General features: G+C 59.2%; 55 protein-coding genes (2 of these 55 cut by a window edge). 30 read left to right on the top strand and 25 right to left on the bottom strand.

The window, feature by feature from the left end; genetic code table 11:
* The 3 genes from AB6B39_RS11790 to AB6B39_RS11780 all read left to right on the top strand — a co-directional run.
* Nucleotides 1–161, top strand: the 3' end of a protein-coding gene (locus tag AB6B39_RS11790) for a YbaB/EbfC family nucleoid-associated protein (protein ID WP_284370122.1). 166 nt of this gene lie to the left of the window's left edge; 161 of the gene's 327 nt are visible here — the last part of the coding sequence; its start codon lies off the left edge, out of view; its stop codon occupies nucleotides 159–161.
* A gap of 222 nt (nucleotides 162–383) precedes the next feature.
* The gene (gene recR / locus AB6B39_RS11785) at nucleotides 384–989 is read left to right on the top strand and encodes a recombination mediator RecR (protein ID WP_284370124.1); all 606 of its coding nucleotides are present in this window, start codon (nucleotides 384–386) and stop codon (nucleotides 987–989) included.
* 64 nt (nucleotides 990–1053) lie between these two features.
* Entirely contained in the window at nucleotides 1054–1845 is a 792-nt protein-coding gene (locus AB6B39_RS11780; protein ID WP_371398590.1) for a DUF6498-containing protein, read from the top strand.
* Nucleotides 1846–2066: 221 nt separating this feature from the next.
* On the opposite strand, the gene AB6B39_RS11775 is transcribed toward AB6B39_RS11780, so the two are convergent.
* The 3 genes from AB6B39_RS11775 to ctrA all read right to left on the bottom strand — a co-directional run bounded on the left by AB6B39_RS11775 (nucleotide 2067) and on the right by ctrA (nucleotide 5262).
* Nucleotides 2067–3191, bottom strand: a complete 1125-nt coding sequence (locus AB6B39_RS11775; RefSeq protein ID WP_284370130.1) for a DNA recombination protein RmuC — start codon at nucleotides 3189–3191, stop codon at nucleotides 2067–2069.
* 47 nt (nucleotides 3192–3238) lie between these two features.
* A complete protein-coding gene (locus AB6B39_RS11770) occupies nucleotides 3239–4435 on the bottom strand; it encodes a DUF418 domain-containing protein (protein WP_284370132.1) in 1197 nt (398 codons plus the stop codon).
* Nucleotides 4436–4566: 131 nt separating this feature from the next.
* Nucleotides 4567–5262: a response regulator transcription factor CtrA gene (ctrA, locus tag AB6B39_RS11765; protein ID WP_284370134.1), complete on the bottom strand. Its 696-nt coding sequence runs from the start codon at nucleotides 5260–5262 to the stop codon at nucleotides 4567–4569.
* Between the two features lie 303 nt (nucleotides 5263–5565).
* Here ctrA and AB6B39_RS11760 point away from each other — a divergent pair, with 303 nt between their 5' ends.
* On the top strand, nucleotides 5566–5937 hold the full coding sequence (locus AB6B39_RS11760; RefSeq protein WP_284370136.1) for a flagellar export protein FliJ: 372 nt from the start codon (nucleotides 5566–5568) through the stop codon (nucleotides 5935–5937).
* Nucleotides 5938–5956: 19 nt separating this feature from the next.
* On the opposite strand, the gene AB6B39_RS11755 is transcribed toward AB6B39_RS11760, so the two are convergent.
* The 4 genes from AB6B39_RS11755 to AB6B39_RS11740 form a co-directional block, all read right to left on the bottom strand.
* Nucleotides 5957–7081 carry a sensor histidine kinase gene (locus AB6B39_RS11755; RefSeq protein WP_284370137.1) on the bottom strand — a complete coding sequence of 375 codons (1125 nt, stop codon included), beginning with the start codon at nucleotides 7079–7081 and terminating at the stop codon, nucleotides 5957–5959.
* 131 nt (nucleotides 7082–7212) lie between these two features.
* Nucleotides 7213–7902, bottom strand: coding sequence for a phosphate regulon transcriptional regulator PhoB (gene phoB / locus AB6B39_RS11750; RefSeq protein ID WP_284370138.1), 690 nt, complete (start codon nucleotides 7900–7902; stop codon nucleotides 7213–7215).
* A 29-nt stretch (nucleotides 7903–7931) separates the two neighbouring features.
* Nucleotides 7932–8642: a phosphate signaling complex protein PhoU gene (phoU, locus tag AB6B39_RS11745; protein WP_284370139.1), complete on the bottom strand. Its 711-nt coding sequence runs from the start codon at nucleotides 8640–8642 to the stop codon at nucleotides 7932–7934.
* A 153-nt stretch (nucleotides 8643–8795) separates the two neighbouring features.
* Nucleotides 8796–10169: an ATP-binding protein gene (locus AB6B39_RS11740; protein WP_284370140.1), complete on the bottom strand. Its 1374-nt coding sequence runs from the start codon at nucleotides 10167–10169 to the stop codon at nucleotides 8796–8798.
* 324 nt (nucleotides 10170–10493) lie between these two features.
* Here AB6B39_RS11740 and AB6B39_RS11735 point away from each other — a divergent pair, with 324 nt between their 5' ends.
* The 4 genes from AB6B39_RS11735 to AB6B39_RS11720 all read left to right on the top strand — a co-directional run bounded on the left by AB6B39_RS11735 (nucleotide 10494) and on the right by AB6B39_RS11720 (nucleotide 19044).
* Nucleotides 10494–11984, top strand: coding sequence for an efflux transporter outer membrane subunit (locus AB6B39_RS11735; protein WP_284370142.1), 1491 nt, complete (start codon nucleotides 10494–10496; stop codon nucleotides 11982–11984).
* Entirely contained in the window at nucleotides 11981–13564 is a 1584-nt protein-coding gene (locus AB6B39_RS11730; RefSeq protein WP_371398589.1) for an efflux RND transporter periplasmic adaptor subunit, read from the top strand. The genes AB6B39_RS11735 and AB6B39_RS11730 overlap by 4 nt, the downstream gene beginning before the upstream one ends.
* 121 nt (nucleotides 13565–13685) lie before the next feature.
* Nucleotides 13686–16898, top strand: a complete 3213-nt coding sequence (locus AB6B39_RS11725; protein WP_284370145.1) for an efflux RND transporter permease subunit — start codon at nucleotides 13686–13688, stop codon at nucleotides 16896–16898.
* A 163-nt stretch (nucleotides 16899–17061) separates the two neighbouring features.
* Entirely contained in the window at nucleotides 17062–19044 is a 1983-nt protein-coding gene (locus AB6B39_RS11720; protein ID WP_371398588.1) for a M13 family metallopeptidase, read from the top strand.
* Between the two features lie 87 nt (nucleotides 19045–19131).
* Here the strand turns inward: AB6B39_RS11720 and AB6B39_RS11715 are convergent, their stop codons facing one another.
* Nucleotides 19132–20235 carry an aminotransferase class V-fold PLP-dependent enzyme gene (locus AB6B39_RS11715; RefSeq protein ID WP_284370149.1) on the bottom strand — a complete coding sequence of 368 codons (1104 nt, stop codon included), beginning with the start codon at nucleotides 20233–20235 and terminating at the stop codon, nucleotides 19132–19134.
* Complete coding sequence (locus tag AB6B39_RS11710) at nucleotides 20228–20989, bottom strand: tryptophan 2,3-dioxygenase family protein (protein ID WP_284370151.1); 762 nt, start codon at nucleotides 20987–20989, stop codon at nucleotides 20228–20230. The genes AB6B39_RS11715 and AB6B39_RS11710 overlap by 8 nt, the downstream gene beginning before the upstream one ends.
* A gap of 229 nt (nucleotides 20990–21218) precedes the next feature.
* On the opposite strand from AB6B39_RS11710, the gene AB6B39_RS11705 reads away from it, so the two are divergent.
* Together AB6B39_RS11705 and AB6B39_RS11700 are read left to right on the top strand one after the other, a co-directional pair.
* On the top strand, nucleotides 21219–21845 hold the full coding sequence (locus tag AB6B39_RS11705; protein WP_284370153.1) for an ATP-binding cassette domain-containing protein: 627 nt from the start codon (nucleotides 21219–21221) through the stop codon (nucleotides 21843–21845).
* On the top strand, nucleotides 21842–23230 hold the full coding sequence (locus AB6B39_RS11700) for a hypothetical protein (RefSeq protein WP_284370155.1): 1389 nt from the start codon (nucleotides 21842–21844) through the stop codon (nucleotides 23228–23230). Before AB6B39_RS11705 ends, AB6B39_RS11700 begins: the two co-directional genes overlap by 4 nt.
* 6 nt (nucleotides 23231–23236) lie before the next feature.
* On the opposite strand, the gene AB6B39_RS11695 is transcribed toward AB6B39_RS11700, so the two are convergent.
* From AB6B39_RS11695 to AB6B39_RS11685, 3 genes are all read right to left on the bottom strand, one after another.
* A complete protein-coding gene (locus AB6B39_RS11695) occupies nucleotides 23237–24889 on the bottom strand; it encodes a GMC family oxidoreductase (RefSeq protein ID WP_284370157.1) in 1653 nt (550 codons plus the stop codon).
* Nucleotides 24886–26379: a coniferyl aldehyde dehydrogenase gene (locus AB6B39_RS11690; protein WP_284370159.1), complete on the bottom strand. Its 1494-nt coding sequence runs from the start codon at nucleotides 26377–26379 to the stop codon at nucleotides 24886–24888. Before AB6B39_RS11690 ends, AB6B39_RS11695 begins: the two co-directional genes overlap by 4 nt.
* A gap of 146 nt (nucleotides 26380–26525) precedes the next feature.
* Entirely contained in the window at nucleotides 26526–27656 is a 1131-nt protein-coding gene (locus tag AB6B39_RS11685; protein ID WP_284370161.1) for a GNAT family N-acetyltransferase, read from the bottom strand.
* Between the two features lie 130 nt (nucleotides 27657–27786).
* Between AB6B39_RS11685 and AB6B39_RS11680 the strand changes: the two genes are divergently transcribed.
* Nucleotides 27787–28776: a cation diffusion facilitator family transporter gene (locus AB6B39_RS11680; RefSeq protein WP_284370163.1), complete on the top strand. Its 990-nt coding sequence runs from the start codon at nucleotides 27787–27789 to the stop codon at nucleotides 28774–28776.
* Here AB6B39_RS11680 and AB6B39_RS11675 read toward each other — a convergent pair.
* The 6 genes from AB6B39_RS11675 to AB6B39_RS11650 all read right to left on the bottom strand — a co-directional run bounded on the left by AB6B39_RS11675 (nucleotide 28773) and on the right by AB6B39_RS11650 (nucleotide 33484).
* A complete protein-coding gene (locus AB6B39_RS11675; RefSeq protein ID WP_284370165.1) occupies nucleotides 28773–29702 on the bottom strand; it encodes a class I SAM-dependent methyltransferase in 930 nt (309 codons plus the stop codon). The genes AB6B39_RS11680 and AB6B39_RS11675 overlap by 4 nt on opposite strands.
* A 17-nt stretch (nucleotides 29703–29719) precedes the next feature.
* Nucleotides 29720–30421: an extensin family protein gene (locus AB6B39_RS11670; protein ID WP_284370168.1), complete on the bottom strand. Its 702-nt coding sequence runs from the start codon at nucleotides 30419–30421 to the stop codon at nucleotides 29720–29722.
* A gap of 5 nt (nucleotides 30422–30426) precedes the next feature.
* Nucleotides 30427–31224, bottom strand: a complete 798-nt coding sequence (locus tag AB6B39_RS11665) for a S1 family peptidase (protein WP_284370171.1) — start codon at nucleotides 31222–31224, stop codon at nucleotides 30427–30429.
* 9 nt (nucleotides 31225–31233) lie between these two features.
* Entirely contained in the window at nucleotides 31234–31647 is a 414-nt protein-coding gene (locus tag AB6B39_RS11660) for a DUF350 domain-containing protein (protein WP_284370173.1), read from the bottom strand.
* A gap of 326 nt (nucleotides 31648–31973) precedes the next feature.
* Nucleotides 31974–32705 (bottom strand): hypothetical protein, encoded by a 732-nt coding sequence (locus AB6B39_RS11655; protein WP_284370175.1) that lies wholly within the window; start codon nucleotides 32703–32705, stop codon nucleotides 31974–31976.
* Nucleotides 32702–33484, bottom strand: coding sequence for a hypothetical protein (locus tag AB6B39_RS11650; protein WP_284370177.1), 783 nt, complete (start codon nucleotides 33482–33484; stop codon nucleotides 32702–32704). Before AB6B39_RS11650 ends, AB6B39_RS11655 begins: the two co-directional genes overlap by 4 nt.
* Nucleotides 33485–34541: 1057 nt before the next feature.
* On the opposite strand from AB6B39_RS11650, the gene mdh reads away from it, so the two are divergent.
* The gene (gene mdh, locus AB6B39_RS11645) at nucleotides 34542–35510 is read left to right on the top strand and encodes a malate dehydrogenase (protein WP_284370179.1); all 969 of its coding nucleotides are present in this window, start codon (nucleotides 34542–34544) and stop codon (nucleotides 35508–35510) included.
* A gap of 14 nt (nucleotides 35511–35524) precedes the next feature.
* Nucleotides 35525–35971: an HIRAN domain-containing protein gene (locus tag AB6B39_RS11640; protein WP_284370181.1), complete on the top strand. Its 447-nt coding sequence runs from the start codon at nucleotides 35525–35527 to the stop codon at nucleotides 35969–35971.
* A gap of 24 nt (nucleotides 35972–35995) precedes the next feature.
* Here the strand turns inward: AB6B39_RS11640 and AB6B39_RS11635 are convergent, their stop codons facing one another.
* The gene (locus AB6B39_RS11635; protein ID WP_284370183.1) at nucleotides 35996–38059 is read right to left on the bottom strand and encodes a lytic transglycosylase domain-containing protein; all 2064 of its coding nucleotides are present in this window, start codon (nucleotides 38057–38059) and stop codon (nucleotides 35996–35998) included.
* Between the two features lie 125 nt (nucleotides 38060–38184).
* Here AB6B39_RS11635 and dapA point away from each other — a divergent pair, with 125 nt between their 5' ends.
* Nucleotides 38185–39060: a 4-hydroxy-tetrahydrodipicolinate synthase gene (dapA, locus tag AB6B39_RS11630; protein WP_284370959.1), complete on the top strand. Its 876-nt coding sequence runs from the start codon at nucleotides 38185–38187 to the stop codon at nucleotides 39058–39060.
* Between the two features lie 2 nt (nucleotides 39061–39062).
* Nucleotides 39063–39548, top strand: coding sequence for an SsrA-binding protein SmpB (gene smpB, locus AB6B39_RS11625; protein ID WP_284370185.1), 486 nt, complete (start codon nucleotides 39063–39065; stop codon nucleotides 39546–39548).
* Here smpB and AB6B39_RS11620 read toward each other — a convergent pair.
* Nucleotides 39545–40216 (bottom strand): uracil-DNA glycosylase, encoded by a 672-nt coding sequence (locus AB6B39_RS11620; protein ID WP_284370187.1) that lies wholly within the window; start codon nucleotides 40214–40216, stop codon nucleotides 39545–39547. The genes smpB and AB6B39_RS11620 overlap by 4 nt on opposite strands.
* A complete protein-coding gene (locus AB6B39_RS11615) occupies nucleotides 40194–40772 on the bottom strand; it encodes an NYN domain-containing protein (protein WP_284370189.1) in 579 nt (192 codons plus the stop codon). The genes AB6B39_RS11620 and AB6B39_RS11615 overlap by 23 nt, the downstream gene beginning before the upstream one ends.
* A 22-nt stretch (nucleotides 40773–40794) precedes the next feature.
* On the opposite strand from AB6B39_RS11615, the gene folK reads away from it, so the two are divergent.
* Nucleotides 40795–41265 carry a 2-amino-4-hydroxy-6-hydroxymethyldihydropteridine diphosphokinase gene (gene folK / locus AB6B39_RS11610; RefSeq protein ID WP_371398587.1) on the top strand — a complete coding sequence of 157 codons (471 nt, stop codon included), beginning with the start codon at nucleotides 40795–40797 and terminating at the stop codon, nucleotides 41263–41265.
* Nucleotides 41266–42157: 892 nt separating this feature from the next.
* On the opposite strand, the gene AB6B39_RS11605 is transcribed toward folK, so the two are convergent.
* Both AB6B39_RS11605 and AB6B39_RS11600 read right to left on the bottom strand, forming a co-directional pair.
* Nucleotides 42158–42520 (bottom strand): hypothetical protein, encoded by a 363-nt coding sequence (locus tag AB6B39_RS11605; RefSeq protein WP_284370191.1) that lies wholly within the window; start codon nucleotides 42518–42520, stop codon nucleotides 42158–42160.
* Between the two features lie 41 nt (nucleotides 42521–42561).
* Nucleotides 42562–43755, bottom strand: coding sequence for a class I SAM-dependent methyltransferase (locus AB6B39_RS11600; protein ID WP_284370192.1), 1194 nt, complete (start codon nucleotides 43753–43755; stop codon nucleotides 42562–42564).
* 103 nt (nucleotides 43756–43858) lie between these two features.
* Here AB6B39_RS11600 and AB6B39_RS11595 point away from each other — a divergent pair, with 103 nt between their 5' ends.
* Genes AB6B39_RS11595 through AB6B39_RS11580 form a run of 4 tightly spaced genes read left to right on the top strand, consistent with a single transcriptional unit; the run spans nucleotide 43859 to nucleotide 46376 of the window.
* Nucleotides 43859–44173: a hypothetical protein gene (locus AB6B39_RS11595; protein WP_284370193.1), complete on the top strand. Its 315-nt coding sequence runs from the start codon at nucleotides 43859–43861 to the stop codon at nucleotides 44171–44173.
* Entirely contained in the window at nucleotides 44173–45027 is an 855-nt protein-coding gene (locus AB6B39_RS11590) for an SDR family NAD(P)-dependent oxidoreductase (RefSeq protein ID WP_284370194.1), read from the top strand. The genes AB6B39_RS11595 and AB6B39_RS11590 overlap by 1 nt, the downstream gene beginning before the upstream one ends.
* 2 nt (nucleotides 45028–45029) lie before the next feature.
* A complete protein-coding gene (locus tag AB6B39_RS11585; protein ID WP_371398586.1) occupies nucleotides 45030–45485 on the top strand; it encodes a DUF3995 domain-containing protein in 456 nt (151 codons plus the stop codon).
* Complete coding sequence (locus AB6B39_RS11580; protein ID WP_284370196.1) at nucleotides 45486–46376, top strand: polysaccharide deacetylase family protein; 891 nt, start codon at nucleotides 45486–45488, stop codon at nucleotides 46374–46376.
* Here AB6B39_RS11580 and AB6B39_RS11575 read toward each other — a convergent pair.
* Nucleotides 46366–47079, bottom strand: a complete 714-nt coding sequence (locus tag AB6B39_RS11575; RefSeq protein WP_284370197.1) for a DUF4386 domain-containing protein — start codon at nucleotides 47077–47079, stop codon at nucleotides 46366–46368. The two genes, AB6B39_RS11580 and AB6B39_RS11575, sit on opposite strands and share 11 nt — an antisense overlap.
* 103 nt (nucleotides 47080–47182) lie before the next feature.
* Complete coding sequence (purU, locus tag AB6B39_RS11570) at nucleotides 47183–48025, bottom strand: formyltetrahydrofolate deformylase (protein WP_284370199.1); 843 nt, start codon at nucleotides 48023–48025, stop codon at nucleotides 47183–47185.
* Nucleotides 48026–48103: 78 nt separating this feature from the next.
* Here purU and AB6B39_RS11565 point away from each other — a divergent pair, with 78 nt between their 5' ends.
* The 10 genes from AB6B39_RS11565 to AB6B39_RS11520 form a co-directional block, all read left to right on the top strand.
* Complete coding sequence (locus AB6B39_RS11565) at nucleotides 48104–48901, top strand: HpcH/HpaI aldolase/citrate lyase family protein (RefSeq protein ID WP_284370201.1); 798 nt, start codon at nucleotides 48104–48106, stop codon at nucleotides 48899–48901.
* 100 nt (nucleotides 48902–49001) lie between these two features.
* The gene (ppk2, locus tag AB6B39_RS11560; RefSeq protein WP_284370203.1) at nucleotides 49002–49937 is read left to right on the top strand and encodes a polyphosphate kinase 2; all 936 of its coding nucleotides are present in this window, start codon (nucleotides 49002–49004) and stop codon (nucleotides 49935–49937) included.
* 101 nt (nucleotides 49938–50038) lie between these two features.
* Nucleotides 50039–50560, top strand: coding sequence for a MaoC family dehydratase (locus tag AB6B39_RS11555; RefSeq protein WP_284370205.1), 522 nt, complete (start codon nucleotides 50039–50041; stop codon nucleotides 50558–50560).
* A gap of 653 nt (nucleotides 50561–51213) precedes the next feature.
* Entirely contained in the window at nucleotides 51214–52413 is a 1200-nt protein-coding gene (locus tag AB6B39_RS11550) for an acyl-CoA dehydrogenase family protein (protein WP_284370207.1), read from the top strand.
* A 165-nt stretch (nucleotides 52414–52578) separates the two neighbouring features.
* Nucleotides 52579–53742, top strand: coding sequence for a CaiB/BaiF CoA transferase family protein (locus AB6B39_RS11545; protein WP_284370209.1), 1164 nt, complete (start codon nucleotides 52579–52581; stop codon nucleotides 53740–53742).
* Between the two features lie 8 nt (nucleotides 53743–53750).
* Nucleotides 53751–54341, top strand: coding sequence for a GNAT family N-acetyltransferase (locus AB6B39_RS11540; RefSeq protein ID WP_284370212.1), 591 nt, complete (start codon nucleotides 53751–53753; stop codon nucleotides 54339–54341).
* Nucleotides 54305–55432: a CaiB/BaiF CoA transferase family protein gene (locus tag AB6B39_RS11535; RefSeq protein ID WP_284370214.1), complete on the top strand. Its 1128-nt coding sequence runs from the start codon at nucleotides 54305–54307 to the stop codon at nucleotides 55430–55432. The genes AB6B39_RS11540 and AB6B39_RS11535 overlap by 37 nt, the downstream gene beginning before the upstream one ends.
* Entirely contained in the window at nucleotides 55432–56001 is a 570-nt protein-coding gene (locus AB6B39_RS11530; RefSeq protein WP_284370216.1) for a carboxymuconolactone decarboxylase family protein, read from the top strand. The genes AB6B39_RS11535 and AB6B39_RS11530 overlap by 1 nt, the downstream gene beginning before the upstream one ends.
* A 24-nt stretch (nucleotides 56002–56025) precedes the next feature.
* Nucleotides 56026–56844: an alpha/beta hydrolase gene (locus AB6B39_RS11525; protein WP_284370218.1), complete on the top strand. Its 819-nt coding sequence runs from the start codon at nucleotides 56026–56028 to the stop codon at nucleotides 56842–56844.
* Nucleotides 56841–57010, top strand: the 5' portion of a protein-coding gene (locus AB6B39_RS11520; RefSeq protein WP_284370220.1) for a 16S rRNA (uracil(1498)-N(3))-methyltransferase. The gene runs 556 nt beyond the window's last position; the window shows 170 of its 726 coding nt (coding positions 1–170); the start codon lies at nucleotides 56841–56843; the stop codon falls past the right edge of the window. Before AB6B39_RS11525 ends, AB6B39_RS11520 begins: the two co-directional genes overlap by 4 nt.

The raw sequence follows: 57010 nt of genomic DNA, 5'->3' as shown, positions 1-57010 counted from the left end.
CGTCATTGCTGGGCGGGGCCGAAGACAGGGAAATGCTCGAGGACCTGATCATTGCGGCTTATCAGGATGCGAAAGTGAAACTGGATCAGGCTGCGGCAGATACGATGAAATCCGCCATGGGCGACATTCCGTTACCCCCCGGCATGAAGATGCCGTTTTAATCTCGCAAGGGTGACTGCGCTAGTTCGGACGAATTAGGTTTTTGGTTTAACTATCAGAATTTGTTTGATATTTACAATCTTATCAAGGCGTTTTGTCTGATTTAGAGCCCCACGCCTTCGTTCTTCCATCCGCAAACCAGCTTGCGCAAGCGGTCCGAATCCTTGCAACGGCAACCCACCGGATCGGGCAGTTTCGCCGACCCGTCTATCTGAGGTTCCGTCATGGCTGGTCCGTCTGTCTCTCCGGAAATCGACCGCCTGATCACGCTTCTGGCGCGGCTGCCTGGACTGGGGCCGCGCTCGGCGCGGCGGGCGGCGCTGCACCTTCTGAAAGCACCCGACCGGTTAATGACGCCGCTTGCCGCCGCCATGACGCAGGCGGCGGAACGAATCTCGACCTGCTCAGTGTGCGCAAATGTTGACTCGTCCAATCCCTGTCATATCTGCACGGCGCCGGGGCGCGACAGGCGCTCCATTTGCGTGGTTCAGGATGTGTCGGATCTCTGGGCCATGGAACGGGCCGGGGCCTATCGGGGAACCTATCATGTGCTGGGCGGAACGCTGTCGGCACTGGACGGCATCCGGCCCGAAGACCTGAATATCGCGTCGCTGATCGGGCGAGCGAGTGGGGGCGCCGTCGATGAAGTCATTCTGGCCATGAATGCGACCGTCGATGGGCAGACCACCGCGCACTACATCACCGAACATCTCGAAGCGACGGGCGTCACGGTCAGTCGTCTGGCGCATGGCGTCCCGATCGGCGGGGAGCTCGACTATCTCGACGACGGGACGATCAACGCCGCGATGAAGAGCCGGAGAGAGCTCTAAGACTTACGGTCATTGTCACGATCATGATCAGGCGGAATAGGTTAGGTCAAAGGGGGGAGGCACCGTGACCGAAACTGACACGCGACCTGAAAATTGGACTGATGACCGCATGTATACCGGGCTCGGTTGGCGCTCTATCATGACGCGACCGTCCGTCCTGTTTCTCATTCTGGTCAACATTGTTCCGCTCGTCGGGGCGATCCTGTTTGGCTGGGATGTCGGTTTTCTGATGCTGCTCTACTGGCTGGAGACGATCGTCATCGGCGTCTTCAATATCCCCAAACTGCTGACGAGTGCAGGCGGGCGGTCCGGCACGCGGTTATGGGTCAGTCTGGTGGGCAATCTGTTTTTGACGGCCTTCTTCTGCGTCCATTACGGTATGTTCAATTTTGGTCATTACATGTTCCTGCAAGGCTTCTTCGATTTCCCGCCAATCGGTCGCGATCTGCTGATCGCCTTGGCCGGTCTGACGTTCAGCCATGCTTTTTCCCTGGTAGTCAACTGGTTCGGCAAGGCGGAATATAGGACGGCCCTAGTCAACGAGCAGATGTTCAAGCCCTATATCCGCGTCGTGGTGATGCATGTGACCATTATTTTTGGCGGGATTTTTGCAGCGCTCGGCGGAGGAACTCGTGACCTTGACGCTGCTGATCGTTCTGAAGACGGGCGCGGATATTGCTGCGCATGCCATCACCCATGGCTGGATCAGCCCGAAATATCTCCGGCGTGGCGAGAGTTAGATTTCTTCGAGAATGCTTGTGCCGCGGTCGCCGACACCGAGCCCGGATGTCCATTGCCACTGCTCATGAAGTCTGATCTTCCCGGAGGGCAGAATTTCGGGCCGACTTTCGCATAGTCCGGACCGTAAAAGCCCGGATTTGGTTATGTGGTGATAGAGAAAATAGAGCGAGCCATCCGCACGGACCGACCCGACCAGCGACCCGTAGTCAATGTCTCCGCCGCTATAGCTGCCCATCAGCACAGACCCGCGCTGATCATACCGAAACAGCGTATCGCCGCCGACATCCCCATCCCCTTTGGTCACGATCGCGCGGAACAGTCGGTCTGCATAGTGGATCACGAGCTCAGACCCGCTTGCTGCGGCGGATCGACCGGCAGGGTTTCGATATCATCGTCCAGATCCAGAGCCTCGATGCGGTCAGCGCGGCGCGTAATTTTTTCAGTGCTGATGCGGGCCTGACGCATCATTTCCAGACCGCCATCATAATGGGATTGCAGTTTCGCGATCCTTGCGTCCAGTCGCTGCACGTCGGTGGCGATTTTGCCGACTTCGTCCAGAATGACCGTGGCCTGTTCACGCATGGCCGCGTCACGCAAGACCGCGTTCATCGTATGCAGCGTGGCCATGAAAGTGGTGGGCGAGACGATCATCACACGGTCGGTAAAGCCACGTTCGACAACCTTCGGAAAACGCGCATGCAGTTCGGCATAAATGGCCTCGCTCGGCAGGAACATCAGCGCGATCTCGTGGGTTTCGCCCGGCAACAGATATTTGTCCGCAATATCGCGGATGTGGCGCTTGCAGTCATCGGCAAATAGTCGACGCGCCTTGATCACGTCCTCGCCTTCTTCACTCTGCATCAGTCGCTGCCAGGCTTCGAGCGGGAACTTGCTGTCGACGGCGACATCCAGATGATCGCCGGGAAGGTGGATCAGCGCGTCGACGCGGGCCGCATTGGAGAGCGTCTGCTGAAAGGAATATGTGCGCGGCGGCAAAAACTGTTCAATCAGGGACTGCATCTGCTTTTCACCAAAGGCGCCGCGCGCCTGCTTGTTGGACAGGATGGATTGCAAGCCGGAGACTTCACCCGCCAGTTCCTTGATATTGGCCTGCGCCCGGTCGATGACTTCCAGACGCGTATCGAGGCGTTTGAGCTGTTCAGCAGATTTTTCGGTCTGTTCGGTGATCGACTGTCCGACCCGCTCCGACATGGCGGCGAGGCGGTCATCAAGTCGCTTCTGGAACAGATCGCCGCGCTGCGCTTGCTCATCGGACAGCTGGGCCAGACGCCCCTGCAGCTCCGCCTGCTGACCGCGCATGGCCATCAGTTCTGCATGCGTCTGACCGTCATTGCGGCGCAGGAATGAGCCCAGCCACAGTCCGAGCAACAAGAGCGCGACAGCGCCGACCAGTTCGACGACGGTCAGGGCAATATCGCCAGCGACAATAACAGGTTCCATCTTTGTTCCCCTGCCACAGCCGGGGAATGGAAGAAAGGGTGGATCGGCTAGCGGCCCGCGCTGAGATAAGTCCAGGACCGGAGGAGGGATTCCACGGGTCCGCGTTCGAAACGCGTTCGCCACAGGCTGGAAAAGCTGAGCGTGACAAGGCCAGTGGCGAAGCCGATGGCAACGCAGCCTGCCGCGCCGACCGTGCCGAACAGTCCCAGCCCGTAACCGCTGAAGATGACGGACAGGATCAGCGACTGCATCAGATAGGCGGTCAGCGTTGACGTACCTGCGCGGGCCATGAATTCTTTCAAAGGCGTCATCGCGCCCATGGACCATTTTGCGATCCAGCCGAGATAGCCCAGCGTCGAGAAGGGAGATCCGAGAAAAATGATGAATGTCCCTAACAGACCTCGGCCCGTGATCGCGCCCTGGCTCGTCACCAGAAGCCAGGCACCGATCATGCTGATAATCAGTCCGATCGGGAAATAGATACGACGCGCCTTGGACCAGAGCGGAGCATCGGGATTCTGAAGCACACCGGATTTCACGCCGGCCAGCCCGAAGAGGAAGAAGGCGATAACGCCGACCCCCTGAAGAGGGATGATGAAGAGTGCATATTGAATATATTCTGTCAGCCGTTGGGCTATGACCTCGGCGAAGGAGCCATTGGCATAAACAGACGCTGACGCCTCCATTTCAGCGCGCATTTCTGACATGACGACTTCCGTCGACGCCGGATCGAAGGCTTCCATGGCCCCGAACGCGCCTGCCATCAGACCAATAATTACGGCTTGCAGGATCAGGAAGGCATAGCCCCACCGCCTCAGCGCCTTGACCGACAGATTGCGGAACAGAAACAGCAGGCAGCCAATGACGGCATAGACGATCAGAATATCACCGACGAAAGCAAAGGCGACATGCGCGATGCCGATCAGTAGCAGGCCGAGCATGCGCCGGAAATAGCGGGGCGCAAAGGCGACGCCGCGACGCTGCGCCGACATCATTTGATAGGCCAGGCCTGCGCCGAACATGGCGGAGAACAACGTGTATGACTTCATCAAGAACAGCGAGTCGACCGTGAAGATGGCTGCCTTGTCGAGTGCGCTGTAATCGCCGCCATAGCTGTAGGTGTCAGGTCCGGGCCAGGCGAAGAAAGCGACATTGACCATGACGATCCCGAACAGGGCGAAGGCTCGCACCAGATCCGGAAAGATATGTCGCCCCATGGCGTCGTTCTGTTCGAGATAAGTCACGCGTCGTTCCCCTTTTCGTCTCCCTTATGTCGTCGGGATAATGTCACAAGTGAGAAACTGGCAACAAAAAACCCTGCCTAAAGGGCAGGGTCTTTGCGTCGATGTGTGGCGACGTGGGAGAGGGGGGCGCTTTAGGCGCTCATTTTGTCTTTGGCAGGATCTCGCAGCACATAGCCACGGCCCCAGACGGTCTCGATATAGTGTTCGCCTTGCGTAGCAGCGGCGAGTTTCTTGCGCAGCTTGCAGATAAAGACGTCGATGATCTTCAGTTCCGGCTCGTCCATGCCGCCATAGAGATGGTTGAGGAACATTTCCTTGGTGAGCGTCGTGCCTTTACGCAGGGAGAGCAGCTCCAGCATCTGGTATTCCTTGCCGGTCAGGTGGACGCGGTGATCGCCGACTTCGACGGTCTTGGCGTCGAGGTTCACCTTGATGTCGCCGGTCGTGATGATGGACTGGCTGTGACCTTTGGAGCGACGGACGACAGCATGGATGCGCGCCACCAGCTCGTCCTTATGGAACGGCTTCGTCATATAGTCGTCGGCACCAGTGCCGAGGCCACGGACCTTGGTTTCGATATCATTCGTGCCGGAGAGAATGAAAATGGGCGTCTGGACCTTTGCCAGGCGCAGCGTCTTGAGCACTTCGAAGCCCGGCATGTCCGGCAGGTTCAGGTCCAGCAGGATGATGTCGTAATCGTAGAGTTTGCCGAGATCGACCCCCTCTTCGCCGAGATCGGTTGTGTAAACATTGAAGCCTTCGGACTTGAGCATCAATTCGATACCCTGTGCCGTGGCCATATCGTCTTCGATAAGAAGAACTCGCATTTCCAACCCCTCCCAAAGGCGATTCGTCTAACCCGCTCCCACTGGAGCATGGTTAATGGAGCTTCAGCGCTAAGGGAATCCCGTAAACCAACCGTTAACGCCGTTAACGCCGTTTCATGTTCAGTAAGTTGACCCGATTGCGTTACGACTTTTGCGCGAGGCGCTCGATCGTCCAGCATCCCGCAAAAATCATGGTTGAAATGGCTTAACCCCGTTTCTTCACCGGGTCGAAAGCCTGCCTTGATATGTCAGCTTTCAATCAAGCCCGAACATACGGGCAATTCAGGTGTTTGGAGAGACAATATGGCACAGCTATCGGACAAACAGGTTCAACGAACGCGGTTCCGGATCGCGGAACTGCAAAAACGGATCGGCGTTCTGGAAGCGACACGCGAAGATCTGGAACGTCAGATGCGCAAACTCTCGGACAGTGTCCCGGAAGACGAAGTCGATGCCAACGAGCAGCGCGACGGCTATGTCGCCTATGGCAGCTACGCGCAGTCGGTCATCGCCCGGAAAGGCAATCTGCGGCGCTCGCTTGACGATATCATCGATCAGACGTCCAATCTCTCGGGCGATCTTCGCCAGGAACTGGATGCGCTGGATAGCTTCGAACGCGTCCGTGCGCGCCGTATGGCGCAACAGGCCGAACGGGAGCAGCGCCGCGCCAGCTAGGGCATGACGACTGTGACGCTCACGCCATGGCCTGTTCAGGCAGAAGCGACATGAGCGGAATTGTCAGACAATAGCTCAGGCCCTGCGCCGTAATCTCCTGCCGGGCCGTGCCTTTCAGCGTTGCGGGAACGAGGCGCGTCAGTAGCTTCGTTCCAAACCCCTCGCGCGTGCTGTTTTTCAGACGCTTGATGGCCTCGCCTGAAAGGTCCTCGTGCCAGCAAAATTCCAATACCTCTTCATCTGTCACTGACCAGTTGATCCTGACCTGCGTGCTGTCCGAGTTCGGCAGATTATATTTCTGCGCATTGGTCGCGAGTTCATGGATGGCCAGATTAATCTGCTGCGCGGCGTCCGAACTGACCCGGACCGGGGTCCCCTCAATGTGGATGCGGTCGGCAAAGACGAGCAGGGCCGGCTCCAATTGCTGTCTGATCACATCTTCGAGTTTTCCCGTCGTCTGATCGCCGCTCCCGAGCACTGTGGAGTTTGCAGTCGCCAGTGCCTGCAAACGGCCAAGCAGAACATCGATGAACTCTTCGGTTCGCTCCGTTCCGCGGGCGCTCTGCTGTGTCAGGGACGACACGATGGCAAGAAGATTGCTGCTTCTGTGAACCGCCTCGCGGGCGAGAATTTCGGCTCTGCTCTTGCTCTCCATCAGCTCCGCAGTGCGTTCCTCGACCTTGATTTCCAGCTGGTCTCTAACCTCACGCAGAGAGGCCAGCGTGTTCTCATGGGCTGTGACTTCGGCTCGAAGCTGATCATTGGCGGTCTTGAAGTCATTGAGCGACGGCAAGGCGATCAGGGTCGGGCTGAGACGGAACAGGACGATGGCTGTAGTCATGGACACAATCCCCGTCGCCAATTTGACGAAACCGACGATCGGATAGATCGGATACCATAGCGTCACGATAGATAGGACATGCGTCACGCCGCAAAGTAATATGAACGACGCAAACAGAAGTACGAGACCCCGATGCGGTACTTCGCTGCGCCCCCGCAAAACGCGGAGCAAGGCCAGCGGAATCGCGAAATAGGATAGAAAGATGAGCGTGTCGGATCCGGCCCAGAGCAGGACCAGCCACGGCTTCCACAGCAAGCACATACCGTGCGGCATGTACTGCCAGATATCTTCGAAAATCCCCATATCCCTATCCCTTGCGCCCCGGCTGACGGATTGATGCAGGGGTGCGCTGCCGGGGGTATGGGAGTTTGCAGAGGAGCGCTAGGGACGAAGCGTAATTTACCCGTTTGGGTTAGCTTATGTTTATGCGTGGGCTACTCGATCGCTTCGAACGCGTAACCGGCGCTGCGGACCGTCCGAATCGGATCGGGCTTGCCGGATTTTTTGAGAGCCTTGCGTAAGCGACCGATATGAACATCGACGGTGCGCGCTTCGACATAGACGTCACGACCCCAGACGGCATCGAGCAATTGCTCGCGTGAAAAGACCCGGCCGGGGTGACGCGCGAAATGATCGAGCAGGCGGAATTCCGTCGGGCCCAGATGGATCAGTTCGCCATCGCGTTTCACGCGAAAGGCCTGACTGTCGACTTCGATATCGCCGACCCGGATCACGTCTTCGAGCAGGCTCGGCTTGGCGCGCCGCATCAGGGCGCGCGTGCGCGCAAACAGTTCGGGCATGGAAAACGGCTTGATCATGTAATCGTCGGCCCCAAAATCCAGGCCAGTGATCCGGTCCGTTTCGTCGCTGCGGGCTGTCAGCATGATGACGGGCGTTTTGGACGTTTCCTTGCGGCGACGGAGACGGCGGCAAACTTCGACTCCGGAGAGTTTCGGCAGCATCCAGTCGAGAATGATCAGGTCGGGCGTGCGCTCAGAGGCAAGCAGCAGTGCTTCCTCACCGTCGGATGCCAGCGAGGTCTCGAAGCCTTCCTTGCCGAAATTATATTCCAGCAGCGTGGCCAGCGCGTCTTCGTCTTCGACAATCAGAACATAGGGTTTCATGATGACAATCCTTCGTCATTCGACGCCATTTATGACCGATCCGGCCTTTGCAGGACGGCCTGAACGGCATCATCGTCGATCAGTTGCGTGCCGCGCCCGGTAAAATAGATCACTTCGCAGAGATTGGACGTATGATCGCCGATCCGTTCGAGGTTCTTGGCCGCGAAGAGCATGGCCGTCGCCCCGTTGATCATGCCGGGATCAGCCGTCATGGATGTCAGCAGGTCACGCAGGATGGCATTATACATGTCGTCAATGTCGGTGTCGGCCATCCAGACCTGCATGGCCGTGCGCATGTCATCGCGCAGCAGAGCGTCGAGCGCGGCCGAGAGCTGCGCCTTGACCTGGCGCCCCATCATGGCAACGCTATCTGCCTGGTCCAGTCGTGCGTGATCGTTCAGATTGATAGCGCGTTTCGCAATGCCTTCGGCCAGGTCGCCGATCCGCTCCAGATCCGTGGCGACGCGGATCGCCCCGATGGTACGCCGCAGATCGGTCGCCATGGGATTTCTGAGCGCCAGGATACGCATCGCATCGGCGTCGATCTTGGCTTGCATCGCATTAGCCCGGTGATCACGCTCGATAACGGACCGGGCGATCGTTTCGTCCCGCATTTTCAACGCCTGAACGGAGTCCGCGACCATACTTTCGGACAGGCTGCCAAGGTCGGACAGGCTAGCGGTCAGCTCGTTGAGGTCGCTGTCATATCCGCTGACAATGTGATCGGCCAAGCTGTTCATGCGAACGGTTTCCGGACAGGGCGTTTGTAGGAAAACGAAGAACCCTGATTCTTCGAAGATTAGCCTATGGAATCACTGTGTGACAAGTTCGCGACGGAAAAGTGACGCCTCGATTATGATCGCACATCGATCCGACGGGGTCGGGTGAAAACTCTAGCCGGAGGTTGATGCGATGTTGGCATCGCTCATCTGGGGTGGCTCGGAAACATCGCTGCTTTTCGTGTAGATGATACAGAATTCCGTGCCGGTTCCGGGTTCACTGCGAACATAGAGGCCGGCGCGATGACGACGGGCAATATGCTTGACGATTGCCAGCCCCAGCCCGGTTCCCTTTTCCTTGGATGAAAGATCACCGGCGACGCGGTAGAACCGCTCGCCGATGCGCGGCAGATGCTCGCGCGAAAAACCGGGACCTGTGTCGGAAATGGTGATCGTGTAGATCGGCAGAGGACTGGTCGGCGCGGGGTTGATTTCACGCGTCATGGCACTGTCCGGCAAGCGCCCGTCGGCAAAAGGAATGCCGGGTTTCCACTGATCGAACGCGCTGAGCGTGATGTGAACCGTGCTGCCATCTGGCGAGAGCTTGGTCGCGTTCTCGATCAGGTTGAGGCAGAGCTGGATGGTTTCGTCCTGATGCCCCGGGGCGATGGCGCGTTTCTTCTTCTTGTATTTCAGCTTCACATTGCGTGCTTCGGCCAAAGGCGCGACCGACTCGATGGCCGCGCGGATCGACAGGTCCAGATCGGCGGTCTCTGTCGGTGCGATATGTTCCGACTGCTCGATCCGGCGCAGGGAAAGCAGGTCGTTGATCAGACGCTGCATGCGCTGTGCCTGCTGCTCCATGATGGCGAGAAAACGCTGCTGCGCTTCCGGATCGTCCCGTGCGTGACCACGCAACGTTTCGATATAGCCTAGCATGGATGCCAGCGGTGTCTTCAATTCGTGGCTGGCATTGGCCAGGAAATCGGCCCGGCGCTGGCCGCCGAGGACCAGCTCCGTTACATCGTTCATCACCACCAGAACGATCATCCGGCCAGATCCGTCGTCCGCCGGGGTCACGGCTGAAAACAACAGCGAAATATAGCTCTCCGTCGGAACCTCACGGTGCACCATCAGCGGCTCCGGTGTATAGCCCGCCAGTGCCGTTGCCAGCCGGTCGGTAATGCCCGAATCGCGGACATAGACACTCAAGGGCCGACCGGGAAGATCGATCCCGACCAGCGATTGAGCCATCGGATTGGCGTGCAGAACGCGACCATCTCTGTCCAACACGGCAATGGCCTGCGGCAGGGCGTCCGTCAGCATGGCGGCAAAGCGCGTTCCGGACAGGAAATCCGTTTGGCCAGCGGGTTCTGCAATGCGCTGCGTTCGGAAGGCGCGGCTGAGCTTCAGAAAGATCAGAGTCGCGACCCAAAATCCCCCTAAAGCCAGCAGTCCGTAGGCCAGCGGGATGCGCGACAGGGCCGACAATCCGGCGATCGCGACAAAGGCCAGCGCCGACAGGACGATGATGTCGGTTCCGCGCATAGCGTCCTGCGACGTGTGCTGTGTCGGCTGCGAGTCCACACACTCTTCTGGACCAGCAGAAGGCGCGGGTCCAGTGATCGAACCGCAAACTCATTGTTTGGAAAGCGTGCCGCCTAGGAAATTGCGGCGCTTCCTTAACTTGTCGCAACATCCTCCATTCCGGCTCGCATGCAGTTCTCGACTGGATTAAGGCTGCTAAACACAACGCCCAATAGAATTATCGTTTTTCGATAATGTTTCATTGACTTTCGAAAATTTATCTGATCTTTTCATGAATGACGAAAGACAGCCGGGATGGAGCCGATGAGGCAGACTCACACAGGGATGGCGAAACAAACGCAGGCCACGCATCAACGTGCGGGCTGGGGCATGGGGTCTCGGCGGCTGCTCGGTCTTGCCGCTGCGACCATCGCTCTGAGCGGGTGCGCCAGCATCATTGATCCTGTCGATCCGACGGTTGTCGATCTGGAAGCTTCCATACCCGTTCGAACGGACTGGGCTGGCACGGCGCCGGACGGTCTCCCAACGACCAACTGGGTGGACAGTTTCGAGGACGAAAATCTCTCGCAACTCGTCGCACAGGCTCGTCAGGATAACCCGTCGCTCCTTCGTACCCTCGCGCAGCTCGATCAGGTGATCGCCGGGAAGCGCGTTACGCGCTCCGGACTCTATCCGAGCCTGAGCGCCAGTTCGACCATTCGGCGTAGTGAAGGTGGTGTCGGTTTCAATGCGGGTTCGACCAGTTACGATATCGGTCTGAATTCGCGCTGGGAAGTGGATGTCGTCAACCGCATTCGCGACCAGATAGCCGCCGACGGCGAGGGTGTCGAAGCGGCTGCTGCCGATGTTGCGGCGCTGGAACTGTCCGTGACCAGCCGGCTTGCGACCGGATGGTTCGACGCCATTGAGGCGGGGTTGCTCGTCGATCTGTCGGCAGAAGATATTCGCACGCAGGAACGCTCCCTGCGCCTGACGCAGCGGCGATTCGAAAGCGGTCTGACCGGATCTTCCGATGTCAGGCTCGCCCGTTCGGCCATTGCCAGTTCGCAAGCGCTGAGACAGTCTCGCCTGCAATTGCGCGACAGCACGCTACGCTCGGTCCAGACGCTGGCGCGGCAATATCCTGACGCCAATATCGAATTACCGGACGATCTTCCGGCCTTGCCACCACTGACGGGGATCGGGACACCGGCAGACATGCTGGCCCGGAGACCTGACATCATTGCGGTTGAAAACCGCATTGCCGCGGCAGGGCTGGACGTCGATGCGGCGCGGAAGGCACTCTATCCCAGCCTGGTCATTTCGGGCGGTGTCGGCGATCAGGCCCTCAACAGTTTCGGCGATATTTTCGATCTCAAGGCAATTGCCTTCAGCCTGAGTGAGTCCCTGACGGCTCCGATCTTCCAGGGCGGGCAGCTGCGCGCGCAGGTGGATGCGCAAAGAGCCGCGCTGGACGCACAGATACAAACTTATGCCGAGACCGTACTGACAGCTTATCTTGAAGTCGAAAATGCGCTGGATGCCGAGCAGCGCCTGGCTGCACGCGAAGCTGCATTGCAAGTGTCCCGGGATGAGGCCGTCGTCGCGGAAGAGCGGCTCGAGCTGCGCTACACGGAAGGTCTCGCCACAATTCTACAACTGCTGGACGCTCAGACCCGTAGACTGAATGCAGAAGGTCAGCTTATTACCGCGCGCGGCGAGCGTCTTGCCAACCGCGTCCGCTTACATGTCGCCTTGGGTGGATCAGGCTATCTTGCGCCTGACGGATTGCAGAACGTACCGCCCGTCGAATTTTTGGGGATTGAATTGCCATGAGTCCAACCATGATAGGGTCGCCGGATCGTCGAAACGATGCCTCCGATAGCGGCAAGTCAGACGGTAACCCGACACGGGGGCTCACACGGGCCCCCTTGGTCATTGTTCCGATCGGGCTCATTCTCGGTCTTGCTGCGGTGATGTTCGGTGCGCGTGCCGCCGGTGAGGGTGGCCGTCCGGGACCGGAATTGTTCCTGTTCCTTCTGTTCCTCATTCTCGGTGTGATTTCGATCGTCCTGGCGGTCCGGCTCAGTCGCCCGAAAGTGCGACGCGGATATAGTCGCCGCATTCAATCCATCCTGTTGCCCATTCTGGTTTTGCTGATGTTCCCATTGGCGTCGATCGCGATCATCAAGGCCAACGTCGAACCGGAAGAACAGCGTCGTCCGTTTACGCCGCTGGCTGTCATGGCGGATTCGGCCAAGCGCCAGACCGTCCAGCTGACGGTCGAAACGCAAGGCGAGTCGCGCCCGCAGACGGAAATTAATCTGGTGCCGCAAGTCGGTGGCAAGATCGTCTATGTTTCACCCAATTTCATCGAAGGCGGCATCTTCCGCCGCGGCGAAACACTCATCCGGATCGACCCGAGCGATTATGAAGTGGCGGTTGTGCGCGCACAAGCGAATGTAGCGCAGGCCGAACAGGTTCTGACACGCGAGGTCGCGGAAGGTGACATTGCGCGGGCTGATTATGAAGATCTGGGCCGTGGCGAACCGAGTCCGCTGGCCTTGCGTGTTCCGCAGCGCCAGCAGGCCGAAGCCTCGCTGCAAGCCGCCAAGGCTGATCTCGACAATGCGCGGCTACAGCTGACGCGCACATCCGTGACGGCACCTTTCGACGGACGCGTGCGGACCAAATCCTCCGACATCGGTCAGTTCGTATCGCCAGGTTCGACATTGGGCCGGATATTCTCGACGGATATTGTCGAGGTGAGATTGCCGTTCACGGATGCCGATTTGGCCAAGATCGATCTGCCGATCGCTTATGTAGCCCAGAACCGCGCATCGGCACCTCTTGTGGAGCTGACGGCTGTGATCGGCGGCGTCGAGCAGGTCTGGGAAGCCCGGATCATGCGGACCGAGGCTACATTCGATACCCAATCACGTGCGCTCTTCGCGATTGCGGAAGTGTTCGACCCTTACGGCACGGGAGCTTCGCAGAACGGTGTGCCGATTGCCCCGGGATTGTTCGTCAACGCATCGATCGACGGTCGCGTCCTCGAAAATGCGATCGTCATTCCGCGCGACGGCTTACGCGTCGATGACGAAATCTACACGGTCAACAATAAGGGCCGTGCCGAAATCCGGACCGTGACCGTGCTCGATGCGTCGCCGGAACGCGCCGTGCTCTCATCGGGCGTGGAGGCGGGCGAACTGGTCGTCCTTTCCCCCATGGAGCGGTCGCGTGTTTCGATTCCTCTCAAGGTTCTGGATGTGAACGACCCGTCGGTCGTTCTGGTCGAGCCTGAAGAGCCAGAGTGGATGAAGCGCCAGCGCCAGCGCGAGGGCTACAAGGCGAAACCGAATGCAGATGCCGACGATGAAGATGGCAGTACGGATTCGGACGGTACCAGCGAATAGGACGGACCGCGTCGTACCGGACGCGATCTGCCAACATTACAGAAGCGTGATTTGTTGATAATCGATATTGCGCTACAAGAGAGGCCTCCCGCCTCGTCCAAGGAAAAGGCAGATTGAGCCTATGCGCCGTATAATCACCTATTTCGTCCGTAATCCTGTCGCGGCGAACCTCTTAATGTTCCTGATGGTTGTCGGGGGCATTTTCGGCTATCTCAATCTGCAGCGCGAATTCATTCCGCAGACGACGATCAACGGTATGTCGGTCAGCGTCTCCTGGCCTGGGGCATCGCCGCGCGACGTCGAACAGCAGCTCGTGGTGCGGATCGAAGAGGCCGTCGACGGCCTGGACGGTATCGACTATATTGAAGGCAATGCGCGCGAAGGCTCCGCCAACGTCAATATCCGAACCAAGATCGGCATCGATTATGAAAAGATGCTGGACCAGGTCAAAGCCCGCGTCGACGGCATTCAGAATCTGCCGCCCGATGCGTTCCGTCCGCAGGTTTTCCGCTGGGATGCCCGCGCCGATATCATGTATCTGGCGCTTTACGGGGATATGGACCGGCTGACCCTGCAGCGCGAAGCCACGCAGCTACGACAGGAGCTTTCCAAACTTCCCGGCCTGCAGCTGACATCCCAGATTTCCAAGCAGGATGAACAGGTCACGATCGAAATCAGCGAGGAAGCGCTGCGGCGTTACGGTCTGACCTTCAGTCAGGTCGCGCAATCCATCAGCGGCGCATCCGTCAACCTGTCTGCCGGAACGGTCGAAACGACTGCCGGGAATCTGCAACTCCGGGCGCGTAATCTGGCCAACTCAGCAGATGAGTTCGAAGACATCATTGTCCGGCAGACGGCTCAGGGTGGCACGGTTCGTGTCGGTGATATTGCCAATGTCATTGACGGGTTTGCCGAAGATGATTTCGACGCCCGCTTCAACGGCCAGACGACTGCGATTTTTCAGGTCGTCTCTCCGGATAAGATGAACATTACGGAGTCCGGCGAAGCGATCCGTCAATTCGAACAGGATGTGCGCGACAGCCTTCCGCCTGATCTGAATTTCCGGATCTGGTTCGATGGCTCGACCATGTTTGACAGCCGGATGTCGCTGATAGGTGGCAATGCGCTGACCGGGCTCATTCTCGTTCTTATCATTCTGGCGCTTTTCCTGCGTCCGATGGTGGCCCTGTGGGTGACGATCGGCATTGGCGCCGCTTTCATGGGCGCGATCGCGATTGCGCCGACGCTCGGCATTACGCTGAACATGATTTCGCTGTTCGCCTTCCTGCTGGTGATCGGAATCGTCGTCGATGACGCTATTGTGGTGGGGGAATCCATCCATTTGCACAATGAGAACGGCATTGAAGGCGAACGCGCCGCGATCGGCGGGGCCTATATGGTGGCCAAGCCGGTTTTCTTCGCCGTCGTCACGACGATCATCATGTTCCTGCCATTCCTGTTCATGAGTGGCCCGATCCAGGCGATTTTCAGTCAGATCAGCCTCGTCGTTGTGGCCGTACTGGTGTTCTCCCTGATCGAAGCCTTCTTCATTCTGCCGGCTCACCTGCGTCATATGAAGCATGTGGAGCCCAGTTCGAATGCGCTGCTGCGTTTGCAGAACAAAATCGCGGAAAGCCTGGTCTCATTCGCCAAGAACCATTTTCGGCCTTTCGTCGCCATGCTGATCCGCTGGCGTTATGCCACGCTGGCCTTCTTCCTTGGTATGCTCGGCATGGCGTTTGCCCTGCTGATTTCCGGAATCGCCCCGACCGCTTTTATTCCCGAGGTCGAAGGCGACATGATTTCCGTAAATGCGCGCTTCCCTGAAGGCACGTCCTTCCAGCGTGTCAGTCAGGCGCGCGGGCAGGTCGATGCCGGTATTGCGCGGCTGAATGAAAATGCGATGGCCGATTTCGGCATCGAAGGTCCGATCATCGACAAGCCGGGCACGATTGCCGAAGGCCGCAGCATCGAAGGCTATCTGGGTCTCGCTGCGACGGATGAGCGGCGTCGGATTTCGTCAAAGGATATTGCGGACAAGCTGGAGGAATATGTCGGGCCCATCCCAGATGCGTTCCGGGTGCAATATGGCTTCACGGAAGGTGGCTCGGGGCAGGGCGGCGGTCTGTTCTACGGCGTTGCCGCTTCGAATGAAGACGATCTGCGCGCCGCCGTGCTCGACATCAAGAACCAGCTCGAAACCTATCCCGACATTAATAATGCGTGGGACGGTCTTGAAAGTTCGGCCAGCGAAATCCGCTTCACCTTGAAGCCGGGAGCTGAAACACTCGGCATCACACTGGCTGATGTCACGCGTCAGGTTCGCGAGGCCTTCTATGGCCGCGAGGTTCAGCGTCTGCCGCGAAACGGCGAAGATGTCCGTGTCATGGTGCGCTATCCTGAAGCGGCGCGCGAAAGCATCGACAGTCTGAACCAGCTGCGCATTCGTGCCGCCAACGGGGTCGAAGTGCCGCTCTATTCCGTGGCCGAAGCCGAGATCGCCGAAGGTGTCGGACGGATCAACCGCCGGGATCGCAAGCGCGTGGAATATACGGGCGCGCGCGTGCGCGGCGAGCAATCGCGCTCGACGGAAATCCGCGCCGACATGGATGAGAACTTCTTCCCGCAATGGGAAGTGCGCCATCCGCGCGCCAGCCGCATCACGGTCGGCGAGGATGAGATCCAGCAGAACTTCATGCGCGAACTCAACATCAGTCTCATCGCGATCGTTCTGGCGACCTATATTCTGTTGGCCATCGCTTTCCGGTCTTACGCGCAACCGTTCCTGATCCTGATTGCGCTGCCCTTTGCCTGGGTCGGCATGATCTTCGGTAATCTGGTGACGGGGGTGCCGTTCGGCATGTTCTCGATCTTCGGGTTCCTCGCTGCCACGGGGGTGGCGATGAACGACAACCTGGTTCTGATCGATTACGTCAATCGATTACGCGCCAAGGGCGTCGGCGCCTATCAGGCCATGCTGGATGCGTGTGTCGCGCGTTTCAGGCCCATTCTTCTGACATCGGTTACGACCTTTGTCGGTCTGGTGCCGATCCTGTTCGAAACCAGTCCTCAGGCCGAATTCCTGAAGCCGATGGTCGTCGCGCTGGCGTTTGGCGTCCTGTTCGACTTCTTCCTGACGCTGATGCTGGTGCCGGCCATGTACGGAATCGGCGTGGATATTAGCCGTTTCTTCAAAGGACTGTGGACGGGCGAGGCGCAACAGCCATTCGGCTCGACCTATAATCCCGAAATGGCCATGGCGTTGGATGATTTCGAAATTGCGGCCGATACCGGACCAGCGACACCAACTCCCGAACCGCAACCTGCCGAATAGGCACCCACTTCCTGATTGCAAGGACCTGACCATGAATTGATATCTGACAACGGGCGCAAGCCTGCTGGCCCTGGCGCTCATCGCTTGTAGTGACAATAGCGCGACCGACGCGACGGTCGGTGACACGGCGGCCGTCGAGGCAACCGAGGCGACGCAGATCGCGATGGCTGATCCGCAACTTGGAACCTTCGGTGTTTCTCTGGAGAACATGGACACAGCCGTCGATCCGGGTGATAATTTCTTCGAGTATGTCAATGGAACCTGGCTGGCAGAAACCGAAATTCCGGCTGACCGGTCCCGTTATGGCTCGTTCAATGTTCTGAGCGACCGGGCCGAAGAGCGGGTTCGTGGCATTATCGAAGCCGCAGCCAGTGCAGACAATCCCACAGCAGATGAGAAGCGCATCGCCGATTTCTACAATGCCTATATGGATCTGGATGCGATCGAAGCGGCAGGGCTCGCCCCGATATCCGAAGATCTGGCCAGAATCCGGGCCGCGGATGATCTCAACTCGATCGTCGATCTGATGAGTGATCCGGCGCTCGGCCTGCGCGCCCCTGTCAATCCCTACATCTATATTGATGCCAAGGAGAACGACACGCACAGCATCTATCTCAGCCAGTCCGGTCTTGGCCTCCCGAACCGCGATAGCTATTTCGATGAGGGCGACCGCGCTGATGCGATCCGCGCCGGCTATGTCGACTTCATGACGACCATGCTGACCGAAGCCGGCGTCGACAATCCGCGCGCGCGGGCCGAAGCCGTGATGGCCTATGAAACGGCCATGGCCGAAGGTCACTGGACACCGGTCCAGCGCCGTGATCGCGACGCGACCTATAACAAGATGACCATGGACGAGCTGGCCGAGATGGCTCCGGGTATTCCGTGGGCGCGTATGTTCGACAATCTGGGCCTGTCCGGAGAAACCGATCTGATCGTGCGCGAGAAATCCGCAATCGATGCGTCCGCTGACGTGTTTGCGGAGACGCCTGTCGACGTGCTGAAGGATTATCTGACGGTTTCGCTGCTCTCCTCCAACGCCGCCTATCTCCCGGCGCGCATCGATGATGCCTCATTCAATTTCTATGGCCGGATCCTGCGCGGTCAGGAAGAACAACGCCCCCGCTGGAAGCGGGGCGTCTCAGCCGTCAATGGTACGCTCGGCTTCGTTGTCGGCAAAGTCTATGTCGACAAGTATTTCCCGCCCGAGTCCAAGCAGCAGATGGACGAGCTGGTCGAGAACCTTCGAGCCGCCTTCAAGGACGGGATCGACAATCTCGAATGGATGGGCGCCGAAACGAAGGAAGAAGCGCAGTATAAGCTCGCGAAGTTCAATCCCAAGATCGGCTACCCGGATGTATGGGAAACCTATGCCGGTCTCGAAGTCGATCGTGATGATCTCTACGGCACGATCAAGAGCACGCGCGAATGGGGCTGGGAAGATCAGCTCGGCGATCTCGGCGGACCGATCGACCGCGACGAATGGGGCATGACTCCGCAGCGCGTAAACGCCTATTACAACTCCGTCCTGAATGAGATCGTCTTCCCGGCGGCTATTCTCGACGCGCCTTTCTTCGATCCCAACGCCGATCCGGCGGTCAATTATGGCGGTATCGGCGCTGTGATCGGCCACGAAATGGGCCACGGCTTCGATGATCAGGGCCGCAAGTCCGATGGCGACGGCGTACAGCGTGACTGGTGGACGGCCGAGGATGCGGCGCGCTTTGAAGAACGGGCCGCCCGGCTGGCAGATCAATATAGCGCGTTCGAGCCGCTGCCCGGCGAATTCCTCGATGGGCGTCTCGGCCTGGGCGAGAATATCGGCGATCTGACGGGCGTTGTCCTCGCTTATGATGCCTATAAGCGGTCATTGAACGGCGAAGAGGCCCCGGTGATCGATGGCTTCACGGGTGATCAGCGTTTCTTCATGGCCTGGGCGCAGGTCTGGGCCATCAAATGGCGTGATGAGGCCCTGTCGCAGCAGATCAAAAACGGCCCGCACAGCCCGGGCGAGTTCCGCGCCAATGGCATTGTCCGCAATGTCGACGCTTGGTATGAGGCCTTTAATGTCGGCCCTGATGACGCCATGTATCTGGCTCCTGAAGATCGGGTCCGCATCTGGGATGCCGCCAACGTCGACGGCTAATCAGGTCGAAAGCCAGACTGAACGAGGCGAGGATTTCGGTCCTCGCCTTTTTCTTGTCTGGTGAACCATGTCTTGCTGACGGGCTGCTTAGAGGTCGCGCAGACATTCGGTCAGGCGCGATATGTCCGCGTCTGAGGTGTAGCCATGTACGGAAAAGCGGAAGCCGCTATCCCTCACATCATAGCGGATACTCGCCGCATCCAGACGCGCCGACAGTGCGTCCCGGTCATGCGGGTTCACGACACAGGTCGCGCCGCGCTGGTTGCGGTCCTTGGGTGAGACGAGCTCGTCGTCCGGGACCGAGGCGGATAGCCTGTCCAGATGGTCCTGGATGCGGGCATGGATCGCTTGCAGATCGAGCGATGCCCACAGGCTCAGCGCCGCATTGGCGCAGATGAAGGGGGCAGGCGAGGGTGTGCCGCCAAAGAACCGCATCGCGTTGTCGGCATAGCGGAAGCGGGTAATATCCATTTCGAAGGGATTGTCGTGACTGAACCAGCCAACATCGACGGGCCGGCAGTCGGCTAGTCGCTCCGGGGCGACATAGAGGAAGCATGCCCCCGGACCCCCGCACAGAAATTTGACGCTAGTGCCGGTCACGAAGTCGGCCTGCCAGTCATTGACCGGGGTCGGAACGGCGATCACCGACTGCGCGACATCGACAATGGATAGCGCTCCTGCCTGTCTGGCCCTGTCGCAGATGGCCTGGACGGGCAGCACATGGGAACTGTTGGAAAGCGCGTGCGTCACATGCACGAACGCGACATCATCCGTGATGCTGTCGGCCCAGACCGCCGGATTGGTCACGTCGCCGTCGATAAACCGCATCTCATATCCGGCGCGTTCAGCCTGGGCGACGACAAAGCCGATCGTTGGAAAATCCTGCCGCGTCAGCAGGATGACTTTGCGGGAAGGGTCTTTGCGTCGAACCTCATCGGACAGGCTGTGAAGAATTTTCGTCAGGGCGCTGGATATATTGGTCTGCGGACAGATTGTCGCCGCGTCGACGCCCAGCCGTTCACCGATATGGGCGCGAAACCGGTCCAGAATAGTCATCCAATCCGACCAGTTGGTGCCGATCCGCCACGGTGTCAGATAGTCCTGTTCAATGCGGGCTTCGGTCAGACGCGGCAGACATCCGACGCTGTGCGACATGAAGTATGTGTCCGGAACGAAAAACCGCTCACGCATGATCAGAATCGTCGGTCTCAGACGGGGACAGCTTGTCACGCTTATGGCCGTAAGTCCCGCCCCAGCGATCCGTCATCTCGGCGCGGACCTGCCAGAGTTCCGGGAACATCTTCTGTTTCATGCCTTCCCGCAAGATTTCGACGGGGCGACCCTTGAGCGAATTGGCGGCGACACCGATGGAGCGGTAGATGAGCTGCATATGCGTGTGGCGGAACTTCTGAAATAGTTCGTCGAATTCGGCCAGCGCTTCTGCGATCATATAGGCGTCGTCATGCGTATATCCGCTATCGTAAACATGTTCGACAGACCGTTTCCCGCCGTCCAGATAGACATCGACATAGGTGGCCCAGAGCTCTTTCGGCATTTTCAGCAGCACGCGAAAGCCGGGGCTTTCCTGGCCGCTGCCATTGCCGAGAAGCAGTCGGATTTCCTGATAATCCTTGGGTGACATGGTTTCGAGCAGGCTGAGCTGCTGGGACATCATCTCCTGACAGATATGAACGCGCCGGAAGAGCGTCAGAGCCTTGAACGTATTGCGGGCGCGCATTTCATCATCAATATCGAGGAGCGTGTTCGCCATGAGCTTCATCCACAGCTCTTCGATCTGGTGAACGATCATGAACTGCAGCTCGTCCGGATTGCAGAGCGCGTCCGGTTCCTTCTGGCACGCCAGCAGCTGTTCCGTATTCAGGTAGATTTCATAGTCGAGCTGGCCATTGCCGCGCATCATGCTCTGGTAAGTAGGTCTGTCCATTGTCTGTGTCCTGTGGGTTCGATTGATCGGCGAGTATCGGCTGACACGCCGGATCAGGCGTGACCCGTCAGCCAGCACCGCAGCACATGTTCCGCCAGTTCGATCCTGTCTCTGGACATAGGCACAGGGTGGCCGGGAAGTTCAGCGCTGTAAAGAGGGACGTGGATGGAATGCGTTTGCCTGTCTTCTGGCTTTGAGGCAGGGTCATGGCAGGAGACGGGATGATATTATGCTGGAACTGATCGATATCGGCCAGACCTATGGCAAGAAACCCGTATTGCAGGGGGTCTCCCGGCAGTTCGGTCAGGGTGTCACGGTGATTACGGGGCCCAGCGGAGCTGGCAAGTCGACCCTTCTCAGGCTCTGCGCGACGGTCGAAAAGCCATCATCCGGACAGCGCCTGTGGCAGGGGGATCCTGTAAAGTCCCGTGTGAAGCGGTTCCGCGCGGCGCTGGGTTATGCCCCGCAACGGATCGATTTTCCCGACGATCTGTCGGGGCTAGATTTCATGTTGCATGTGGCCGCGCTCAAGGGTCTTCCGCTCGGCGCTGCCAAAGCGCAAGCCAACACCTTGCTCGACAGGCTAGGGCTGGCGCGCGATGCGTCTGGCCGGATTGCGACCTATTCGGGTGGCATGCGCCGCAGACTGGGTCTGGCGCAGGCCTTTCTCGGGGATCCGCAGATCCTCATTCTGGACGAACCGACAGCGGAACTCGACACGGTTACGGGCGGTCATGTGAACGATCTGATATTCGAGACGGCGGTCCGGGCCGTCGTGTTGATGACGACGCATCTGCAGGACAGTCTGGCTGGCCGGACATTCGATATTTTCGATATCCAGCCGATCGCCGCATGAGCGACTATGTCAGTCATGTTGCGCTGCATGCCCGGCAGCAGCTCACCCGCCATCTGCGGTCGCCTGCCATCTGGTTACTCGCCATCGCCGGACCGATTGCGGCTCGCTATCTCGTGCCCGAACCCGGGGCCGGCTATTCGCTGCTGGCAGTGAATGATGCGATCCTGCGACCGACGGCGTCGGTCATTGGCTTGCAGCTCGGCGTCATCACGGCGGTCATGCTGACCCCGCTGGTCTACATCTTTCTGAAAGCAGGGCCGACCCGCAAACAGCCGCGTCAGGTGACGGATGTGGTGCCGCGGTCGCGCTCTGCACTCTCGCTGGGACAGTGGATCGGCGATACGGCGGCGCTCTGGATCCTGTTGTTCATTCTGGCGCTCTCGGGCGTCTTCCTGTCCTTTTTCCGCCTGCCTCTGTCAGACGTTGCGCCGTTCGAAACCTTGATCGCGGCGTTTCTGATCGCGGGACCGACGTTGGCGACAATCGCGGCCATCAGGACATTTTTTGCCATGCGGCCATGGCTCCGTCGGGCCTGGGGTGATGTGCTGTTCGTCGTCTTCTGGATGGCGGCACTGAGCTTTTCCGCCATGTTCTTCATGGATGGTAGCGGCGCATCGCCCTTTGTCGATATATTCGGCTTCGCCTCGCCAATGCTGGACGGAACATCCGAACCCGTCAGAGAGATGTATATTGGCGGTGCGCCGGACATGGATCGTCTGATGGATTTCGATGCGATGGCCGGTGTTTCCAACCCGGCTTTTCTAGGGTCGCGACTATTCTGGTTTGCGGCGTCTGCGTTTCTGGCCTGGTCTGCAGGATGGCTGTTCAAGCCCGGCAAGATGAAAGTCTCGCGCCGCAAACAGCCTGTCCGGTCCGGTCCGGCGACGTTCGCCACGGACCCGGTTGCCCCAGTGGCCGCGACCGCAATGGGCCTCGTGTCGCGCATTCGGGTTTATGCCGAAGACATTTTCCGACCGAAGCTGCTGTTGCCTGTTATCGCGGCTGTCGCACTAGCTGGTCTCGTCTTCCCATTACGCGGCATGGTCGGGCCGGCCCTGGCTCTGATCCTGATTTTCCCACTGACGCGTTATGGCGCGCGCTGGCGTCCACAGTCGGTCGAGCAATGGCTTGGCACCATGCCCGTTCCGCTGACCCGTCAGTTCATTGACAGGCTTGTCGTGGCCTGTGCGGCCTGTCTGATCCTGCTGATCCCGTCCATGATCTCACTGCCAGTGGGGGAATGGCGGGATGTCGCGGCGATCGGTGTCGGTCTACCGCTGATCGCCGTCGGTCTCGGTCATGTCACGCGCGGTCCTGTTGCTGCGCGGCTGATCCTGCTGATCCTCTGGTACGGCTACCTCAATCTGGGCCCATCGCCCTTCTAGCGGCGACTATGCCGAGGCATCGGCCTTCCTGTCTTGGGTCTGGGACGCCCAGTCTTCGCGGATCATGTCGGCGGCTTTCTCGCCGATCATGATCGCCGGGGCGTTGGTGTTGCCCGAGACGATTTGCGGCATGATCGACGCATCGGCGACACGCAGGCCCGTCAGACCGCGAACGCGCAAGCGCGGGTCCACGACAGCCATCGGATCAGTGGCCGTGTCGCCCATCTTGCAGGTACCGACCGGATGGTAGACCGTATCGGCGCGCTCGCGAATATCGGCGATCAATTCGTCGTCATCGTCGCTATCGGCGGCATAGAGCGATTTCAGATTGGCCTTATCGAAGGCAGGCGCGCGCAGAATGCGTTGCAGCATTTTCACGCCCCGGAGCAGCGTATCGAGATCGCGCTCATCATCGAGAAACGCCGGGTCGATCAGTGGGGCATCCGCCGCATCTGCGCTGGCCAGCGTGACCGAGCCGCGACTTTTCGGCCGCAGGACACAGACATGGCAGCTATAGCCGTGACCGAGATGCATTTTGCGCCCATGGTCGTCGACGATGGCCCGGACCATGTGCAGCTGTATGTCGGGGGCAGGTTCGGACCGGTCCGTATAGAGAAATCCGCCCGATTCCGCATAGTTGGTCGTGAACATGCCCTCGCGCCGGGTGCGGTACTTCCACATTTCGCCGACCATCCGCACCATGCCGGGCAGTGAGAGGCCCAACAGATCCTTCATGCGCGATTTGAAACAGAGCGTGACGTCGATATGGTCCTGCAGATTTTCGCCGACCCCGGCCACGTCAGCCACCTGATCGATGCCGTGGGGCTCGAGATGTTTCTTCGCGCCGATGCCCGACAGAAGCAGAATTTGTGGGCTGCCAAAGGCGCCGGCCGAGAGAATGACTTCACGGTCGCAAAGGGCGTCGACCGTTCCCTTGCGGCCCTTGGTGATCCGGTACCTCACGCCCGTGGCGCGTCCGTTGTCGGTCAGGACTTTTTCCGTCAGGGCGTGCTGAACCACGGTCAGGTTGGGGCGGTCCATGACAGGATCGAGAAAGGCGCGAGCCGTGCTCCAGCGTTCGCCGTCTTTCTGTGTGACTTCGTAAAAGCCGAGGCCTTCCTGGGTTTCGCCGTTAAAGTCATTATTCATCGGCCACTGCAGTGATCGTCCCGCTTCCAGGAAAACGTCATTGATCTCCGATGGCGTGCGGATCGGTGCGACGTTCAGTTCACCGCCCTGCCCATGATAGGTATCCGCCCCGGCTTCACGATGTTCGGATTTCCTGAAATAGGGCAGCACATCGTCATAGGCCCAGCCGTCCGCGCCCATCGCGGCCCAGTTGTCGTAATCATATTGCGCGCCCCGAATATAGATCATGGCGTTGGCGCCTGAACTGCCGCCCAGCATCTTGCCGCGCGGTTGAAAACCCTGCCGGTCATTCAGGGCCTTTTGCGGAACCGTTTCAAAGTCCCAGTTGCGGGCCTTCATCACAATGTTCATGACCATGCCGCCCGGGATACGCACCGTCCAATGTTCGTGCGATCCGCCTGCTTCCAGCAGCAGGACCGACACGTCCGGATCAGCGCTCAGGCGATTGGCGATGGTGGCGCCCGCACTGCCCGCCCCGACGATGATGTAGTCGTAGCGCCGGGACGTCACTCTTTCACGCCAGCCTGTTTGCGCGCCATGGTGGCCAGCTTATTCGCCTTCTCGCCATAGGGCGGCGCCAATCCGGCCAGCAGTTTCTTCTTGATCATGTGCCGTATGCCGCCTGTGGACTGATGAAACACACCCTTCATGTGGCTGAAGGCATCGAAACCATATTCGCCATGGTAGCGACCGATGCCGGACGGCCCGATCCCGCCAAAGGGCAGTTCGCTCTGCACGAAATGCCACATCGTCTCATTCGTCGCGACACCGCCCGCATGTGTTTCCAGCAACACGCGGTCCTGCGTCGCCTTGTCCTTGCTGAAATGATAGAGCGCCAGCGGGCGCGGGTGATCCTTTACAAAGGCGATCTGGTCATCCGTCGTCTCTGAGGCGACGATCGGTAACAGCGGGCCGAAAATCTCTTCCTGCCTGATTTTCATGTCCGGCGTCGTATTGGTGACGACGGTGAGTGGAATACGGCGTTCCTTGGCGAGTTGTTGCTTGTCGTCGCTACCGGCAACGCGCACGGTGGCGCCCTTGCTTTCCGCATCGTCCAGCAGGTCCTGCAGGCGCGCATAATGGGAGTCCGCAATGATCGAGCTATAATCCGCATTGCCGGCAAATTTCGGGAACATGGTTTCCGTCTGCTGGATTAGGGCTGCGGAAAAGGCATCGATCCTGGACTGCGGCATCAGCACATAGTCCGGCGCGATACAGGTCTGCCCCGCATTCAAGGTCTTCCCCGTGGCAATACTCGCCACGGTCATATCCATATCGGCATCATCCGAAATCAGCACGGGCGATTTTCCGCCCAGTTCCAGCGTCACTGGCACGAGGTTCTCGCCGGCGGCGCGCGCGACATGCCGCCCGACGCTGGTCGATCCCGTAAATAGCAGATGGTCGAAGGTGAGGCTGGAAAAGGCTTTTGCAACATCAGCGCCGCCGGTCGCTACGAATACAATCTCAGGATCGTAGACCTCACCCATCATGCGTTTGAACAGTTCCGCGTAGCGCGGCGTATATTCGCTCAGTTTGACCATGACGCTGTTACCGGCCGTAAAGGCGGCTGCCATGGGCGGTGCGGTCAGGTTGATCGGATAATTCCAGGGCGATATGATCCCGATTACGCCGAGCGGTTGCGGAATGATTTCAGCGGACGCGCCCATCTGGGTGATTTCGACCGATTTTTTCCGGCGACGCATCCACTTTTCGCCATGCTTCAGCATATAGGCGATCTCATTATAGGTCGGAATTAAATCGGCGAACAGGGTTTCGTTGAAAGACCGATGACCGAAATCGTCGCGGATCGCCGCTTTCAGCTCGTCCTCATGAGCGTACAGGACATCTCTGAGGGTTTCCAGTCGGGCCTTGCGCACGGACCAGGCGGGATAGGGTTCGCGCTTGAAGGCATCCTTTTGCAGCTGCAGTGCGGTCTCGAGGTCAGCTTCCGTCAGTGCGTCAGACTGTGACGATGGCATGTCCGGATTGATGCGAACCACAGGCGGCCCCTTTATCGATTGTCTTATTTATCAATGACTCAATAGCGGAAGGCCCGACAGGTCGCAAACGCCGATGCTTGCAGGCGGGCATTCATCTTTGAGGGCGGTGGGTGCCCGCCACGGCGGGCTGCCAATCAGGCAGACAATCAGGCAGACCGGCTGCTGCGGAAATGTTGGCCAAAGGCATGCGTCATGGCCCGTGTCCGGCCTGCCAACTCCGTTTCGCAGGCGGCGATCTGGCTATAGCGACGGCGAGCCTTTCCCAGCGCATCGCCCGTTCGCGATCGCAGGTCGCGTTCGGCGCGATCATACAAGGCCGCCATCCACCCCGCGGCGGAGGGAACCGTGACGACCCCGGAGGTGACGTGTCGCGGGTGAGAGGCATAGTGACGCTTATAGCCGTCGGTCCCGGATCCCAGATCGATCACGGAATAACCCAGCGCATCGGAGGCGTCGATCAATCCTTCGAGCAACTGAATGCCGGGCGCGAAAGCCATCAGTTCCGGGTCGTAACCGACGATCCAGCTATGAAAGACGGAACCGTCGGTCAGCCCCAGATCGGCGGCAGCCATGCGGTCCCCGAAGTAAAGCACATGCAGATCGGCGCGCAGCGGCGCGGCAGGACCCGCCTCCCATAGACTCCGCAACAGACCTGACGTCCCCGGATTGGCCAGCACGTCGAATTTTCCGGTTTCAGCGAATTTCTCGCGCTTCCAGCGCATGAGCGACTGATAGGCATCGACGTCACGGCTCTGGGTGACGATACGGCGCGGGCCGACTTCCTCTTCGGACTTTCGGGTCCGGCGACGTGTCGACTTCAGATGACGGCGATAGCTGCCATCCCGGCTTTCGCGCCACGCGTCTGCACCAGTGATTTCCATCCGTGCGGTTTCAATCGCCAAATCCGCCGGATCCGACCGGTCAGTTGGCATGGCGGAATAGTGAAATGCCCCGACTTTCTGGCCCTGCAACAGGCGTGTAATATCGAGCCGTGTGTCCGTCCCGGCGATCACGGTCTGATAATCGGACAGGGGCGCGCCGGACGGTCGGGCAAACCGCCCGCCCTGCCAGGGCAGGACCGCAACGAGCTGTCCGTTCTGACGCGCCGTCGTGATTTGAACCCCACCCTGATGGGCGTCGACGGCCCCGTGATAATCGGGATGATGGTAGGGACTCTCCAGGTCGGGATTGGCGGCGCGTAGGGCGATCCAGTCGCGCCGGTCCTGATCCGAAAGGGCCGAAAGAGGACGTGTATCGATATGCAGAGCATCAGCCATCCTGATGCGCCTAGAGCGAAGCGTTGAAAATCTCCTTAAAGCATACGCACTTGCGGCTTTTGACCCCGCATATGGTTATCAGACGATTTCCGAGCTTGCAGAGCGGCGCGGGTCTGGCGAAGAGAAGCGGATGAGTAGACGCGCCCGAAAGGACCATTCCGAACACGATCATCAGGCCGAACACGATGATCGGGCCGGACACGATCATATGGGCCACGATCATTCAGGTCATCATCATGGCGGGCATTCGCACGCGCCGCGCGTCAATGCGCGAAACCGTCATCGGGTCGGGCTGGCGGCTGTTCTGACAGGTCTGTTCGTGATCGTGGAAGTCATTGGCGGCCTCATATCCGGCTCCCTCGCTCTGATTGCCGATGCTGGCCATATGGTGACGGATTTTGCCGCGCTGGCCATGGCCTGGGGCGGCTTCGTTATCGCCCAGCGCCCTGCAACATGGCGACATACGTTCGGATTCGACCGGTTCTCGATTCTGGTCGCTTTCGTCAACGGGCTGACATTGTTTGCCGTGGCGGGGTGGATCGTCTGGGAGGCCGTGCAGCGTCTGAACGCGCCCGGCAGTATCTTGGCCGGTCCGATGCTGTGGGTGGCCATAGCGGGGCTGGTTGTCAATCTGGTTGTGTTCGCCATTCTGCAGGGCGCGGATCGTGACAATCTGAACGTTCGCGGCGCTATGCTGCATGTCCTCGGGGACTTGCTGGGTAGCGCCGCCGCCATCAGCGCGGCCCTGATCATCATGGCGACAGGCTGGGTGGCCGTCGACCCGATCCTGTCCGTCCTGGTGGCGTGTCTGATCTTGCGATCCGCATGGTTTCTGGTTCGCCAGAGTGCGCATATATTGCTGCAAGGGGCGCCTGACGGGATCGACACACGCGCCGTTGCGACCGATCTCGTCGAAACCATCGACGGGTTGATCGCGGTCGAGCATGTTCATGCCTGGAGTGTCACGCCGGAAAGGCACGTCGTTACGCTCGACGCTTATGTCGGTGAGGGGCAGAGGCTCGGCCCTGTCAGCCGCGCGATCAAGGCGCGTCTCGACACGGAATTCGGTATTGATCATGCCACGGTCGACGTGATGCGCCGGACGGGCCTCGATCCCTAATGTCTGCGCGATAGCCAGCGAACGAGTGCGGCAAATCGGCCTGTCTCGTACCGTTCCAGCCGGGCCTTCAGATCATCGATCTCTCTGGTCTCAATCGCCTCCGCCTCTCTCTGGGCCAGGAATGACAGTAAATCCTGCTTTAGCGGATCGAACGGACCGGTCATGACCGGATCGGTAATAGCCTCATGCTGTGTTGATGCAGCTGGCATGACCATAAGGATCAGGTTGGAGTAGAGATAGGGAAACTCAGCGAGTTGCTGCCGATGTTCATCCGTCTCCCAGCAGGCCGATGTCTCGGCCAGAACAACCCGCCCGCCCGCCGCGATGGCGGCCTCGACCAGCTCGTTCAACGCATATTCCCGGAAATGATAGGCTGCGTCCGGGTCTTCGCCGCGGCGATGCATGACGACTTGCGGATTGTCGCGTCGGGCCATGCGGGCCAGCAGGTGGTAGCTGAAGAAATTCGGCGTGGTCAGATAGAGATAGCCGTCGGGCTTGAGCAGCGCGACCAGCTCTTCGATCATCTGTGTCGGGTTGATGACAAGGTGTTCGAGGATTTCGGAGAATACGATATAGTCGAACTGCCCGATCGACGGCGGGAGCGCCTCCATGTTCAGATCGAAATTATGGTGCGCTTCGGCCTGAGCGTCTCTGGTACTGAAATCGGTCCCGGCACCGCCCATGGAAAGCGGTCTGTCGATCGTCGTCAACCGCACGTGCGGGAACAGGCGTTTATACAATGTCGTGAAGGGCGATGTCCCGATTTCGAGGACTTTTGGAGCATCGCGGTCGCCGACATAGCGCGCCAGCGTGTCGAACAGTTCGTAGAAGCGCTGCTCATGATGCTGCAGATAGCCACGTGCTCCCGCATCATGGTTCGCAATGAGGGTCTGGAAGTCTCGGTCGAAATCAGAACGCGGCAGCATGTGGACGCGCTATCAGCTTATCGGCAGGTCGAATAGGGGCCCATATCGACATGGAAGTGATCGCGGTGCGCTGCATTATAGTCCGGCGACAGGGTGACATTGAAGATGCGGCAGGCCTCATGGCGAGCGTCGCGCAGAAATTCGCGGTGATCCTTGTCCTCGCTGTCCCAGTCGCGCAGCAGCTGGATCAGTTGCCCGTCGGCCAGTTCGAAGGCGGCGACGTCCCAGGCGTTGGCGAAGGCGTGTTCGCTCCACCGTCCCGAACCATTGCCGCGCTGCCGGCGGCAGGAATAGGACCCCATATGGTGGATTTTGGCGAGCGGCTGATCGTAGCGATCACGCGCCAGCTGATCGACCTGCCGCACCCATAGATAAGTGGCAACCGAAAGCGGGCACTGCATGTTGGCTTCGCCGGGAGCCAGTATCGCATTCTGCGCGCCGTAGACCAGACGCGCCACATCCCAGCCGCACGGGTCCTGAGCCTCGCGCGGCTCCGAGGGGATGCTCTCAAACGCGGCAATGTCGCGGGCCATGGCCATGCAGACCTCGCTCGGCGCGACGGAGAGGCGCAGCAATTGCCCCTTGGTCGCCATGCCGATGGGCCGTTCCGGATCAAGCGGTCGCCACGGCAGATGTTCGTTCGGAATCAGCCGGTTGGCGGCCAGAAACGCCGCGACCAGCAGCAGGACGGTCAAGGCAAATGAGATCCAGCCCCGCATCGAACCTAACCTTTCATGCAGACGACCTGCGCGACGCGTCGGTCACGGCGCAGGCGGTCGGCTTCCAGTGTGTAACTGTCGGGATCGAGAGGACGATGGGCCACATCCACCGGCGCCATGACCTGTCGCAGGTTTCGCGGCGCGACCGTATAGACTCGTCCCCGGCGTGGGGTTTCGGCGGCGACGACCCCGATCAGCTCGCCGTCGGAATCCAGCACAGGCCCGCCGGACAGTCCGCCCAGCGATCCGAGCAGGCCCTGACTGCGCGCCACTTCCGACCAGACCAGCACGCCTTCATCGGTGCGGTAGCGTCCTCTGACCTGCATCCGGCCGCGCGACAGCAGGCTCGCCACGACCTCCCCGGGACGGCCCTGCGGGTAGCCGATCATATAGGCCAGCTCGCCGATCTGTCGCGGGCTCTGCAGATCGGTCGGCAGTGGTTCGCGCGCCCAGCCCGAGCTCAGCCGCGCCAGATCGGCACCTTCGAAGATTTCGGTGCGTTCGATCCGGAGCATCTGGCGCGCGCTGATCTTTACCCCGATCTCGTCGCAACTATCGACCACGTGCCGGGCCGTCAGCCAGTCTCCGTCGGCAGAACTGGCAAAGGCGGTGCCGATGCCGGACTGGGGCGCATCGATCTGCACCAGAATCCGTTCATCGCGCGGCGATTCCGTCGGCAGCAGCGGGCCCAGTTCCGGCACGACACCGGGCGGCTGCGTCGCAGGCTGTCGCGAATTGGCATAGGCCAGCATGGCCAGCAACAGGGTCAGGTACAGCAACCAGTCCGGTATCGGCAGCTTCATCGCCCCGCCTCAACCTGCAATGGCGAAGGCCAGAATGATGGACCCGGCCAGTTTGAACGCGCCCAGGACGAGCACGGGCGCGGCCACATCCTTCTCGATCAGCTGCGGAATGCCGCGAAAGATCATGTCGGTCAGGCGGAACAGGAACAGCTGCAGGGCGACCGATACGCTGCCCCAGATCACCACATCCAGGATCGAAACCTTGTGGATCAGGCAAGCGGCCAGCGGCAGGGACAGGGCGACGATCAGCGAGGACAGATGAATGGCCGCCGCCATATTCCCCTCTGCCGCCAGCGCGAATTCCTTATGCGGCGTCAGCTTCACATAGAGGACAAGCCCGACCAGAAAAATCGCCGTCACCGCCAGCAGATAGAAGACCAGCCAGGGAAACCCGTTCGCCAGACTGTCGAGTTCAGGTGTCATGCGTCGCTATCCCGTCAACCTAAATATCCCCGCGCCCGCCTCTCGCGGATGGGCGGGACGGAGGCAAGGGGAATCCGCTGTTACGAGATCATGCCAAGGTCAATCCCCAACAAAAAAAGGCAACGCGCTGCGAAGTGAGCACGATGTTCACTTGTTAGCGTCGTGTCGCGACCCGAATGAAGAGAGAGGTACTTCATGTCGGTGACGTTCTACGACTTTGATCATCCCGAAAGCGCGCCTACGCGAGTGTCTTACTTGGGGCGAGTTTAAGCCGTTGGATCATTTCCCATAGGCATCTCTTTTGTGACGTTTGATGCGGCGAAGGATTATCGTTTTTCGTACCCTCTATCGTCAAGCTCCGCTAGAACTTGCTTCGCGTCATTTAGCGTTGTTTCATGCCAATATTTGACGTTAAAGTATACGTTCAGAAGCCCACCAAGTTCTTGTGATCTTTGGTCGGTTGCCAATTCGTTATGAGTAACGGTCATAAGGGTGTCTTTCACCTTTTCATTCTCACTTGTATTGGCCGCATTACGTATCTCCAATATATTGGATATTGATGGCGCCGCCCTAACTCTCATTTCAAACAATTCTCTTCCGGCCCGCCTATGCGCAACCCGCGTGCGTTCAAAGTCGGCGAGATCGGATCGAAGTGATTCAGATCGAATAAATCTCAACTGACCTGAAGATTTCAGTTCTTCATAAGTGGAGGAGCCTCGTAAGGGACCTTTTTGAAAACTAATCGCCTCTAACTCTTCCGGCGTTAAAATTACGCCAAAGGGCGGAGGCGTTTTTTCTGTTCCGAGGATCAGGGTTTCAACAACCGAAATGCTCTCGTTGGTTTGGTCAATCGCCCCCAAACTGGCCGCTTCAATTTGTTCAAAATCAGCCCTGAGGCGTTCCAAAATGAGGGCCTCGCGATCACGATCAACGCGTGCTTCATTCCAATTGGCCACTTGAATACCGATGAACACGCCAAAGACAACAATCGTAAAATCAATAAAAACCGCGAACCAGTTCTCTTTCTCGATATGGGCTTTAATGCGACGGAAGATCATGGCGTCTGCTCCTGATGATCAATATCGAGGAGAAGATCGAGCGCCTCATGTAAGTCTGCGAGCGCCACACTGACACTTCTATTGTCGAGAATGTGATAGGCGTATTGCAGCTCCATATTCGACAGGTCGTTCTTGAACATGACGTTCGATCGCATCGCGTCTTCATCGCAGACTATATATGAGCCATAGATACGAGCTGCTTCGTCAGGCGCCGTTCCCGAATTTTCATCCATAATGAAATCTGAGAGGGATTGTCTGATTTCGAATAAATCAGAATGCTCTAGTGAGGGCTGGGGCATTGTCCGCGACACTCCCTCGCGTGAATCCCGAGCTCGTGACCGGGCAATCAGGTAAGCAGCGAGCGCCGTCTCAAGGCGCTCATTATTAAAGATTGTGATGCGGCCAGAAGACAGTAACTCGATGATAAGGGGCAAATCGTCGGTCGGATTGGTCGTGGGGAGAATCGTAGAGACAGAGGCACATTCGTCTTGGGTCAATGGGTCGCTTTCGGCGTCCCAAAGCCGATTGACGGCATTGTGCAACACTGTGGCATTGACTTCACGCTCGGCAATAAGATCCCTTCTTATATCTTCCAGATCAACGACCTCCTTATGCAGTCGTTCGACATAGGCGGCTTCCAATGCCGTTTCCTTTCGGGCCTCGTTCCACTGCTGCACTTGCAGACCCATGAACACACCGATCACGACAATGCAAAAGTCGATGCCGACGGCAAACCAGTTTTGGTCTTGGACGTGTACTTTTACTCTGCGCAGCAGCAATCTCTCACCCTATGAAACTTAGGTCTTTATCTAGTGACGATACCGGAATGCTAAGTCTTGTCACTGGCGGGCTTTAAGATTGTATAGTGAGAGTCCAGTTTTAGGCGTTTTAAGCCGCTATCTGATGTCTCCATTCACCCCCATCTCTTAATTAGAAGGCCGGTGGCAGGCGCGTCAGGATGACTTTGACGGTGGCGGTCGAGGACTCGCTTCGTGGAATATTTCCGTTTCTGTTCGACTGATCGATGAAATCGCCGTGTTCAAGGAAGCGCCAAAGCGAAGTCGCAAAGCGGTCAGGGGAGCTTTTGTAACGATCGGATAAGGTCCTCATCCAACATCAATCGCGCATGAATTCACGCCATCATTATCAATTGAACTGAGCGCCATTTGGACACTCAGCAATTCCATCCACCCCTCACACAAACCCAATCCCCGCCTTTCCAACCCACCCTATCCTCCTTCCCATCCACTCCGTTCACGAGGCGGTTGCATGACCGTGGTGGGGTGGGGGTCGGAAGGTTCGATCCGGGCGTATGGACAGCCATGCGCCGGGGCTGCCGTGAGGCGGCCGCGTCAAAACCGGATTGGAATGGCGGTCGAGGAGGACATGCACCCTCCGGACCTGTCCGAGCTTTCGTCAACAGGCCGGATCGGCTGTATGATTGAGGAAGGCGGCGCGCGCCTTTGAGGGGCGGACCCGCTGCGGTCCGCCCGGAGACCGTCGCCCGCCTCAGTCATCCGTTCCGATCCGCCCTGTCGGCGGATAAACGCTTTCGATACCGACGCGCAGGCTCCGGTCGAGCCGCGAAACGGTAATGTTTAGTCTATCCGGCAGCTTTGCCGGAGCCTGCGCCTCGTGTCTTTTCAGGACACATTGACGCTTCCGCCGGGCCCGCGATGGCCGGTCGCGCATTTCCGCCTGTCCAGATAGCCGTGATGGCCACCGACCGATCAGCGAAAGCCGGGCCTCTCGCCCAATCAATAGAAGCCGCATTGAAACCAGTGACGCGTTCGCCTAAGCGCATCCCAACGTTACACGCCCATTTGGAGACACTCTATGGCACGCGCCAAAATCGCCCTGATCGGAGCCGGCATGATCGGCGGGACGCTCGCTCACATCGCTGCGCGCGAAGAATTGGGCGATGTCGTCCTGTTCGACATTTTCGAGGGCACGGCCAAAGGCAAGGCGCTGGACCTGTCCGAGGCGACACCGGTCTTCGGCAAGGATAGCCAGCTGCGCGGTACCAATGATTATGCCGATATTGCCGGCGCGGATGTCTGCATCATCACGGCGGGTTTCCCGCGCAAGCCCGGCATGGACCGGTCCGAACTGATCGGGAAAAATCTCGGCGTGATCAAACAGGTCGCCGAAGGCATCAAGGAACATGCGCCCAAGGCGTTCGTGATCTGCATCACCAACCCGCTCGATGCGATGGTCTGGGCGCTGCAGAAATTCTCCGGCCTGCAGCCGCGCAAGGTGGTCGGCATGGCGGGCGTTCTGGACAGTGCGCGCTTCCGCTACTTCCTTGCCGACGAATTTGGCTGCTCGGTCGAGGATGTGCATGCGTCCGTGCTGGGCGGACATGGCGACACGATGGTGCCGCTGGTGCGCTACTCGACCGTGAACGGCGTGCCGCTGCCGGATCTGATCAAGATGAAATGGACCACGCAGGAGCGCATCGACGCGATCGTCGAGCGGACCCGCAAGGGCGGCGGCGAGATCGTCGGCCTGCTCGGCAATGGCTCGGCGTTTTACGCGCCGGCTGAGTCCGCTATCGAAATGGCGACCTCCTATCTGCGTGACAAAAAACGCATCCTGCCCTGCGCCGTGCGGCTCTCCGGACAGATTGCCGGCGTACGCGGCCTCTATGTCGGTGCGCCTGCCATGATCGGCAAGCGCGGGATCGAGAAGGTGATGAATATCCGCCTAAAGAAGGACGAGCGCGATATGTTCATGAACTCCGTCGCCGCCGTCGAAAAGATCATCGCCGACTGCCAGGAGATGGAGCCGTCGCTGCGGGATTAGGGCATGACTTCGATATGAGCTTATTCTCGAAACTGTTCGGCAATAGTAAGACTGAAAAACCGTCTGCGCTATCGAAAACTAGCAAGATGGGCTTCCTAGATACTGGGATCAAATCTTACAATTATGATGTCGTGGGTGAGAGCAACTATCAGTTAGCATTGAAGGACATTGCTGGAGGCTATCGTCGCGAAAGCCAGTATATTGAGTGCGAAGCCGAAATACATCTTGAGCCTGATAATCCATATGACCCGAATGCTGTAAAGGTCGTGATCGAAAATGAGGTTGTCGGATATATTCCAGCGAAAGATGCGACCAGAGTGGGCAATTCTCTCCGCGACTTCGGACTGACGGGAGCTTACGTTGACGGCCAAATTAGAGGAGGGTGGAAAACGAACGACTCCGATGTCGGTCACTTCGGAGTCAAATTGAAATTACCAAAGGTCGGAAGGCTAAATTTTTAATCTGCTATCCATGGCTTTTTGACCCTACCGGATCGCGGGATGCCGCGAGCCAAACCGCAAGTCCTCGTCGATCGTGACGGGGGCCGTATTATTGTTCCGGCGCGCCTTGTAGACCTGCATGTTTTCCATGACGCGCATCACGTAGTTGCGGGTCTCGGAGAAGGGGATTTTCTCGACCCAGTCGATCGGGTCGATCTGACCGGTGCGCGGATCGCCATTGCGCGCGATCCACTGTTTGGCGCGGGTCGGACCGGCATTATAGGCGACAGCCGCCAGGATATAGGAGCCGTCAAAGTCCTCCAGCAGGTCGTGAATATGCAGCGCGCCCATACGTGCGGCATAATCCCGATCTGTGATCAGGCGGTTGCGGTCATAGGGAATGCGGTGCCGCCGGGCCGTCGCACGCGCCGTCGCGTCGATCATCTGCATCATGCCGTAGGCGCGCGCAGATGAAATCGCATTCGCCGCGAACTCGCTCTCCTGGCGGGCGATGGAATAGATGAAGGGAATGTCGAATGAAGGGCCCAGCGCTTCGATCGGCGGGACGATTGGATAGCCGTTTTCACTCAGCAGGCTCTGGAACCGCCCGGCCTGTTTCGCCGCCCGGATGGACGGTCGCATGAACCCGTACTCAGCGCTCAGCTGGCTGAGCAGGGCGAGCGCGTCGAGTGATTCCACCTGATCGTCCAGCGCATAGGCAAAGGTCGAGAAGAAACGTTCTTCGCCGGCTTCGCCCAGCAATCTGAGCGCGCGGACGCGCCGATCCGCGGCAAAGCGCGACCGGGCCTCGGGGGAGATACGCTGCGGCGGCAGATTGATGGTGGCGCTGGCACCTTGCAGCCGTTTGGTCGCCAGCTGCCCATAATAGGTGTTCGGGAACGCTGCTGCCTTGGTGTAGGCGGCATTGTGCTGGCCATTTTGCAACGCTTCATGAGCGCGGCCCTGCCAGTAGAGCGACCGAGCCAGGCTGATCGGTGTGTCGACACCGGACTCCAGCCGCTGGAAGCGGGCGAGGGCGATGTCCGCGCGGCCGAGTTTGGTCAGGGCGATCCAGCCGCCGAGAAACTCGGGTTCGTAAAAGGCCAATCCCTCGGTCGCGCCATTATTATTGGTCAGGCGGTAGGCTTCGGCAAACTTGTTCTCGCTCAGCAGCCAGTAGATCATCAGCCGCTTTTCGATCCACATGCGGCGATGCGCCGTTTCACCGGCGGGTGCGGATTCGATCTGCATATAGACTGGAAGCGCATAGCCATTGTCGCGCTGCTTGCGCCGCCAGCGCCCACGCTCGAACAGAAAGCCAGGATCGGTCAGTCGGTCCTGCGGTACGGCGGCGACGGCCTGACTGACGCCGCGCGACCGGCGAGCAAGCTTCATGCGGGCGTCCATCACGGCGCGGTCCGAGGCGTTCATATGCGGCAGCAAGGCCTGGGCCTTGGAGAAGTGCGACGTGCCCAGCCAGATCAGATGATCGGCCCGGGCAGCGTGATCGGCCTGCGTGAGGTGGGAGCGGTAGCGCTGAAACAACTCCCGCTGCGTGTCCCGTGTCAGGCGCGCATTCCGCCAGGCGTGGCGCAACCACTTGTCGCCATTGGTACGGTCACCGAGGCGGAAGAGGGCAATTGCGAGCGCGGCCCGGCCTTCGCCGGACACGGGTTCGAGGTTTTCGAACCAGCGCACCGTGTCGCGGGCCGAGAGGGGGCGGTCAAGCAGGCGCGCTTCGGCCTTGGCCTGGATCGACACCATGCGCGGCCAGCCTCGCAGATCATGGGTGACGTAGGTCAGCCAGTCCGTCGGCACATTCGGGTCACGGGCCGCGCGGACCCACATCAGAATGTTGCGCGCCGTGTCGTCATTGATGGCGTCTTTGGCTCTGCTCAGCGCGCGCCAGTCGCTACGAGAGGCCGCGGACAAGCCGCGTCGGAGCAATGCGGCATCGCGGTTGGATATATATTCCGACAGGCGCGGAGGCTCGGGCTTGAGGCGGGGCAGCGGGATCGGAGCCAGGCTCTGCGCCGGACTTTGGGCCACGGCGCGATCCATGGCGAGGGGAGAGAGCGCGATCAGAGCTGCCAGCCAGAACGTTTTCACCGCGAAGCTCCCTTATAATTGCGCCAGTTCGGAACCATTCCTGCCACGCTTGCAAGTCAGACACCAATGCGCCTAAAGCGCGCGGCATAAAGGTCCGTTGATTAAGGGCTACAGGTAAGGTGTTTATGGTTAAAGGGTCGATAACAGCCCTCGTTACCCCGTTCACGGATAGCGGTCTGGATGAACAGGCATTTCAGGATCATGTGGAGTGGCAGATCGCCTGCGGAACGCATGGACTCGTGCCCTGCGGGACAACCGGTGAAAGTGCAACGCTGACGCATGATGAGCATAAACGGGTCATTCGGCTGTGCGTCGAAGTGGCGGATGGACGCGTCCCCGTGATCGCAGGCGCTGGATCGAATGAAACCCGTGTTTCGATCGACTATTCCAAAGTCGCCAAGGATTGCGGTGCGGATGCGGCGCTGGTTGTCACACCCTATTATAACAAACCCAGTCAAGAAGGCATCTTCCAGCACTTCAAGGCCATATCCGATGCGGTGGATATTCCGATCGTGGTCTACAATATTCCGGGCCGCAGTGTCGTCGATATCAGCAACGAAACGATGGGCCGGCTGGCCCAGCTGCCGACAGTGCTGGCCTGCAAGGACGCGACAGGCGACATCGCCCGGGTGCAGGGCCTGACGGACCGCTGCGGGGCTGATTTCATTCAGCTGTCCGGCGACGATCCAACGGCGCTTGCCCACTTCGCTCATGGCGGGCAGGGGACGATCAGCGTCGGAGCCAACGTCGCGCCAGAACAATATGCGGCATTTCATGACGCCATGCTGGCGGGAGATTTCGCCCGCGCTCGGACCCTCAATGCAGCGCTCGATCGCTTGCACAAGGATCTGTTCCTCGACCCCAGCCCGGCGCCTGCCAAATATGCGCTGTCGCTTCTGGGTCGGATGAACCCGCGCGTCCGCCTGCCGATCACGCCGTGTTGCGAAGAAACAAAGGCGCGCGTGCGCTCGGCCATGATCCGCGCCGGGATTGCGGTGTAGCGATGGCCGCGAAAAAGAAACCCAGTCTTGGTGAGAACGGTACGCTGATCGCGGAGAACCGCCGTGCGCGGTTCGATTATGCGGTTGAGGACACGATGGAGGCCGGCATCAGCCTGGTCGGGACGGAAGTTAAGTCGCTGCGTCTTGGCAAGGCCAATATCGCGGAAAGCTATGTCGACGTCGACGGGAACGAAGCCTGGCTCGTCAATGCCAATATTCCGATCTATGAACCCGCGGCGCAGTTCAATCACAGCCCGACGCGACAGCGAAAACTCCTGCTCAAGCGCAAGGAGATCGACACGCTGCTCGGTGAAACGCAGCGCAAGGGCCGTACCGTCGTCGCCTTGAAGCTTTATTTCAACACGGACGGACGCGCGAAACTCCTGATCGGTATCGCAACCGGCAAGCAGGCGCATGACAAACGCGACGTGAAGAAGACGCGCGACTGGCAACGCGACAAGGCCCGCATCATGCGCGAGCGGGGCTAGTCCAGCAACGCTTTCGCCCGCGCGAAAATCTCGAAGAACATGGCCTCCGTCAGACGGCCCGTATTCACATTGTAGCGCGAGCAGTGATAGCTTGACAGCACCGTGTAGCCGCCGAGTTGATACTCCGTACCATGCCCGAATTTTTCCCGCGCCACCTTGCCTCCCAGCGCGCGGACCGTGCTGTCATGACCGACTTTACCGAGACAGAGCAGGACTTTCAGGCGTGGTAGCGACTTTATTTGCGCGATCAGATAATCGCGGCAATTATTGACTTCCGCGCCGATCGGCTTGTTCTGCGGCGGGACGCAGCGCACGGCATTGGTGATCATGGCGCGGCGCAGCGCCAGACCGTCATCGATCCGGGCCGCGAACCGGTCATTGGAAAAGCCGTATTTTGCAAGCGCTGGATAGAGCAGGTCCCCCGCCGCATCGCCCGTGAAGGGGCGGCCCGTCTTGTTGGCTCCATTCAAACCGGGGGCCAGACCGACGACGAGCAGTTCGGGATCGGCATCGCCGAAGCTGGGGACGGGTCCATTGAAATGGCCGGGCAGGCGTTCCCGACAATCTTCCAGAAAGTCGAACAGGCGCGGACAGCGCCGGCAGAAATAAGGCGGCTCTGCGGACACGACCGGTTCGGGGCCGCAATCAGTCATAGCCAAAGTCGTCATCGTCGTCGCCATAGTCCGGCCGTTCGCGCTTCGGCCGCCCGACCTCACGTTCCAGATCGTCGATCTCGATGAAATGGTCGGCCTGACGGCGCAGTTCATCGGCCAGCAGTGTTGGCTTGATCGCCAGCGAAGAGACGACGCTGACGCGGACGCCAAGCTTTTGCACCGCTTCGACGGCAGACCGGAAATCGCCGTCGCCGGAGAAGAGCAACATATGATCGACATGCAGGGCGAGTTCGAGCATCTTGACCACGATCTCGACATCCATATCGCCCTTGAAGCGGGTCCGTCCGTCCCGATCTGTAAAGCTCTTCGCTTTCTTCGTGATGATGTGAAATCCGTTATAGTCGAGCCAGTCGAGGAGGGGCCGCAGCGGTGAGAAATCGTCATTTTCACGCAAGGCGGTGAAATAGAACGCCTTGATCATGCGGCCTTTGGCGCTGAAATAGTTGAGCAGGTTCTTGTAATCGATATCGAAGTCCAGAGACTTGGCCGTGGAATAGAAATTCGCCCCATCAATGAAGATGGCGAGTTTTTCGTCCGGGTGAAATGTCATTGAAAAGTCCGCGTCTGAAACGATGAAAAATATGAATCGCGCCTATATCGCTTTCGGAGCGAACTTGTCCAATCCGCGCGAAACATTGATGCGCTGCGTGGAAGCGCTGGCAGAGGCTGGCGTGATCGTGGACCGCCTGTCCAATCTCTGCCAGAGTTGCGCCTGGCCGCCGGGTCAGGACGCACCCGATTATCTCAACGCCGTAATGGCTGTGCAGACCGGTCTGAGCCCAGAGCAGCTCATGCATCTTTTATTGCGTATCGAAACGGCGCTCGGTCGCGTCCGCAGCGTCCAGAATGCGCCGCGCGTGTGCGACCTTGATCTAATCGATTATGCAAGTCGCATAAGCGATGACCCCGATTGCCGCCTTCCGCATCCGCGCATGTCCAACCGTGCATTCGTCCTCCTCCCACTCGCCGAGGTCGCAGACCCGTCGTGGCGTCACCCGCGCAGCGGCGCGACCTTGGCCGCATTGATCGACGCTCTGCCATAACCGCCCGCACGTCACGTCCTGCCGCCCCGCTCAATGCTGGGGCTTATCTCCGTCAGTCTCCCGCGCCGAAGATGTGTTCACGCTCTCACCTTGCGAAGCGACGCTTGATGAGTCCCCGCAATGAATGCCGGGGACGCCGGCATTGACGGGTCGGTCTGCAGGCAGGCGCCCTTCTCCAACCGGAGGCGGTCTCCGGCATCAGACTTGATCTGAACCCTCATCGTCAGGAATGACACGAGGCGCGGGCTCTGCCCCGTGACCGGAGCAAAAGAGAAGGACCGTTTCGTCGCAAGACAGAGCCCGCGCGCGGCGCTTGGTTCGTTTCGCCTGCCGCGCCTGCGACCCATCGCCTGCGGGTTCCGCGGCCTAACCCCCGATGCCGGATCATGGCAGCGGCGGATGCTTGGCTCACGCGCGGTCCGCGAAGGACCAGCCTCAGGGGCGGCAGAGACAAGGAAGGGTGTCAGCGGCAGCATAAACCGCCGACACATCCGCTCTCGGCCCGGTCGCTCCGCCATCACCTGACGGACCTTTCCGGCTTTCACCGGTCGCGGACATGTCCGTCCGCAACCAGAGCCGAAGCCCTCACACCGATCCGCCACACCGAGGGTTATGCCCCACCTCGTGTCCGTGACGGACGAGGGTAAAAGAGCATGGAAATGGGAGGGAGTGGATTAGGTTTGTGGGATTGGCGGTAGGTGACTGAAACGGAAGCCGTACTTAACGGCATAGGCGGGGATTTATTGAGAGCACCCCCTTCTGCATGCTATGAACGGGGACCAGCACTTTACTCCCCCACATCACCGGACTTGATCCGGTGATCCATCTCCCGAACCTGTCGGTCTGTGCTGAGACGCCAGTCATGGATCCCGCACGCTCATGCGGGGTGGCGTTAGCCGTCCTGGCCCAGTTCGACGCCGATGTCTTCGGATGTTGGTTCATCGGGCTTGTCGAGTGCTTCGATTTCCTGCTGATAGATGCGCAGAATGCGGGCAAGATATTCCTGATGCCACGCCCCGCGGGCGTCGGCCTGCTCCGGAGTTGGTTGGAAATTCTCAATATCGGCTTGGCTGATCCCCTTGGCTTCGAGCAGCCGCTCGACCGTGTCGAGCCGTTCGCGCATGACGGCGAGTTCCTGGGCGACCGCCATGGTGATGGCCATGACGCGTTCCACGTCGGGATTGTCGAGGAAATAGGGGCGTTTGCCCTTGGGTTTGGCCCCGGCGAGGGCAAGCGGATCGATGGGTTGGGTCATTCTGCCTCCTGCGTCTCCCCTGCAGGAAGACGTGCGTTAAATCAGGCCGCTTTCTTTTCGCCGCCAACAATGTGCCAGGCGGCTTTGCGGCCATAATCCTCGACATCGTCATTGGCATGTTCGGGGAAGAGTTCCGCGTCGACAACGGCGGCGACACCGCCATGAAGCAGCTCGTCGCGGGAAAAACCTGCATCGACCATCCACTGATCCAGATCGAGCTCATGCATCTTCGTCCAGAACGGCTCATTATTGTAGAACGCATCCCAGTCGCGAATGGCTTGCTCGTAAAGCGGCATGTCGGGCGAATATTGGGGCTGTTCGACATGCATGCAGATGCCGCCTGGTGCGAGTACGCGGTGGCTTTCCTTCATAATCTTCGGCATCGATTTGACGCTGGTTTCGTGCAGGAACATGGTGGATTGCACCCAGTCGAAGTGACCATCGGGATAGCGTGACATGTCTTCGGCATTGGCCTGGACAAAGCGGACATTGTCCACGCCCATCTCCTTTGCGCGGGCGAGCCCATAGCGCAGGGAGGGCGCGCCTGTATCGAGGCACACGACCTCAGCGTCCGGATAGGCTTGCGCGATCGGCAGGACGTTCTGACCGAGCCCACCACCAATGTCGAGAATGCGCTTCGGCGCAAAGTCGGGCCGGTTGGTCTTCATCCATTTGACGACCGCATGGCCGCCACCATCATTAAAACGGCCCAGCCCACCGCCCGTGGTGACGAAGATGCCGCAATCATAATTGGCCGGACCGGTGACGTCGCCGGGAACCAGCTCGTCATGATAGGAACCGGGCATGCAGTGGTGGTCGATCTTGGCCAGATAAGGTGGAATTTCGAGGTCGGGATCGAGTTCGAGGCGCTCATCACCCTCCGTCAGATCTCTGGCTTTGGCATTCATCGCCTCGGCCTGACGCAGCGTCACCCAGCGCCCCGCCTGCTGACGCAGTTCCATCGTGTTGCGGCGCTGCGCAGACCAGTGCTGGAAGAGCGGGTCCTTCAGCAGCTGTTTGCGCACCTGATTGCGATGGTTGGGCACAGGGTTGTTTGGTTCGATGCGCGTTTCATATGCGGTCTTTACGCCCGGAAGGATACGGCTGGCCAAGTGACGGTTGAGATGGGCGAGGAAATTGAAGCGCGCCTTTTCGTCATGCGTCGTCCTGGGGAACATGCCATGTTCGCCGACGAGGCGGTAATCGGGCGGGCCATCATATGTCTTATCGGTCATGAGGCGCGCTCTAGTCGAAACCGAACGGTCGGGAGTTGACAATACTCAACTTTGCCCGCTCACAGGGTCGCCATAAGGTCGCAGACCATCAAGGGAGAGACATATGAGCCAGCGTATCATCGTTCTGTTCAATCTGCAGGCCGGCAAATCGAAAGCCGATTATGAAAACTGGGCGCGGACCAAGGATATTCCGGGCGTGAACGGGCTCGGCTCCGTCGACAATTTCGAGGTATTCCGCGCGGACAGCCTGCTCTTTTCGGACGACAGTTCGCCTTATGACTATATCGAAATTCTTGACATCAACGATATGGACGCGTTCGGACAGGATGCCTCGCAGGCGCACATGCAGGCCATCGCTGCAGAGTTTCAGGGCGAGATCGCCAAGGACCTGGTCTTCATCAATGTGAGCAAGCTCTGATGACCGCTTCCGCAGGAGAAAAAAGACTCGCTGGCAAAACCGCCGTCATCACCGGCTCTGGCCGTCGCGGCGGGCTCGGCGAAGCCATTGCCAGGCGACTGGCCGAAGACGGCGCGAATATCGTGATCTCCGATATTGGACGCCAACGCGACGCGGCCACCGGCGAAGCCCATATCGGGACGACGGACGAGATGGAAAGCATTGCTCAGGAACTGCGCGGTCTCGGCGTCGGAGTCAGTACGCAGACCTGCGACGTGCGCTCGCTTGAAGAAGTCCGCGCGCTCGCAAGACATGCGGCGGCTGAGCATGGCTCGCTCGATATCTGGATCAATAATGCCGGGATCGGCTATATCATGAAGCCGCTGCTGGAGGTCACGGAAGATGACTGGCGCGCCGTGATCGATGTGAACCTGTCCGGCGCCTTCTTCGGCGTGAAGGCGGCGGCGGAACAGATGGTCGAACAGGGCAAAGGCGGACGGATCGTCAATATTGCATCTCAGGCGGCCAAGTCCGGCTTTCCCCATGCGCAGGCCTATACATCGTCCAAACACGGTCTTGTCGGGCTGGTGCGATCCGCGGCGACGGAACTGGGCAGCCACGGCATCACGGTCAATAATGTGTGCCCGAACCACGTCACCACCGGATTGGGTGCCTGGCAGAACGAATATTTTGCAGAAGTCACGGGTGCTGACAGCGTCGAGGACTATCTCAAGGCCATGGCTGCGCGCATTCCCATGGGCCGCCCCGGCCTGCCCGAAGACACGGCCAACGCCGTCGCCTGGCTCTGCACGGACGATGCGAAATACATCACCGCAGAGAGCATGAATGTGTCAGGCGGCGAGGAGCCGCATTAGACATGCGCTTGGCCCGAACGATCGGCAAAACCCTGTTCGTCGTGCTCAGCCTGATCGCGCTGCTGCATGTCTATTGGGGTTTCGGGGGGCTCTGGCCCACAGATAATGTTCGTGAGCTGATCGATCTCGTCATTGGTGATACGCGCTTTGAACAGATGCCGCCGATATGGATGACCCTGATTGTGGCCTGTCTCATAGCCGCCGCCGGGTGGGTTGCTCTTGAAAAATCCGGAGTCACATCCTTTTTTCCGAAGCGTCTGATAAGCCTCGCGACGTGGTGTCTCATCCTGGTGTTTGCTTTGCGCGGTCTGTCTACCTACGCATTCGTTTCCGGATTACGCGAGACCTCGCCGTATGCGTCGCAAGCGTTTCAGAGATATGATGCCATACTATACGCGCCCTTATGCCTGCTGATTGCCGCAGGCTTTCTGTTTCTCGCGACACGAAAGACACGCTGAATGTCTTATGATCTGCCCCCCGATCCTGCGCCTGCCGGCTTCACCTGGCCTGGTGGCAAAACACTCGCTTTCTCGCTGGTCGTCAATGTTGAGGAGGGGGCGGAGCGGTCGATCCTGAAGGGCGACAAGGCACCTGAGCCCGTCGACGAATTGCTGCCGCCGATCAAGGCGCCGATTCGGGTGCATGGCAATGAGAGCAGCTATCAGTATGGCATCAATCGCGGTGCGCCGCGTATTCTGGAGCGGCTGGAGCGCTACGGCATTCCGGCGACCTGGACGATCTGCGCCGAAGCGCTGGAGAAAGCGCCTTGGCTCGGCGCGGCGATCGGTGCGCGCGGCGACGAACCCGCCAATCACGGCTATCGCTGGCTGTTTACCTTCAATATGAGTGAAGATGACGAGCGCGACTTCGTGCGCAAGGGAACCGCGAGCATCGAAGCGACGACAGGCCGCAAACCCGTCGGCTATCTGTCGCGCTATCTGCATACGGATCATCTGCGCCGTACACTCGCGGATGAGGGCTACCTCTATCACATGGACGACTATTCGGACGATTTCCCTCGCTGGGAGACGTATCAAGACGGGACCGATCCGATCGTCGTCCTGCCTTATGCGGTCGACAGCAACGATATGAAATTCTGGCTCGACCCCAGTTTCACGACCGACATGTGGGTGGATTATGCCAAAGCGACATTCGACACATTGCTGGCGGAATCAAAGACGCACGGCGCGCGGATGATGAGCCTGGGGCTGCATCTTCGCATCATCGGGCGGCCAGGCCGGATCGGCGCGCTGGACGCGGTGCTGGACTATATCACGGGTCATGACGAAGTCTGGATCGCCACCCGCGAACAGATCGCGCAAAGCTTCGCCGCTGCAGTCAGCCCGTAATCGGGCGCACGCGCCAGATGGCCAGATAGATGCCGAGTGCCACCAGCGCGATCAGATTGCAGACCATGAACAGCCCCGTCACCGCATTGCTGGCGAGGAAGGGCACGAAGTCGCGCAGGCTGATGGCGATGGCGACGAAGAGCGATGCGTAGATGCCGAAGCCTGACAAAAGGCTCGGGATCTGCCGCGATTTGAAGAACAGCCAGAAGTAGCCCGCCATCGACAGGCTGGAGATGATCAGTCCCATATGAAACGCGGTATAGTTGGTGGCCGCCTGCAGGCTGGTCAGCAAAGTCCGCTGCGACGCATCGGCGAGCGTGGCCAGGCCCTCATTCCCGGCCAGAAGGGCCGCATTCATCGTGAAAACTCCGCCCATCAGCGTCATGAAAGCGGCTGTCACGCCCATGCAGAGGCACCAGAGCGCCAGAACGGGGCTGGTCTGGCGCAGCAGCACAAACAGACCGATCGTGACGAGACTATTGAGCGCAAAGCCCAGAATTGAGAGGTAGGCTGCGACCCGCAACGACGTCTCCGCCTCCATCATGGCGGCTGACGTGGCGACGAAATCCGCCGTGAGGTTGATGTCGATATCTTGCAAGACCGTCAGGGCCATAATGATGCCCAGTGCGATCGTCGCAATCAGGGCGATCCCCGTCAATCTGGCGGTGGGACTGAATCCCGTCTTCACTGTTACATCGGCCATGGTCGTCTCCCTGTTTGTTATCGATAAACAATAAGGAGAGAGCGTCAAGCCCTGATCGTCAAAGCGAGGCGCCGTCGCGCCCCTCGGAAGTGTCACCTATCCGTCAGTCGAAGACGACGGTCCGCTGCCCGTTCATGAAGACGCGGTCTTCCGAATAGGCTTTCACGGCGCGGGCGAGGACACGCTGTTCAATGCTCCGCCCCTTGGCGATCAGACGGTCCGGCGTGTCGGCATGGCTGATCGCTTCGACACCTTGTGCGATGATCGGGCCTTCATCGAGGTCGGGCGTGACGAAATGGGCTGTTGCCCCGATCATTTTCACGCCGCGCCGATGGGCCTGATGATAGGGTCTGGCGCCCTTAAATCCGGGCAAAAAACTATGATGGATATTGATGCAGCGTCCGGCCAGGTCGCGTGCCAAACCGTCGGATAATATCTGCATGTAGCGCGCCAGTACGATCAGTTCCGCACCGCTATCGTCGATGATCTGGCGGATGGCAGCCTCCTGATCCGCTCTCGTCTCCTTCGTAACCGGACAGTGATGAAAGGGCGCGCCGTGCAGATTGCTGATGCGAATCGCATCGCGCGGATGGTTGGAAATGATCCCGACAATGTCGATATCCAACTCGTTCATCCGGGTCCGGTACAGCAGGTCGACAAGACAATGATCGAATTTGGAGACTAGAATAAGCGTCCGCGTCGGTCTGTCCGCGTCGCGAATGTGCCAGTCCATGGTGAAGCTTTCCGCGAGTGAAGTGAAGGCGTTCCGGAATGCGGGCCCGTCGGCAATATCGAAGGCGACCCGCATGAAAAAACGGTCGCTATGCGCATCGTTGAACTGCTGCGCTTCGGTAATATTGCCGCCCTGATCGCGGAGCAGACCGGTAACGGCAGCCACAATGCCGGGACGGTCATCGCAAGAGAGGGCCAGGATCCAGGAGAGCATGATTTGGCGATTACCGTTCCGTGTCGGACTTTGCTAGAGCGCAAATCCCGAACCCCGTCTACCGCTAGGAAGCGCATCATGCTGATCCCCCGATCCCTTCTCTTCGTTCCCGGCAATCGGCCGGAGCGTTTCGAAAAAGCGCTGAATAGTGGCGCAGATCTTGTCTGTATCGATCTTGAGGATGCGGTTGCACCCGACGCCAAAGCCGATGCCCGCGATGCGGTGATCGCGTTTCTGAAGCAATGCCGCGCCGATCACGTCTCACTGCGGATCAATGGGCCCGGAACGGCAGATTGCGCCGCCGACATGGTGGCTATCAGCGGATTGACTTTGCCATTCGTGATGATCCCGAAGGTCGACACGCTGGACGAATTGAACACTATCACCAGCGACGCGCCGCTGATCCCGGTCATCGAATCGGGTCTGGCCATGCTGAATGCCGCCGCCATTCTCTCTGACAGACGGGTCAGAATGGGCCTTTTCGGGGGTGGGGATTATGCTGCCGATCTGGGCGTGCCCATGACGTTCGAAGCCTTTCACTATGCCCGCAGCCATCTGGCGGCCTGCGCCGCCGCGTTCGAAAAACCTATTTTCGATGTGCCCTATCTGGACGTGCACGATGTGGCGGGCGGTGAAGCCGATACACGCCGTGTGGCGGATCTGGGCATTCACTGCCGGGCCGCGATCCACCCCAAGCAAATTGACGCCATCCATGCGGCCTATACGCCAAGCGATGATGACATCGAAAAAGCCCGGAGCCTGCGCGATGCCTATGCCGCCGCCGAAGGCAATGCCGCACTGCACGACGGAAAGCTGATCGAAGCCCCGATCCTGCGGGCGGCAGAGCGGGTTCTGGCACGGGCTGGACTTCTTTAGGCAAAACTGTCCTGTTTGTGCCCCCAGTCACATCATGGCTGGCCATTCCTGCTTGCCACGGTCGAAACGATGATGTGAGGTGAGTGAAAGGGGTACCGGGATGGACGACGAAAAGCCGAACCTGCCAAATGGCAGCGACAGCGATGAGATCGTATTTGCACGTCAGAATGCGCATTATGACGAACAGGCGATCCGTCACGCGTTCGAGACGGGTGAATATCCCTATGACGATAAGCTGTCGCGCAAGGCTTATGAGAGACAGAAGCGCGATCTGCAGACCGAACTGCTGAAGGTTCAGCTCTGGACCAAGCAGACGGGACAGAAGATCGTCCTTTTGTTCGAAGGCCGTGACGCCGCCGGTAAGGGCGGGGCGATCAAACGCTTTACCGAACATCTCAACCCGCGCGCAGCGCGTGTCGTGGCGCTGGAAAAGCCGACGGATGCAGAGCGCGGTCAATGGTATTTTCAGCGCTATATCAAGATGCTGCCGACGGCGGGCGAAATGGTCTTTTTCGATCGCTCCTGGTATAATCGGGCGGGTGTTGAACGCGCGATGGAGTTCTGCACGCCGCGTGAATATCTGGAATTCATGCGCCAGGCCCCTGAACTGGAACGCATGTTGGTGCGGTCTGGTATCACCCTGTTCAAATTCTGGTTTTCAGTGACGCAGGAAGAGCAACGCCGTCGCTTCGAATCGCGCGAGCATGACCCGCTCAAACAATGGAAGCTGTCGCCGATCGACAAGGCCAGTCTTGATAAGTGGGACGACTATACCGACGCCAAGGAAGCCATGTTCTATTATACGGATACGGCCGACGCACCGTGGACCATCATCAAGTCGGACGACAAGAAGCGCGCGCGGCTGAACTGCATGATGCATGTCCTCAACCGGCTCGACTATCCGGGCAAGGATCCTTCCGTCGTCGGCGATCCTGACCCGCTCATTGTCGGCAGTAGTGCTCAGGTCATTCAGGGAAGTCACCGCATCATTGATAGCGTGATGCACCCGAAGCTGCGTGACAAGGGATCCAAATAACCAAGCTTGAGGCCTGTCAAAGCCCGGCCTTGATCTCCGACTAGGCGTCTTCCAAACTGTTACAGGCCCAAGCTGGGCCTCGCTTTACTGGAGACGTGATCATGGTCGGTAGCATCAAGGAAGTCGGTCCGAACCGCTATCGCGAGACCTTCGGTCGCTATTACGAAGACTTCAAGGAAGGCGATATTTACGAACATCGCCCCGGCAAGACCGTCACCGAATATGACAATCACATGTTCACGCTGATGACGATGAACACGCACCCGATGCATTTTGATGCGGAATTCGCCAAGGTCTCGGAATTCAAGCAGAACCTGGTCGTCAGCCCCTACACGCTGGCACTGCTGATCGGCATGTCCGTGACCGATTGCTCGCAGAAGGCCATCGCCAATCTCGGCATGGATGAAGTGAAGTTCACCGCGCCCGTTTTCGCGGGTGACACGATTTACGGCGAGTCCGAAGTGCTGGGTAAGCGCGAAAGCAAGAGCCGCCCGGGTGACGGTATCGTCACCATCGTGACGCGCGGCTATAATCAAAACGGCACCATGGTCTGCACCTTCAAGCGCAACATGCTGATCCCGTCTAAAGGCAATGCGGTCGAGGATAGGGTGGGGAATTACTAACGGCACTCTACACAAAGTGTCATTTGGCAACGTGTTGTCTATTGACATCTAACATGTGGGCCCTCTAAACGTTCATATGGCAACGGAATGTCATATGCCATTTTTTGAGGGTCAATCGATGAAGCTTAAAACTTATTCCAAAGGGCAATCTATCTATGATCGTGCCGCTCACATCTGGCAGGTCCTAGTCCCGTGGGTGATGTGGGAAATGAAAGACGGCAATCTTGATGCAGGTCTAATTAGTTATAGCTCCCTTGCCAAAAGAATGGGTTATGAGCCCGGCGCAGGGCGCACTCTTGCGAGATCGTTGGGCGCTATAGCAATACTCTGTGAAGAATGTCAGCTTCCTGCTCTGAATACCGTCGTGGTCCGAAAGGATACAGGTCAAGCAGGGAGCGGAGTAATTACGTCGCTGAGTGACGACGTGATAGAGGAAGTCAAAAAGGTACTTGGACACGATTGGCGATCTTACAAAGCGCCAAGTCCTAGACAGTTCAGAACAGCCACAGAGATTCACAACGCACGTTATGACTAATTTTTGTCATTCAAAACCCGTTATGTTTTAAGGCACTCAATCCCTTTGCGCTCCATCATGCGGAGGCGTTCCGTCATCCGCTAGGTAGCGTCGAAATCCACATCATGAGTCCGCCACAATGAACGCCATTCCCGATCCGAACGCCTTTACCGCTGAAGAAGAGCAGATGATGCTCGACACCATCGACCGCTGGTGCCGCGAAAAAGTCCGGCCCAAAGTCATGGAGATGGAACATGCGGACGAATATCCGTATCAATTCGTCGAGGACATGAAGGAATTTGGTCTGTTTGGCGCGACGATCTCGCCGGACTATGGCGGTCTCGGCCTGTCGGCGACAACCTATGCCAAGATCGTCATGCGCATCGCGCAGGAATGGATGAGCCTGACGGGCATTTTCAATTCGCACCTGATGATGGCGACCGTGGTGGAGAAGTACGGCACCGACTTCCAGAAGGACTATTGGCTACCCAAATTCACGTCGGGCGAAATCCGGGGCGGCCTCGGCCTGACCGAGCCGAACGCTGGCACGGACCTGCAGGCGATCAAGACGGTGGCGAAGCGTGACGGTGATAATTACGTCGTCAATGGTTCCAAAACCTGGATTTCGAACGGGATCATGGGCGGCGCGGTCGCCCTGATGGTCAAGACCGACCCGGACTCTGATCCGCGCTATAAGGGCATGTCCATGCTGATCGCGCCCAAAGTCGATCCCGACACGGGCGAGACCTATGGCGGCTTCACGACTGGCAACAAGATGGACAAGCTGGCCTATAAGGGCATCGACAGTGGCGAGCTGTTTTTCGACAATTATACGCTCGACGCCAAACGTCACCTGATCGGCGGCGAAGAAGGCAAGGGCTTCTACATGGCGGTCGGCGGGCTGGAACTGGGCCGCATCAACATCTCCGCCCGCGCCGTGGGTATCTCCCGCCGCGCGCTGGAAGAGAGCACCCGCTACGCCCAGGAACGCGAGACTTTCGGCAAGCCGATCGCTGAGCATCAGGCGATCCAGCTCAAGCTCGGCGAAATGGCGACCAAGACCAAGGCGGCTGAGCTGATGTGCCTTCACGCCGCCGAAGCCTATGACCGTGGTGACCGCTGCGACATGGAAGCCGGTATGGCGAAATACTACGCGTCGGAAATGGCGGTGGAGAACAGCCTCGAAGCCATGCGCATCCATGGCGGCTACAGCTACTCCAAGGAGTATCCGGTCGAGCGTCTCTTCCGCGAAGCGCCGCTCATGTGCATCGGCGAAGGCACGAATGAAATGCAGCGCATCATTATTGCCAAGCAGCAGATCGCGCGGAACAAGATTTAGACCGAATGTATTGTGGTCCGCTCCCGCCGACTTGATCGGCGGGCCCATCTCGGATCATCGCGGATAGATAGGTCGGGAGATGGGCTGGCCGATCAAGTCGGCCAGAGCTAATCGATGGTTGACCCACACTCCCTTAGCAGGGGAGCGCCTTCGAAAGATCGTGACATGACTCATCTCCCCCTATCCGGCATCCGCATCATCGCGGTCGAACAGTATGGCGCGGGGCCTTATGGCACGCAGCTGCTGTCCGATCTTGGCGCGGAAGTGATCAAGATCGAAAACCCTGGCACGGGCGGGGATGTGTCGCGCTTCGTCAGCCCGCACCGGATCGGGGACACCGACAGCCAGTTTTTCCAGACCTTCAACCGGAACAAGAAATCGCTCTCGCTCGATTTGAAAGATGCGGACGGGCGCAAGCAATTTGAGAGCTTGGTCAAGACCGCCGACGCTGTCTCGAACAATCTGCGCGGCGATCTGCCGGCCAAGCTCGGCATCGACTATGCCACGCTGTCAGCCATCAATCCGAAGATCGTCTGCGCGCATCTGTCGGCCTATGGCCGGGATAATTCGCGTGAGGCGTGGCCGGGCTACGACTATCTGATGCAGGCGGAAGCGGGCTTCTGTTCCGTGACAGGGGAGCCGGACGGACCGCCCGTACGGTTCGGGCTTAGCATGGTCGATTTCATGACCGGATCCATGATGGCGACGGGGCTGGTCTCCGCTGTGCTGGGCGCGCACCGGACAGGGCAGGGCTGCGATATCGATGTGTCGCTGTTCGACACGGCGCTGCACCAGGTCAGCTATCCCGCGACCTGGTATCTGAATGAGGGCCACGTCGTCACCCGCGAACCGCGCGGCGCGCATCCCGCCATCGTGCCGAGCCAGCTGATGGAAGCGGGCGACGGCTGGATCATGTTCTGTTGTCAGACGCAGAAATTCTGGGAGCGGGTGGCTGAACGGCTGGGCCATCCGGAATGGGTGGAGGATCCGCGCTTCCTCAAAGTCGAGGACCGCCGCGCCAACCGCGCGCTGGTGCAGGACACGATGGAAGCCGTGCTGAAAACCAATACGGTCGCGCACTGGATGGAGCAGTTCGGCGGCTACGTCCCCGCCGCGCCCGTTTATGACATCGCACAGGCGTTCGAAAACCCGTATGTCGCCGAGGTCGAGATGACCTACGAGACAGAGCATCCCGGCATGCCCCCGAAACCCGGTGAAAAAGTCGGCACAATCCGCCTGATGAGCAGCCCTTACAAGGTCAATGGCAACCGCTTGAAAGGCGGTATCGCCCCAGAACTGGGCGCTGACACGCACGATCTGCTCGGTTAAGCTACGGCATGATCGATAACAGCGATGCCGCGCGTCAGCTTGCCGAGATAACCGGCCACGCCTTTGCCGATGACCCGTTCAACAGCTGGGTCTTTGACACCAGAATGGCGATGGAAACCGTCTTCCAAGCGGAAGCCCGCCACATCTATCTGCCCCGTGGCCGGACCGAAATCATCGACAACAAGGCCGCCATGATGTGGCTGCAACCCGGGACATCGAAAGACCTGTCGCTTTTTGCAGGCATGACATTGTTGGGGCGATTGTTGCGGCACGGCGGCACTCGAACAGTTCGACGCGCCTTGCAGGCCGCAAGAGCGCTTCGGGACGCATTTCCGGATGAGCCTGTGACCTATCTCTACACCATCGCCGTCCGCCCCACGGCGCAAGGTGAAGGGTTAGGCGGACATCTCATGCGGCGTTTCGTGGCGGACTGTCACGCCGCCGGGTCCGCGGGTTGGCTCGAAAGCTCGAACCCCGGCAATCATGGTTTTTACCGGAGTTTCGGATTCGAAACTCGGGACGTCATCACGATCGCACCCGGCGCGCCGCCGATGGAATTGATGTGCCGTCCGGCCACGCCATCTGGATCACCCGTATGAAACTCTCCGGCATCCGCGTCCTCGACCTCTCGGCCTTTCTGCCGGGGCCGCATGCCTCCATGATGATGGCGGACCATGGGGCTGAGGTGATCATGGTGGAGCCGGACAATGGTCTTGGCGAACCGACACGGGCGATGGGCGAGCGCTATGATGACGGGACATCCGTCTGGTTCGCCAACATTGCGCGCGGGAAGAAGAGCTACCGCGTCAATCTGAAGGACGAGGCGCAGCATGCGGGTTTCATGGCGCTGGCGAAAACCGCTGACGTCGTGATCGAGGCGTTTCGCCCGGGCGTGGTCAAGCGGTTGGGCGTGGACTATGCGGCGATCAGGGCCGTGAAACCGGACATCGTCTATTGTTCGATCAGCGCATTCGGTCAGGATGGCCGCTACCGCAACAAGCCCGCTCATGATCTGGTCGTCCAGGCTATGGCGGGAACTGCGGATCTGACGCGCAGTATGGACGGCGCACCCGCACTGACCCCGATGCCAAGTGCCGATATGACGGCCTCGCTCTTTGCGTTGTCGGGTATTCTGATGGCGCTCTATCGTCGCGAACAGACGGGGCAGGGCGATTATCTCGATATCGCCATGTACGACTCACTGCTGTCCTGGGTGCCGAATGTGACGGGGGCCGTCTTTGCCGAAGATCGTCAGCCGGAGCGGACAAAGATGCGCAGCTTCGGCGGCAATGCTTTCGTTAACATCTATCGCACACGCTGCGGCGGTCATATCGTCCTGGGTGGTTCTGAACCCAAATTTGTCGCCAATTTCCTGAACGCCGTCGATCGCCCCGACCTGTTGCCGCTGACAAAACGTCCGGTCGGGCAACAACAGGCGCTGATCACCGATCTGCAAGCGCTGTTTCTGAGTCGGACCCAGTCGCAATGGGAGCGCCTGCTCAGCGAGGTCGATTGCTGCTGGTCGACCCTTCGGACGCTGCACACGGCCTTGTCAGAAGACGGCGCGCCCGTTGTAACCGACGAACAGGGTCACAAACATATCGCCAACCCGATCCGCTTCCGCGAAGAACCGGCCCAGATCTCCTTCGATTTGCCGGAATTCGGCGAACATACAAAAGACCTGACCTGATGTCCCGCATCCCCCGCCTGTCACCTGACGACATTCCCGACGACATCAAGCCGCTGATCGCGTCGGGGGAACAGATCATGGGTTTCACCATGAATGACGGAATCGACATGGCGCGCAATCCGGACATCTTGCGCGGCGTTTCACAGATGATCTTCTCCATTTATGGCCCCGGCAAACTGGACGCCGGGTTGAAGCGGCTGGTCGGTTATGTCGCCAGTACGGCGGCGGGATGCCGCTATTGCCAGCAGCATAGCGCGCATGGAGCGGGCAAGGCGGCGGTCGATCCGGACAAGATTAATGCCGCCTGGGCGTATGAGGATTCGCCGCTATTCACCGATGCCGAACGGATCGCACTGAAAGTGGCGCATCTGGGATCGCTCAGCCCGGCGGAGGTGACGGATGGTGATTTCACTGAACTGCGCAGCTATTTCAGCGATGACGAATGTCTCGAAATCGTCGCCGTCATTGCCATGTTCGGCTTTCTCAACCGCTGGAACGCGGTGATGGATACGGATGTGGAGGATGTCCCTGCCGACTATGCCAAGGCCATCGGACTGAAATTGCGCTAAAGCGCCAGCGCGATAGAAGGGTCTATGATGCCGACTCGCCGAACCGTTCTGGCTGCCGCTCCCGCCGTCACCGTCGGGTGCTCGCAGGCAGCAACCTCCGCAAAGCCTGCGCGTCGGCAGACGTTCCTGCTCGTCCACGGAACCTGGCATGGGGGCTGGGTCTGGAAAGAGGTCAGGCAATATCTCAGAGCGCGCGGACACACAGTTTTCACGCCGACCCTGACAGGATGCGGAGAACGCGTGCATCTATCCGCCTCCGATGTCGGGCTGGAGACACATATCACAGACCTGACCAACGTGATCGACTTCGAAGAGCTGTCAGACATCACCATCGTTGCGCATAGTTTCTCGGGAGTTGCGATGACGGGCGCCGTCGACAGGCGGCGCGACCGCATTCGGCATGTGTGTTTTCTCGATGCGCTGGTCCCGCGACTGGGCCGGATGAGCGGGGTGGAACGCGAAGCTGATGGCAGCATCAAGACGTCCTTTCTCGAACGTCAGTCGGGCTTTATCGACGGTTACAAGATGGATTTCTTTGCCGACTATCCGATGAAAATGCTGATGCCGGAGGATCATCCCAAAACGGACTGGGTCGCGCGGCATCTGAGCACTCATCCAGCCAGGGCCTGGACCGATGAACTGACCCTCAGCCATGGCGGTTGGGACGGTCTATCGCGCAGTTTCATCCATTGTGTCGGGCAGGACTTCGCCATGACGAGCGAGCGCATGATCGGCCCTGCGAGAGGTGAGGGATGGCAATTCCTTGAGCTCGACGCGGCGCGCAATGCCATGGTGACTCATCCGGGCGCCGTCGCTTCATATCTGGAAAGGGTCGCCGCATGAGGCCGAATTATACGCTTCCGCGGCTCTATCTCGATCAGCGAATGAGCGGCGAGATCGATCTGGATCGGGCTCAGGCGAACTATTTCGGGACAGTGCTGCGCAAGCAGGTCGGGGACTGTGTGCGGCTGTTCAATGCCCAGGACGGCGAATGGGCGGCGGAGATCGT

The sequence above is a fragment of the Algimonas porphyrae genome, from assembly GCF_041429795.1.
In the GTDB taxonomy this organism is placed as follows: domain Bacteria; phylum Pseudomonadota; class Alphaproteobacteria; order Caulobacterales; family Maricaulaceae; genus Litorimonas; species Litorimonas porphyrae.
The sequence above is the reverse complement of the archived record's forward strand: the minus strand, read 5'-3'. Positions and strand labels throughout refer to the sequence as shown.

Coding starts and splice junctions, on each gene's coding strand:
- recR (WP_284370124.1), top strand. CDS start 384: ATGGCTGGTCCGTCTGTCTCTCCGGAAATCGACCGCCTGATCACGCTT.
- AB6B39_RS11775 (WP_284370130.1), bottom strand. CDS start 3,191: ATGGAACCTGTTATTGTCGCTGGCGATATTGCCCTGACCGTCGTCGAA.
- ctrA (WP_284370134.1), bottom strand. CDS start 5,262: ATGCGAGTTCTTCTTATCGAAGACGATATGGCCACGGCACAGGGTATC.
- AB6B39_RS11760 (WP_284370136.1), top strand. CDS start 5,566: ATGGCACAGCTATCGGACAAACAGGTTCAACGAACGCGGTTCCGGATC.
- AB6B39_RS11755 (WP_284370137.1), bottom strand. CDS start 7,081: ATGGGGATTTTCGAAGATATCTGGCAGTACATGCCGCACGGTATGTGC.
- phoB (WP_284370138.1), bottom strand. CDS start 7,902: ATGAAACCCTATGTTCTGATTGTCGAAGACGAAGACGCGCTGGCCACG.
- phoU (WP_284370139.1), bottom strand. CDS start 8,642: ATGAACAGCTTGGCCGATCACATTGTCAGCGGATATGACAGCGACCTC.
- AB6B39_RS11740 (WP_284370140.1), bottom strand. CDS start 10,169: ATGCGCGGAACCGACATCATCGTCCTGTCGGCGCTGGCCTTTGTCGCG.
- AB6B39_RS11735 (WP_284370142.1), top strand. CDS start 10,494: ATGGCGAAACAAACGCAGGCCACGCATCAACGTGCGGGCTGGGGCATG.
- AB6B39_RS11730 (WP_371398589.1), top strand. CDS start 11,981: ATGAGTCCAACCATGATAGGGTCGCCGGATCGTCGAAACGATGCCTCC.
- AB6B39_RS11725 (WP_284370145.1), top strand. CDS start 13,686: ATGCGCCGTATAATCACCTATTTCGTCCGTAATCCTGTCGCGGCGAAC.
- AB6B39_RS11720 (WP_371398588.1), top strand. CDS start 17,062: ATGGCTGATCCGCAACTTGGAACCTTCGGTGTTTCTCTGGAGAACATG.
- AB6B39_RS11715 (WP_284370149.1), bottom strand. CDS start 20,235: ATGCGTGAGCGGTTTTTCGTTCCGGACACATACTTCATGTCGCACAGC.
- AB6B39_RS11710 (WP_284370151.1), bottom strand. CDS start 20,989: ATGGACAGACCTACTTACCAGAGCATGATGCGCGGCAATGGCCAGCTC.
- AB6B39_RS11705 (WP_284370153.1), top strand. CDS start 21,219: ATGCTGGAACTGATCGATATCGGCCAGACCTATGGCAAGAAACCCGTA.
- AB6B39_RS11700 (WP_284370155.1), top strand. CDS start 21,842: ATGAGCGACTATGTCAGTCATGTTGCGCTGCATGCCCGGCAGCAGCTC.
- AB6B39_RS11685 (WP_284370161.1), bottom strand. CDS start 27,656: ATGGCTGATGCTCTGCATATCGATACACGTCCTCTTTCGGCCCTTTCG.
- AB6B39_RS11680 (WP_284370163.1), top strand. CDS start 27,787: ATGAGTAGACGCGCCCGAAAGGACCATTCCGAACACGATCATCAGGCC.
- AB6B39_RS11675 (WP_284370165.1), bottom strand. CDS start 29,702: ATGCTGCCGCGTTCTGATTTCGACCGAGACTTCCAGACCCTCATTGCG.
- AB6B39_RS11670 (WP_284370168.1), bottom strand. CDS start 30,421: ATGCGGGGCTGGATCTCATTTGCCTTGACCGTCCTGCTGCTGGTCGCG.
- AB6B39_RS11665 (WP_284370171.1), bottom strand. CDS start 31,224: ATGAAGCTGCCGATACCGGACTGGTTGCTGTACCTGACCCTGTTGCTG.
- AB6B39_RS11660 (WP_284370173.1), bottom strand. CDS start 31,647: ATGACACCTGAACTCGACAGTCTGGCGAACGGGTTTCCCTGGCTGGTC.
- AB6B39_RS11655 (WP_284370175.1), bottom strand. CDS start 32,705: ATGATCTTCCGTCGCATTAAAGCCCATATCGAGAAAGAGAACTGGTTC.
- mdh (WP_284370179.1), top strand. CDS start 34,542: ATGGCACGCGCCAAAATCGCCCTGATCGGAGCCGGCATGATCGGCGGG.
- AB6B39_RS11640 (WP_284370181.1), top strand. CDS start 35,525: ATGAGCTTATTCTCGAAACTGTTCGGCAATAGTAAGACTGAAAAACCG.
- dapA (WP_284370959.1), top strand. CDS start 38,185: ATGGTTAAAGGGTCGATAACAGCCCTCGTTACCCCGTTCACGGATAGC.
- smpB (WP_284370185.1), top strand. CDS start 39,063: ATGGCCGCGAAAAAGAAACCCAGTCTTGGTGAGAACGGTACGCTGATC.
- AB6B39_RS11620 (WP_284370187.1), bottom strand. CDS start 40,216: ATGACGACTTTGGCTATGACTGATTGCGGCCCCGAACCGGTCGTGTCC.
- AB6B39_RS11615 (WP_284370189.1), bottom strand. CDS start 40,772: ATGACATTTCACCCGGACGAAAAACTCGCCATCTTCATTGATGGGGCG.
- folK (WP_371398587.1), top strand. CDS start 40,795: ATGAAAAATATGAATCGCGCCTATATCGCTTTCGGAGCGAACTTGTCC.
- AB6B39_RS11605 (WP_284370191.1), bottom strand. CDS start 42,520: ATGACCCAACCCATCGATCCGCTTGCCCTCGCCGGGGCCAAACCCAAG.
- AB6B39_RS11600 (WP_284370192.1), bottom strand. CDS start 43,755: ATGACCGATAAGACATATGATGGCCCGCCCGATTACCGCCTCGTCGGC.
- AB6B39_RS11595 (WP_284370193.1), top strand. CDS start 43,859: ATGAGCCAGCGTATCATCGTTCTGTTCAATCTGCAGGCCGGCAAATCG.
- AB6B39_RS11590 (WP_284370194.1), top strand. CDS start 44,173: ATGACCGCTTCCGCAGGAGAAAAAAGACTCGCTGGCAAAACCGCCGTC.
- AB6B39_RS11585 (WP_371398586.1), top strand. CDS start 45,030: ATGCGCTTGGCCCGAACGATCGGCAAAACCCTGTTCGTCGTGCTCAGC.
- AB6B39_RS11580 (WP_284370196.1), top strand. CDS start 45,486: ATGTCTTATGATCTGCCCCCCGATCCTGCGCCTGCCGGCTTCACCTGG.
- AB6B39_RS11575 (WP_284370197.1), bottom strand. CDS start 47,079: ATGGCCGATGTAACAGTGAAGACGGGATTCAGTCCCACCGCCAGATTG.
- purU (WP_284370199.1), bottom strand. CDS start 48,025: ATGCTCTCCTGGATCCTGGCCCTCTCTTGCGATGACCGTCCCGGCATT.
- AB6B39_RS11565 (WP_284370201.1), top strand. CDS start 48,104: ATGCTGATCCCCCGATCCCTTCTCTTCGTTCCCGGCAATCGGCCGGAG.
- ppk2 (WP_284370203.1), top strand. CDS start 49,002: ATGGACGACGAAAAGCCGAACCTGCCAAATGGCAGCGACAGCGATGAG.
- AB6B39_RS11555 (WP_284370205.1), top strand. CDS start 50,039: ATGGTCGGTAGCATCAAGGAAGTCGGTCCGAACCGCTATCGCGAGACC.
- AB6B39_RS11550 (WP_284370207.1), top strand. CDS start 51,214: ATGAACGCCATTCCCGATCCGAACGCCTTTACCGCTGAAGAAGAGCAG.
- AB6B39_RS11545 (WP_284370209.1), top strand. CDS start 52,579: ATGACTCATCTCCCCCTATCCGGCATCCGCATCATCGCGGTCGAACAG.
- AB6B39_RS11540 (WP_284370212.1), top strand. CDS start 53,751: ATGATCGATAACAGCGATGCCGCGCGTCAGCTTGCCGAGATAACCGGC.
- AB6B39_RS11530 (WP_284370216.1), top strand. CDS start 55,432: ATGTCCCGCATCCCCCGCCTGTCACCTGACGACATTCCCGACGACATC.
- AB6B39_RS11525 (WP_284370218.1), top strand. CDS start 56,026: ATGATGCCGACTCGCCGAACCGTTCTGGCTGCCGCTCCCGCCGTCACC.